Raw genomic sequence first — 56,681 nt, forward strand, 5'->3', positions numbered from 1 at the left:
CCAATCTGATCCGGACCCATTTCCTGAACTCATCGGTGCTTCGCCATCCACGCCAGTTCCTGCGCAACCTTTCTCGCGTGCGCCTGCTTGGTCGCAACCTGCGAAGTGAATTCTTCGGCGTCCGCGCAGCCGGATAAGGCACACGCGTCGCTTTCGCTCAACGAGGTCTCGATCAATGCCGGCTGATGCAACAAGACATAGATACGCCGCCCTGGACGCCATGCGCGGCCTGGCGGCATTCGCCGTTGTCGTCTACCATCTCGACAGGCCCTATGCGCCATCAGCCTATATCGCGGTCGATTTCTTCTTCGTTCTCAGCGGATTTGTGATCGCCAGAGCCTATGGCGAAAAGCTTGCCGGTGGCATGACCGTCCTGGCCTTCATGAAGGCTCGATATATACGCCTCTATCCGCTCTTTTTGATCGGCAGCGTCTTTGGCCTTGTTCAATTGTTGTTGCACTGGCAGGCCGCAGGCGTCGGGCGCGCCGATCTCTTCGCAAGCATCTTGTCGACCGTCTTCATGCTGCCTTCGCCGAGCTTCCTGACCCGTTCGGCCGGAGACCTCTGGCCGCTCTATCCGCTGAATGGGCCGGCCTGGTCGCTGTTCTGGGAGCTGCTGGCAAATCTGGTATTCGCGCTCGTGCTTTTCAGATTGAAAACGCGAACACTTATCGCCATTGCCGCTGTTTCCCTGGCGGCGCTGATCGCTTCGGTCTTCGTTCACAGATCGCTTGACCTCGGCTGGGAATGGCATTCGGTTGATGGCGGCCTCGCCCGCGTGTTTTTCTCATTCACCCTTGGCATGATCATCTACAGGCTCCGAAGCCTTTCCGGGCTCGGGCGAACAGCAAATACCTACTTCGCCGTCCTACCGATCGCGGCGATTTGCATTCTGTTGTCCCTGCCCACCTCTTCGCTGAAATATGCGCTGATATTCTGCATCCTGATCTCGCCGCTCATCGTCCTTGCCGGCACGATGCTTGAGCTTCCGGCCAGTTTGCAGCGGATCGGCGTTTTCCTCGGCTATCTCTCCTATCCGATCTACATGTGCCATCGCGGCTTCACCGAGATCTACGGCCATGTTTTCGGTGCGATTCAGTCGCAGCCCCTTGCCTATATTGTTCTCTATCTCGCGTTGATTTCCGTCATAGCATTTGCCTCGGCGCAGCTTGCCACTCTGCTCGTCAAATATGCATCATCCTGGAAAAGCGAGACCAAGGGAGTAAGCGCCAGCACGCCCGGCGAATAGCTCTTGGCAAAGTCAGGTGTGAACGGCAGCAAGCGCGATGGCATCGGCGACTTCATCGCGGCGCTCTGAAAGATTGGCGGTCGCAACGCGCAAGTGGCTGCTGGGCAGGATGGAGAACTTGGCGCCTGGATGCACGGCTATGCCCCGCGCCGCAAGCGTCACCATCGCGAAGGGTTCGGACGAGACTGGTATCCAGGCGCACAACCCTTCTCCGTGCAACGCTTTCACACCGCGCTCGCCAAGCGCATCGATCAGACCGGCGCGGCGCTCGCGGTAGGTTTTGCGGGCATGGTCCAGGCACGCCTCAGTCGCCGAATCCCGCAGCAGCCAGGCGGCAGCCGCCTGCAGGATACGGCTGGTCCAGCCGGAACTAAAGCTGCGATAGGACTGGATCTGGTCGATGATCGCGCGCGAGCTCGAGAGCACCGCGAGGCGCAGATCCGGCCCGTGTGTTTTCGAAAATGAGAGAATATGGATGACGCGGTCGGGGAAAAGATGTCCCATGGAATGACGCGGAGCCGTCGAGATATCGGCTACACCATCGTCTTCCACGATCAGCGTGTCCTTATCGCGAAGGACGCCGGCAAGACTTGCCATGCGCGCGGGGCTGACACTCTGGCCGGTGACGGAATGTATGCGCGGCTGAAAGACGAAGGCGACCGGCCGGTACTTCAGCGCCTCCTCCAGCGAGGACGGCAGCGGCCCTTCCTCATCGCATTTTACCGGAATGATGCGGGCGCCACGATCCTCCAGAATATCCAGCAGCCGCATGCCTGTGGGATCCTCGATGGCGACCGAGGCGCCGGGCATGACGAGAGCGTTGATCAAAGTATACACGGCGTTATAGCCGCCATTGGTCGCCAGGAAGGCTTCGGGCTCATAGGGCCAGGCCTTCCTCACCTCCTCCTCCAGCTCCGGCAGGATACGGCTGCGCTCGTAACTGTTGAGGTTCTCGGCCGAGGCGCCATAGGCCATCGCCGCCTCCAGCTTCGGCAGCAGCCGGACATCGGGAACGGCGGCCGTTAGATCCAGCACATCGTCACCATAGTCCCCCGCACTTGCAAGGCGGGCGGGCTTGGCGACGAAACGGTCGCCGCTGACCCAGGTGCCGTTCCTACCGCGCCCACTGATGATCTTCTGGCGCCTGAGCTCGCTCCAGGCCTCCGACAGCGTCGCTGGACTGATGCCGAGCGCAAAGGCCAGATCGCGGATCGGCGGCAATTTGGTACCGACAGGCAGCGCGCCCGCGCGGATCAGCGCACTGGTCTCGATCGCAATGCCGCGAATCGTCCGATCGTTCAATTTTTCGGCAAACCACTTCGCGTCCCGATTTTCGCCCATTTCCGCGCCATCTTTTAATGTTCAATAACGTAATAACATTTGATTGACCCATATTGAACATTTACTCATCTGGAAAACAAGTTTTCTCGTGAGTGAATATCCATGCCCCTTACTCTCCGCCTTGCCCTCCGTGACTGGGACTACATGACACCGTTGGTCCTGGGTGACGTCTCCTCCCCCAAGCTCGATCTCAAGGTCGACCGGGTCGGCACGCTCATCTCGCATGTCGGCAAGAGCGATGCCTATGACGCGGCTGAAACCTCCTTCAGCCGCTATACGCAATTGCGCATCGACGGCGACGAGAGCGTCGTCGGCATCCCGAATTTCATCATGCGCGGTTTCCGCCACCGCTGCGTCATCACCACCAAGGACAGTCCGATCACGACCTTCGGCCAATTGGCCGGCAAGCGCATCGGCGTCACCGGCTGGCGCGACTCCGGCAATACCTGGACGCGGGCAGCACTCCGCCGCGAGGGTGTCGGCGTCGAGGACGCCATGTGGTATGCCGGTCGCCTCACCGAAGCTCATCCGATCGTCGACCGTCTCGATGGCTTCGGCCGTCCCGGCCGTATCGAGGCAGCCCCCCGCGAGAGGCCGATGGTCGACCTTCTGAAAGAAGGCGGGCTCGACGCGATCTTCACGCCCTTCATGCCGGACGGCTATTTCGCCGGCGACTCCGCTTTCCGCCAGGTCCTTTCGGATTTCCGCAGCGCCGAGCGTCGCTATTTCGATGACGTGGGCTATGTACCGGGTATGCACCTGATCGGATTGAAGGCCGAAATCGTCGCCGAACATCCCTGGGTGATTGGCGAGCTGAGTGCGTTAATCGATGAATCGCAGCGCGTGTGGCTGAACAAACGGCGGAAATATGCCGACACGACGCCCTTCATGCTCGACGAACTGCTGAAATCGGCGGCCGAGCTGCCGGAGGGCTGGGATGCGAGCGGCTTTGCGGCCAATCGCAAGATGATCACAGATTTCGCCGGCGAGTTGCATGTGCAGGGGATCCTGCCGCGACTGATGACGCCGGAAGAACTCTTTCCGTTCGACATCGATGGCAGCCGGACGAGCGCGGCGTAACCATCGGCTGAAATTCAAAAATGCAAAGCAAAAAAGGGGAACACATATGTCGCTGAAGAAAATGACCTACCTTGCCGTGGCAAGCCTGATGATCTCGGGTTCCGCCTTTGCAGAGGACGCGAGCTTGCCGAAACTCTCGGTCAACGCGGACCTGCATGCCAAGCTGCCGGAAGCTCTACGGACCTCCGGCAAGATGATCTCCGTCAATAATGGTTCATTCCCTCCCTATGAAATCGTCACCGGCACCAAGCTCACCGGCGCCAGTGCCGATCTGACCGATGCTATCGGCGAGATCCTCGGGGTCAAAATCGAACATGAGAGCGTCAGCGGCCTGCCCGCCATTCTCGCAGGCATCAATTCCGGCCGCTATCAGTTTGCCTTCGGTCCGATCGGCGATTTCAAGAGCCGCGAGGAAGCCAATGATTTCGTCGACTGGGTGCAGGAATTCGTTGTCTTCGCCGTCCAGAAGGGCAATCCAAAGGCCATTACCTCGCTCGACAGCGCCTGTGGCCAACGCATCGCCGTCATGGCTGGCGGATCGGCCGAAAAGGTGATCCAGGCCCAGGCCGAGAAATGCAAGACCGATGGCAAGGGCGCGATCGAGATCCAGTCCTTCACCGATCAGCCAAGCTCGATCCTCGCCGTTCGCTCGAAGCGCTCCGACGCCTTCTTCTCGTCGCAGGCACCGCTCACCTATTTCGTATCGCAGGCAAACGGCCAGCTGGAACTGACCGGCGTCGGCCAGAAGAACGGCTTCGAAGACCTCTATCAGGGCGCCGTGGTGCCGAAGGGCTCGCCGCTAGGGCCCGTTCTCAAGGATGCCGTCAAGCTTCTGATTGATAATGGCACCTATGCCGCCATCATGAAGAAATGGGGCCTTGAGAACAACATGATCAAGGAACCGGGTATCAATCTTGGCGGGACGTTGCCGAAATGAGTACGAACACCGGAGATATCGCATCGCCGTCCGGCGATGCGGCCGAGCGGGATGTGGCGAATGCCCATAAACCGTTTCCGAAGGGTCGCGTCGCGGCCTGGGCCGTCACCCTTGCGATCGCCGCCTATTTCGCCTGGTCGGTCGCCAACAACGAGAATTTCGGCTGGCATGTCGTCGGCCAGTATTTCTTCGATCCCGTCGTCATCAGCGGCCTTTATGTCTCGCTTGGCCTGACTGTCGTCGCCATGGCGTTCGGCATCGTCCTCGGCCTGCTGCTGGCGGTCGCCCGCTTGTCTAAGGATGGGCTCGCAAGCTCGCTCGCCTCCCTGTTCATCTGGTTCTTCCGCGGCACGCCGCTGCTCGTGCAGCTGATCTTCTGGTATAATCTCTCGACGCTTTTTCCGACGCTGTCGATCGGCATTCCCTTCGGCCCGACCTTCGTCAGCTGGGACACGAATTCCGTCATCAGCCCGATGACGGCGGCCATCGCTGGTCTCGCGCTCAATGAAGCTGCCTATATGGCGGAGATCATCCGCGGCGGCCTTCTCTCGGTCGACAGGGGCCAGTTCGAAACGGCCGAAGCCTTCGGCATGACCCGGGCCCGCGCCCTCCGCCGCATCATTATCCCGCAGGCGATGCGCTCCATCGTGCCGCCAACGGGCAATCAGCTCATCAGCATGATCAAGGCGACCTCGCTCGTCAGCGTCATCGCCATGGCCGATCTGCTCTATTCCGTGCAGTCGATCTACAACCGCACCTTCGAAGTCGTCCCGATGCTGCTTGTAGCCGTCCTCTGGTACCTGCTGATCACGTCGGTGCTGAACATCGGCCAGAGCTATATCGAGCGCTACTATAGCCGCAGCGACCGCCGCACCGGCACTGCCACCGCAGCAAAGGACGATACTCCGATGCTGGCTCCGGCACAGGAGGCGGGCCAATGAACGCCAACATCAACCTGCCGCCGCTCGTGCGCGCTCGCAATGTCCACAAGTCCTTCGAGCATCTCGAAGTCTTGAAGGGCATCGACCTCGATGTCGCGCCAGGCGAAGTGGTCGTCATCCTCGGCCCCTCCGGCTCCGGAAAATCTACCTTCCTGCGCTGCATCAACCATCTGGAATCGATCAATCGCGGTTCGATCGAAGTGGATGGAGAACAGATCGGTTACCGCATGAACAAGGGCCGCCTCGTGCAGCTCTCCAATCATGCAATCGCGCTGCAGCGGCGCAAGATCGGCATGGTGTTCCAGCAGTTCAACCTCTATCCGCATATGACGGCCCTGCAGAACATCATCGAAGCACCGGTCGGCATCCACGGCGAAAGCCGGAAGCAGGCGACGGACAATGCGCGGGCACTGCTCAACCGTGTCGGCCTTTCAGCCAAGGCCGACAACTATCCGCGACAGCTATCCGGCGGCCAGCAGCAGCGCGTGGCAATCGCAAGAGCGCTGGCGATCAAGCCGAAGCTGATGCTGTTCGATGAGCCGACCTCGGCGCTCGATCCGGAACTCGTCGGCGAAGTGCTGGCCACCATGCGTGATCTCGCCAGCCAGGGCCTGACGATGATCGTCGTCACCCACGAGATCGGCTTTGCCCGCGAAGCCGCCGACCGGGTCGTCTTCATGGATGGCGGCAAGATCGTCGAACAGGGCAAGCCGGAGGATGTCATCGGCAATCCGCAGCATCCCCGCACCAGAAGCTTCCTGTCGCGCTTCATCTAGCGCGGCGGCATTCGATCCCCTTTGAAGCCGCCCCGCCGAGGCTGGACGGCGGCTCTAGCGAACCATTGGAACAGCCATGACCCTCGACAACGATTTCGCCCGCCTGTCGGATTTCGAGCCGATGAAGGCCGAATTGATCGGCATCCGGCAGCACTTTCACGCCAATCCCGAGCTTTCCTTCGAGGAGGCGGAAACCGCCCGCTTCGTCGCCGAAAAACTGGAAGCCTGGGGCTACGAGGTGACGCGCAATGTCGGCGGCCATGGTGTCGTCGCCCGGCTGACGGCCGGGGCCGGCAAGAAGAGCATCGCCATCCGCGCCGACATGGACGCCCTGCCCATCACCGAGCAGACAGGTCGCCCCTATGCCAGCACGACGCCGGGAAAGATGCACGCCTGCGGCCATGACGGCCATACGACCATGCTGCTGGGCGCTGCCGAATATCTCGCCCGCACCCGCCGCTTCAACGGGACGGTGAACCTGATCTTCCAACCAGCCGAGGAAGCAGGCGCTTTAAGCGGCGCTCCAGCGATGATCAAAGACGGGCTGTTCGAGCGCTTTCCTTTCGACGTCATCTTCGGCCTGCACAATCATCCCGGCGCGCCGGAAGGCACCTGGCTGATACGTTCGGGACCGCTGATGGCGGCGGCGGATACGGCCGAGATCACCATAACCGGCAAGGGCGGCCATGCCTCTCGCCCGCACCTGACCATCGATCCGGTCGTGGTCGCCTGCAACCTCGTCGTCAGCCTGCAGTCGGTCGTCTCCCGCAGCATCGACCCGACGCAGACAGCGGTCGTCACCGTCGGCTCGATCCATGCCGGCGAAGCGTCAAATGTCATTCCCGAGAGTGCCAGGATGCTGCTCAGCATCCGCTCCTTCGATCCGAAGATACGCGAACTCCTCGAAGCCCGAATCCGCAAGCTGGCGCAATCCGTTGCCGAAGGCTATGGCGCCAGTGTCGAGGTCGACTATGCCCACGGCCATCCCGTCGTCGTCAATTCGGAGAAGGAAACCGAATTCGCGCGCATGGTGGCAGAAGAGCTCGTGGGCGCCGACAAGGTCACCACATGCAGCCTCATTCCCGGCAGCGAGGATTTCTCCCACTATCTGGAACACAAGCCCGGCAGCTTCCTGCGCCTCGGCAACGGCGTCAATTCCGCAATCCTGCACAGCGCCAAATATGACTTCGCCGATGAAAGCCTCACCGTCGGCGCCGCCATGTGGGCGCGACTGACCGAGCGCTATCTCGACGCCTAGGCAACATTGCGAACCTGCCCAGACTCTCGCAGCGGATCGGCCCTGACCATTGGTCGGGGCTGATCGAAATCCAGATGCGAGATGATGGAAAAAGTGTCGGCAACAGGCGCCGTCAGAGGGACACCGTCAAGTCAAAGAGATCCCTCGAAACCCGTTACTTATCCAGGGATCCGAGACCATCGGACGTGGCCGGTGCGGTGTTCTCAGGAGTCTCCGTCTGCAGCCCGGTCTTCAGCTGCGAGTCATGAGACTGCATCAGCCGCCATTCGCTTTCCAGACGATCAATCACATCCGTAGGAATCTCATTTCTTACGTTTTCGAACTCTTGCATCACGACCTCCATTGCCATGCGATAATGGCATGACATGGAAGAGATTCTTTGTAAATCAAGGCATTAAAAAATTTAAACGATTAAAATTACTTTAATCGTTTGAAATCCTTTCGCTTGTGGACAACGGCTCTATCCTGATCGAACTTCAGTCAATTCCATTCATAAAGCCGCTCATTTCAGAGCAGAATCATTCGCCTTGTCCACCGCAAAGGCACCATTGCTGTTACGGAGCGCCGATGGCTGCCTTCGAGCGTCGAACTCGAAATCCTGTGCGCGCCAGATCGAATCGTGCTGCTCGCGCATGGCATCGGCCGATTGGCGAACGACCTCGGAAATCCGCGTGAGCTGCTTGGCCAAGGGGCTCGTCTTGCGCCAGATCATGCCGATCGTTCGTGACGGTTGCGGACTTTGGAAACGCACGGCCGACACCGATGCCGAGCGTGTCTCCACCGCCACCGCCATCTCCGGTATCAACGTGACGCCGATGCCGGCGCTGACCATCTGCACCAGCGTCGAGAGCGAACTGCCGTCCATAAGCTCTCGTGGGAGCGCCGACTGTATATTACAGAAAGATAGGGCCTGATCGCGAAAGCAATGGCCTTCCTCCAACAGCAGCAAGCGCATTTCGCGCAGCGCTTCCCGATTGGGCACCGGCTTGCCTTCGTCCTCGCTCGGTCGCACCAGCACAAAGTTTTCCGCAAACAGCGCGACCTCTGTCAAGGTCGGTTCGGAAACAGGCAGCGCGACGATGGCCGTGTCGAGCCGGCCTTCCGCCAGTTCCTCGACCAGCTTCGACGTCAGCGTCTCGCGCACATGAATGTCCAGGCCGTCATACAGGCTGGTGAGATTGCCGATGATGGTGGGCAGCAGATAGGGCGCGACCGTTGGGATCACGCCGATCCGCAGCCTCCCGACTGGCTGGTTATGGGAAGCGCGCGCCAGATCACCGAGCTCGTCCACCGAGCGCAGAATATTGCGAACGCGCACGGCGAATGCCTCTCCAAAATTGGTCAACCGAACCTGGCGCGCGCCCCTCTCGAAGAGGTCGGTGCCGAGCTGCTCCTCCAGTTCCTTGATCTGCATCGACAAGGCGGGCTGGGAGATTGCACAGACATCGGCCGCGCGCCCGAAGTGACCATGCTTTGCCAGGGCTTCGAAATAGCGAAGCTGCTTGAGGGTGAGATTTGTCATAACTTTACCTTATCGCACCGATCAGGAAATCCAACTTAAATTAATGGAACGGCTTGGCTATAGTGCGCAAGGCGAATACGAGATGTCGCCGCATGTCATACCAAGCTCACATTGGGAGCATTGACTGCAAGAGCTCATCGATGCCCGGGTCGGTCGAAAACCTGGGCGTCGGGATTGGTCTGCTTCCGGACGGTCCGCTTCGCGGGAGGTCAGAATAACGAGAGATTCCATGCGCATGACATGTCGTCATCGCGCCGAACATGAAACCGAATTGCTGCCCAAGAGGTGACGACACCTCCACCGGGCGGCGCAGTTCAAGCCATCATAAGGGAGAAAATTATGGATACAAAAGTTGAAAACGCTGGCAAATGTCCGTTTCCGCACGGCAACACAAGCGTCTCGGCCAGATCGAATCGCGACTGGTGGCCGAACCAGCTGAACCTTAGGATTCTCCATCAGGGCTCTTCCCTGTCGAACCCGCTGGACAAGGCATTCAACTATGCCGAGGAATTCAAGAAGCTCGACCTCGAGGCCCTGAAGAAGGACCTCTTCGCGCTGATGACGGATTCGCAGGAGTGGTGGCCGGCCGATTTCGGCCATTACGGCCCGCTCTTCATCCGCATGGCCTGGCACAGCGCCGGCACCTACCGCACCGGCGACGGCCGCGGCGGCGCCTCCTCCGGCACGCAGCGCTTCGCACCGCTCAACAGCTGGCCGGATAACGTCAACCTCGACAAGGCCCGCCGCCTGCTCTGGCCGATCAAGCAGAAATACGGCAACCGCATCTCCTGGGCCGACCTCATGATCCTAACCGGCAACTGCGCGCTGGAATCCATGGGCTTCAAGACCTTCGGTTTCGGCGGCGGCCGCGATGACGTCTGGGAACCGGAAGAAGACATTTATTGGGGTGCGGAAGACACCTGGCTTGGCGACAAGCGCTACAGCGGCGACCGCGACCTCGAAAATCCGCTCGCGGCCGTGCAGATGGGCCTCATCTACGTCAATCCGGAAGGCCCGAACGGCAACCCTGATCCGCTCGCGGCTGCCCGCGACATCCGCGAGACCTTTGCCCGCATGGCGATGAACGATGAGGAAACCGTCGCCCTCATCGCCGGCGGCCATACCTTCGGCAAGACGCATGGTGCCGGCGATGCCGCTCATGTCGGCCCCGAGCCGGAAGCTGCCGGCATAGAAGAACAGGGCCTCGGCTGGAAGAGCAGCTTCCGCAGCGGCAAGGGCGGCGACGCGATTGGCAGCGGTCTGGAAGTGACCTGGACCTCGACGCCGACCAAGTGGAGCAACAACTTCTTCTGGAACCTGTTCGGCTACGACTGGGAATTGACGAAGAGCCCGGCCGGTGCGCACCAGTGGACCCCGAAGCATGGCGCAGGCGCCAACTCGGTGCCGGACGCACACGACAGCTCCAAGCGTCACGCCCCGGCCATGCTGACCACGGACCTCGCCCTGCGCTTCGACCCTGCCTACGAGAAGATCTCCCGGCGCTTCTTCGAGAACCCGGATCAATTCGCGGACGCTTTCGCCCGCGCCTGGTTCAAGCTGACGCATCGCGACATGGGTCCGCGCGCCCGCTATCTCGGCCCGGAAGTTCCGACGGAAGAGCTCATCTGGCAGGATCCGGTCCCGGCCGCTAATTATGCCCTGATCGACGCCAACGATATCGACGCGCTCAAGGGCGAGATTGCTGCATCGGGCCTCACCATCCCGCAGCTGGTTTCGACCGCTTGGGCTTCGGCTTCGACCTTCCGCGGTTCCGATAAGCGCGGCGGTGCAAACGGTGCCCGTATTCGCCTTGCGCCGCAAAAGGATTGGGAGGCCAACCAGCCGGCCCAGCTTGCATCCGTGCTCCAGACGCTGGAAGGCATCCAGAAGAAGTTCAACGATGCGCACGCCGGCGGCAAGCAGGTCTCGCTCGCCGATCTGATCGTCCTCGGCGGTTCCGTCGCCATCGAACAGGCTGCGAAGAAGGCCGGGCACGATGTGGTCGTGCCCTTTACGCCGGGCCGGACCGACGCATCGCAGGAACAGACGGATGTCGAAGCCTTTGCCGTTCTCGAGCCGATCGCAGACGGGTTCCGCAACTATCAGAGGGGCATATACACCGTTTCCTCCGAAGAGCTGCTGATCGACAAGGCGCAGTTGCTGACGCTGACGGCACCTGAAATGACCGTCCTCGTCGGCGGCCTGCGCGCACTGAACGCCAATGTCGGACAGACTCAGCATGGCGTCTTCACCAAGCGCCCCGAGGCATTGACCAACGACTTCTTCGTAAACCTGCTCGACATGAGCACGGAGTGGAAGGCGGTTTCGGATGCCAAGGACGTATTCGAAGGACGCGACCGCGCAACCGGCGACGTGAAGTGGACCGGCACCCGCGTCGATCTCGTCTTCGGCTCCAACTCGCAGCTCCGCGCGATCGCCGAGGTCTACGGACAGGGCGATGCCGAGCAGAAATTCGTGCGAGACTTCGTGGCAGCCTGGACCAAGGTGATGAACGCCGATCGCTTCGATATCGCCTGATGTGAAGTAGAAGCATGCTCGGACGCGGCCCGGTTCAGGTCGCGTCCGAATATCGCATCGTGACTATCTTCGAAATTATCCCGGCAGATCGATTTCCTCGCGGCACATCCACGGCTTCAAACCATGAAGCGGACTGGAATGTTATGTTTTGGTACCCGCCAGATCAGCCCGGTACGGCAGCAGCGTCCTGGCGTCTGCCTCTTTCAATCCACGCATTCAACCGCGCGCGAGCTGGCTGTTCGATCAGATGGTAGCTGGCTGCCGCGCAGCAAATAGCCAGGACCAACGCGATAGGCTTCGGCAGCAGATCTTGTAGCATGGCGATATGGAACGGCTGTTGCCATAAATAGAGCGAGAAGGACATTCGCCCGATTTGCCGGATGACGGAGCCTTCGAACAGCGCTCGGGAAAGACGGGTAGAGTCCCCGATTGCGCAAACAGCGATCGCCAATAGCAAAGTTTTTGCACCGAAGAACAGCCAGGCGACATCGCCGAACAGGCGCGCAACCAGACCGCCGAAAAGTGCCAACGGCATTATCCACCTTATCGCCGGCCGTTTGAGGCGCTCACCAAATAGCAGGAAGACTGCCGCTGAAATCAGCATGGGTGCCGCAGCCACGTCGGTTGGCCAGAAGACGATAAACGGATCCCGCCCATAGATGTCATATTGCACAATGCCGTTAGCGAGCGCCGCAAGGCCCAATGCAAGAATGGTGAGCCCGATGAACCGAACAGCGGCTCCGCGAAGCAGCAAGGCCATGAGGGCAAGCAACACATAGCTATGCTCCTCGACGCATAATGACCAGATGTGATCAAAAACCGGTATGAAGGTGCGACTTTCGATGATGACGTAGTTCAATGTGAAGGTGAGCGCGGACAAGACGCCGGTGACGCCGGGTGCCAGCGGCGTTTGGGAAAGGAGGACAGCGCTTGCAAGCACGAAGGCCAACAAAGCGGGATAGACCCGGCTGAAACGACGGAGGAAGAAAAGCCGCAGGGGCATTTTCCTTACAAAGAGAATTTCAGCCATGAGGCGGCCTGAAAGGACGAAGAAAAGGTCAACGCCAGCCGATCCGAGATCGGGAAGATAGCTGTCACCGCCAAAGTGCCCGATGAGCACCAGCAAGACAGCAAGTCCGCGCCAGCCGTCAAGTGCCGGAATATGAAGTTGCTTTTGAATTTCGGACATCAAAGGCTGCCGGATTGTTCATCTCTAGCGCCACCTTAAGATGTCCATATTAATAGATTTGGCATGCTCCACTATCCAAGATAAGCAAAATACTTCCTGGGAGAGAGTTTTCTCATTGTACAAATCCCGGATAGGCTTGGCTTACAAGGGCATAGCAACCTATTTCGCTGACTTTGATTGCAGGCAATGATTGTCGAGATCATTGCCTGCAGTCTTAGCCGATCAGAGCAGGGCAGTTTGGCCTATACGACGGCGAAAGCAGCCATGCGCGAGGACGCATCGGCACGATTGCGTCGCCGGTGCAGATCATCAGGTCAGCCGGCTGGGCGCAATTGCAGGCGCGAAACGCCGGCCGCGACATTCAGCCCGGTTCCTGCCTCGGCGCTCAGCGGCTGCAGCGCGAAATTCTTCGAGTTGCCGCCGACGAGGGCGTTGGCACCGAGACCGAGACCGACGGAAGCGCCGGCGGAAGCGCCGACATAGGTGCCGGCCAAAGCGCCTTCACCGACGCGGGTTGGTGCGGTATTGACGACGATCCAGCTGAGATACGTCTTGCGGGTGACCCCGATGTCGATACCAAGCTTGCCGATCGTACCCGTGTAGCGTTCGACCTTGCCTGTTCGCTGCTTGAAGGTGCAACTGATGTCCTTGCTGGACCCGATAATCATGCCGACGCCGCCCGCAACCTCGCAGGACAGCGTTCCAAGACGCTGCTTTGGCTCGGAGGCAACCTGTACTGGCTGTTTTTTGGGATGATGCGTGCTGGCGGCCGAAGCCACCGAGCCAAGAGCAACGGAAATGACCGCTGCCGCGATGATGATCTTTTTCATGACTTATCCTTTGGCGGTTTGAGCGCCGCGGTCAGCCCGGCCCGCGGCCCGGAGGTCGATGCACCGATCTCGGACCGGCCGGGCGGTCCTCGATCTGTGTGGAGGACGATATGGTTGATGATCCGAAGCCCGGCATATTCGCCGGCAATCGAGAGCGCCCGCTCACGCGCCTCATCGGATGGCGCGTCGCCCGACAGAACAATCGCGCCCTCTACGGCGCTAACGTCGATATGCGCATCTTCCAGCCCATCGGCATAGGCAATCAAGCAGCGGATGGCCGCGCAGGTCGCGCAGCTATCCGACGAAATCGTCAGCGATGAGAGCCTGGCTAGAAAGAGCATCGGAAAGCCTCGGCGAGATCGAAAGAGTGGATGTTGGCGCGCTTGTCAGCGCAGCGCGTTCCTGACAGCGTCCTTGGCCTTGCCGAACTTGGTCTGGATCTTCCCTTCGACCTTTTCGACAGCGCCTTCGGCCCTCAGCCGATCGTTACCGATCAGCTTTCCGGCGACCTCCTTGATCGATCCGCTTGCTTCCTTGGCTGCACCTTTGACACGGTTCTTATCCATTGTCTTGCCTCCTTGGTTTTTTCAAAAGAAGAGGCATCGGTTTTCAACCGAGGCCGTAACAATGAAGTAGGGCGGCATGGTATGCGCTTGCAGAGCAGGAACTACTATTTGTACTAGTAGAAAATAGCCTTTTTGAGGCTTGCAATGCCGATTCTTCGGTCCAGCGCCCAGACCGAAGCGGAATGACCTCCCGTCAGGTCGATTTTCCAGTCTTCATGGGCATCGACATGCCTGTGAAGCCACGTTCCCTCGCCCATATGACGACAGCGGAACGACGGTTTACGCCGATCTTCGCGTAGAGCGACGCAACATGGTTGCGGATCGTGTTCCTGGAAAGGTGCAGCGTTTCGCTCATCTCGACGTCGCTCTGGCCGCGGCAAATCAAAGCGAGAACTTCCCTTTCCCGTTCGCTGAGATCGAGGAGTTGCGCCGAGGGACCCTTGCCGTTCGAGACCTGCCGCAAAGTCGCGAGGCGATCGACAATGGAACGACTGAACCACGATGTATCGGTCATCACGCTCTCGATAGCCTCAATCAGCTCGGCTTCGCTGCGGCTGCGCTCGGTGACATCCTGCAACGACCAGATGACACATTGCTGGTCGCTGATCTCGACACGCTCGGCAGAGACAAGGCAGTCGGCCATCGAGCCGTCCTTCTGCTTCATGCGCAAAACCTCGTCGCGAAGCGGCATGTTATCGACAAGCTTCTTTTCCATGGCGCGCCGGGCTGCAACATCATCCCACAGGCGCAACTCGCTTGCGGTCTTTCCAATAATCTCCTGGAGGCTGTAGCCCGAGAGCTGGGCAAAGGCATCGTTGACTTCGGTGAAGACGAAATCGCCCAATCGAGAAATGGCCGCCGGCGCCGGCGAGAGCCTGAATGACTTGGAGAACCGCTCCTCGCTTTGGCGAAGTGCGTTCTGGGCCTTTCGCCGTGCATCGAGATCGGCGAAAGTGAACAACATGCACGGCTCCTCGCCGACAGCGATGGGCTCGCCCGCTATGATGACCAGCCTATCGCCGCCACTCGGAAGCGGGATCAGGGCTTCACGCTGACGGATCAGCCGGCCTTCCACCAGCTTCGCCAACGCATCCTCGCCCGTATCGCAATTGGCAAACAGGCCCATCTCATCGACAGTTTTTCCAATGACGTCTTCCTTGGCGTAATTCGTCATCTCGACGAAACCCTGGTTGACGCGGATGAAACGAAGATCATCGAGACGGCAGATCAGACCGGGTGCCGGGTTGGCATTGAAGGCCCGCTCGAAACGCTCTTCCGCCTCGAAAAGCGGCGTCTCGTCACGAATGACGAGCGCAAGCACATCCGGGCGGACTCCGGCATCCGCAATGATCAGGCTGCGGACGGTGTGGACCCAGACGAGATCCAGATCGGCGGCGGGCGATATTTCGACTGTGACCTCATCGACCGTCTCGCCGCACACCAGCCGCTCGATCGGATATTGGCCCTCGTCAAGCAGATGATTGTTGCGGTAGCGCAGCGTGAAGGCCTGCCGGTAGCCGGCGGCATCGCCACCCAGCTCCTCGATCGTCGACACCCTGTGCATCCGCAATGCGGCGCTGTTTGCCCAGGAAATAGCGCCTTCAGGGTCTATCAGGATGATGCCGTCGCTCAATCCGGCGACAAGTTCGCGCAATACGTTTCGATTGACGTTCGGCGGCTGCGGCCCATCGCTCATGAGGATCCTCATCTTGCTACTGGCAATTTAGATAGGGAGGCCAGCCGAGAAGAGAAGCTACAATGCGCTCGTAAGAGCAAGCACGGAAAATTACGAAAGCCTGCGGCTCATCATCGAGTAATCGATGCAGGCCGAAGGCGCCGCATTTTGCAGAAATAGCGGCAGAGCGAGGGAATGGACCGGGATTGTCAGCGCATCGAGCGTCGCCGTCTGCTCGGGTGAGAGCTGAACATCAAGTGCGCCGACGTCATCATCGAGCTGTTCCAAGGTATGCACACCGATAATGGTTGACGATACACCGGGCCGCGCCAATGCCCAGGCAAGGGCCACCCGGGCAGTGGTTGTATCGAGCTCAGCCGCAATGCGGAGCAGAGCGTCGACGATTTCAAGACGTTGCGCATCGGGTTGTCGTGCCAATGGCGATGCGCGATCGGACATGAGGTTTCCGATGTTCTTGCGAGTGTATTTTCCGCTAATGAGCCCGCCATTCAGCGGCGAATGCGAGACGACGCCAAGCCCCATTCCACGTGCCATGGGAATGAGCTCGCTCTCAAACAGCCTGGCGGCCAGCGAATATTCGATCTGCAGACCGACGAATGGCGCCCAGCCATGAAATTGCGCGATCAGCTGCGCGTGCGCGACTTTCCAGGCCGGCGTATCGGAAATGCCGAAATAGCGCAGTTTCCCCGATTGAATGAGGTCATTCAATCCTGCCAACACCTCGTCGAGGGGCGCCTGCATGTCCCAATTGTCAAGCCAATAAAGATCGAGATAGTCCGTGCGCAACCGCCGCAAGGTTTGTTCGCATGCCTCTATGATGGCTTCGCGACCCAGCCCCACGCCCTGCTGATCGACGCCGAACTTGGCAGCCATGACGAGCCGGTCGCGTTTGATCGAGTTCCTTGCGAGGTAATTGCCGACAACCGTCTGGGCATCCGGTTTTGCGTCACCCCTGCCCGTATCGAGATAGTTGCCGCCGAGATCGAGATAGTGATCGAGGATCGCCGCGGGCTTCTTGACGCGCGACTGCCAAGCGAAGCCTTCGCCGAAAGTCATGGTTCCCAACGCAAGCGGACTGACACGCAAGCTCGAACGGCCGAACGCGGCATAGTCATCAAGATGCATTCTTTGTCCCCCGACCCACCTGGAAGCCAATACTCAGCCTCCCTTACATATCTAATGTTACGGGAAAACAGGAATTAGACGGCAATTCACGATTTTACTATTCGGGAATCCGGATAATGGGCCGGACTCCTCCAACAAGTCGGATGGAAACGGAAGACCACGCCTCTTTCCGGGCGTCAAACTATGCCAAGGTGATGCCGCAACGCGCAAGTGTCTGCCATTCATGAACAGCGGACATGACTGCAATCGGAATTGCCCATCTTAACGCGGCGACTAGCCTCGGCTAGTCTTTCGTCCGATAATGGCAATTGCGCGCAGCGCTTATCGGTAGATGATAAACAAGGCGGACGAAACATGAAGACCATTGGCTATGCTTGCACCTCAGCGGATGCTCCGCTCGAGCCTTACAGCTTCGAACGACGTGCGCCGCTCGCAAACGACGTGGTGATGGAAATCACCTATGCCGGGATCTGCCATTCGGATATCCATATGGCGCATAATGACTGGGGCTTCACGCTCTATCCGCTGGTTCCGGGTCATGAAATCGTTGGCCGTGTCATCGCGATCGGCAGCGACGTCACCAAGTTCAAGGTCGGCGATCACGGCGCGGTCGGCTGCATGGTCGACAGCTGCCAGCATTGCGACCAGTGCCGCCGCGGCGAGGAGCAGTTTTGCCGCGAAGGCAACACCGGCACCTACAGCGTCCCAGACCGTATCGACGGTTCGATCACCAAGGGTGGCTACTCCAAGCATATCGTGGTGCGCGAAGAATTCGTCTGCACCGTGCCCGAGGGCATGGACCTGTCCCGCACCGCGCCGATCCTGTGCGCCGGCATCACCACCTATTCGCCGCTGCGCACCTGGAACGTCGGCCCGCATAGCCGCGTCGGCGTCATCGGCATGGGCGGTCTCGGCCACATGGCCGTCAAACTCGCCGCGGCGATGGGCGCAAGGGTAACAATGATCTCGCGCTCGCCCGACAAGGAAAAGGTCGCCCGCGAAATCGGCGCCGACGACTTCCTGATCTCGACCAATGCCGGGGCGATGCAAGCCGCGGCCAACGCCTTCGACCTGATCATCGATACCGTCCCGGTCAAGCACGATCTCGATGCCTACATGCCTCTGCTCGACGTCGACGGGACGCTTGTTATCGTCGGCCAGGTCGGCCCCTGGGGCGAGGTAAACGGCCTGCCTTTCCTGATGGGCCGACGTCGCGTCGCGGGCTCGCCGATCGGCGGCATGCGCGAAACGCAGGAAGTGATCGATTTCTGCGCGCGCAAGGGCATTCTTCCGGAGTGCCGGATCATCCGTCCGGAGCAGGTCAACGAAGCCTTCGCGACCCTGCAGCGGGCCGATATTCCCTTCCGCTTCGTGATCGACATGGCGTCTCTGTCGGTTCCGGAAGCAGCCTGACAGGGCGCCTCGGCGCAGCGAACTTGGACTCTCATCCTTAAATCCCGGCCGCGTCATGGCGGCCGGGTTTGGTCATATTCGTTGATGACGGGATCAGCCTCGGTAACGCAACGCGTCGACCAACAGGGAGAACGCCGCCGAAGGCTGCCGGCGGCTCGGATAGTAGAGATGATAGCCGGAAAACGGCGTGCACCAATCGTCCAGGACGCGCACGAGCCGCCCAGCCGCCACATCCGCGGCGACATGATCTTCCATCACAAAGCCCAGCCCCAATCCCGCTCTCACGGCACGCACGATCATGCCGACATTGTTGAAGACAAGCTGACCGTCGACGCGGACGCGGACCTCGCGCCCGTCCTTTTCCAGCTCCCAGGCATAGAGGCCGCCGGCAGTGAGCAAACGCAGATTGATGCAGTTGTGATCAGCCAGATCGTTTGGCGTCTCCGGCGCAGGATGCCTGGCGAAATAGGCCGGGGAGCCGACGACGACCATGCGGATGTCGGGACTGATCTTGACCGCGATCATGTCCTTGGCGAGAGCTTCCCCAAGCCGGACCCCGGCGTCGAACCGATCGGCGACGATATCCCGCAGACCGGAATCGATGCTAAGCTCGACGCGGATATCGGGATATTGCGACAAAAGCCTTTCAAGCGCCGGCCATAGAACAGTCGTGGCGGCATGCTCCGCCGTGGTGATGCGGATCGTACCGGCGGGTTTTTCGCGCAGTTCGCGTAGAGAGGCGAGTTCGGCGCCGATGCTTTCCAGCGCGGGCCGAAGCGTGGCAAGCAGCCGCTCACCGGCTTCGGTCAGGGCCACGTTTCGGGTCGTGCGTGTCAACAGGCGCACGCCCAGCCGCGCCTCCAAACGCCACACCGTATGGCTGAGGGAGGATTGCGACGTGCCGAGCCTGGCGGCGGCACGCGTAAAGCTCTTCTCTTCGGCCACGACAGCAAAGGCGTTCAGGTCGACCAGCTCCTCTCGCTGCATTTATGAACTCCTGATATAATTTTATGCCATTGATATCGTATGGTTCCTGCAATGCGACAAGTCTAAAGTCCCTTGAATAACGGCGATCACGCCGTAGTTTTTTATCGAGGAGTTCGAAGCCATGGACATCAAACGCAGCGGTTCCCAACCATCGGCCAAGGGACCGGAAGAGTATTTCACCGGCACGGTTCGCCTCGACGCGCCCTTCAGCGGCCGCGGCAATCTCAGTGGCGCAACCGTGACTTTCGAGCCGGGCGCCCGCACGGCGTGGCACACGCATCCTTTCGGCCAGACCCTGCTCGTCGTCTCCGGTCTCGGACGTGTCCAGCGCGAAGGCGGTCCGGTCGAGGAAATCCGCCCCGGCGACATCGTCTGGTTCCCGCCAGGTGAAAAGCATTGGCACGGCGCGGCGCCCGATTGCGCCATGAGCCACATCGCGATCGCCGAGAAGGAAAACGGCTCGCCGGTAACCTGGATGGAGAAGGTGAGCGACAAGGACTATCTTGGGAAGCCGCAATCATGAAACCCCATGTCATCTGCCATATGATCTCGTCGCTTGACGGCGGGCTGCACCCCAGCCGCTGGACCGAGAGCCCAGACGGCAGCCGTGTGGATTGGACGGCACTGTACCAGTCGTGCCACGAGAAACTGGAAGGCGACGCCTGGATGGTCGGCCGCGTGACGATGGCGGAAATGAGCAAAGGCAATCCGCATCCGCCGCGCGAGCACGACAAGGTCGACCGATCCAGCCATTTCGCCAATCGGGAGGCTGCCAATTATGCGATTGCAGTCGACACGTCAGGCAAATTGCATTTCACCAAAAATGAAATCGACGGCGATCACGTCGTCGTCCTTCTTGGTGGCGACGTGCCGGACAGCCATCTTGCCGAACTGGCGGGAGACGGCATTTCCTACATCGTCTCCACACAGCCGCAGTTCGATCTTCCCGCCATGCTCGACACTCTCAATCGCGAGCTTGGCATCAAGCGCCTTCTGCTGGAGGGCGGCGCCGGCATCAACGGTTCCTTCCTCGCGGAAGGTCTGGTCGACGAAATCAGCCTGCTCGTTGCACCCGCTCTCGACGGACGCGCCGCGAGCCAGAGTTTCGTCGAATTCGGTGAAGAAGGCCTGGCGGGCAAGGTGGCACTTTCGCTCAAGAGCTGCGAAACGCTTGACCACGGCGTGATCTATCTGCGCTACACCGTCGCGCCGCGCTGAGGCTGGCCAAGGAGCACTTTGCCCAAGGCTATGCAGTCAGGTCTGGAAGGAGGCCGCCGGCGGCGGCCTCGGAAATCAACCTCAAGCTCAGCGGCCAGTCGTCTTCATCAGCTGTTCGGGATAGCGTTCGCCTTCAATGGCGATCTCTGCGGCAGCCCGCTGGATTTCGGCCAGGTCATCGGCACTCAGCTCGCGAGGCAGCATCTAACGATTAGACGGCATAATCGGCATAGAGTTATATTCATGATTCATGAGTGGGCGACGCCGAGCGCAAAATGCGTGCGCCCCCTGCTGCAAATGCTGGTCGCCATGAAGCCTAAGCTCGCCTCAGACGAGTTTTGCGACGATATCCTCCAGAGCCAGCGCCGCCCCCAGCAGCCGCTCGTCCTGTTCCTTCGGAGCGGACAGCAAGAATCCCACGGGCATGCCGGCGCTGCCGGTGCCGCAAGGCAGCGATACGCCGCACCAGTCGAGGAAGTTGCCGATCAAGGTATTGCGCAATGTCTTGAAGTTGACCTTGACGAACAGTTCGTCATCCGCCTCAAGCGGCGCAAGCGCGGGCGCGACATGGGCGACAGTCGGATAGGCGATGAACTCATTCGGCCCGATCATGCCGGCCACGTCCTTGATCAGCTGCTCGCGCACCTGCAATATTTCCAGATAGCCGACCAGCGTGATCTTCTCGCCTAGGCGCGTGCGCGCCACGACACGCCGATCCATGGCTTCAGCCTCAGGCCCGGCCAACCGGCGATGATGCAGGGCGAAAGCCTCGGCGGTCACCAACGGGCCATGCTCGGCCATCACCTGAAAGAGCCTGTCGAAAGCGGGGAAAGCGGCGCGCCGGACCTTGACGCCGGCAGCGCTCAGCCGGGCAAGCGTCGCCTCGAACGCCTCCGCCACGCCGTCCTCGACATCGTCCATGACGACAGTGGTCGGCACGACGACTGAAAGTCCGGCAGGATTCGCGAGGATGATGTCGGGTGCCGCACGGCCACGCATCGCCGCATCGACCCAGACGGCGTCCTGAACGCTGCGGCACAGGGGGCCGAGCGAGTCGAGGCTGGTTGCCAGGGGAAAGACCCCCGCCATGCTGTAGCGGCCGCGACTTGCCTTATAGCCGACAAGGCCATTGAAGGCCGAGGGAATGCGCACCGAACCACCGGTATCCGTGCCGATCGACACCGGCACCAGCCCGGAAGCGACGGCGACAGCGGAACCGGAGGAAGACCCGCCCGGTATCCGGCCGACATCCGTGGCCCGTGGATTAAGCGGCGTGCCATAATGTGGATTGAGGCCGAGGCCGGAAAAGGCAAACTCGCTCATATTGACCCGGCCTATCGCGACCATGCCGGCTGCTTTCAGCGCCTTTACGACATCCGCATCCTCTTGCGCCGGCGCGGCATCCGCGAGCACGATCGATCCTGCCGTCGTGGGCAGGCCCCGAATAGCAAAAAGATCCTTCCAGGCCACCGGAATACCATCCAGCAACCCGCGTGAGCGCCCTTCCCGCAATCTCCTTGACGATGCAATGGCTTCCTCGCGCGCACGCTCCTCGAGCAGGCGCGTAAAAATCGCCTGATCCTTGTGCATACGGATCGCGTCCAGGCTCTCTTCGACCAACGTGACAGGATCGAGACTGCCGGACTGGATCAGGACCGACAATTGCGCGATCGACTTGCCGAGATGTGTCTGTGTCATGACCCCTGCTCTCCTCTGCCGCCGACAAGCTGCATCCAGCGACGAACAAGATAGTTGTGCTCATCCATTGTCGTATTCCAAACCGCAATGCAATTGGCGCGCTGCCAATAGGACCCGCCGCTGCGCACCGAGCCCGCCTTTATCCTGATCTGCCCATCCGGTCCGGGCAGGTCTTCGGTCGCGGCGACCCCATCATACCAGTATCCCCATTCCGCCGGCGTCATGAACTGACGCGAACGTTGCGGCGTTGAGATGTAATATCCCTGCCGTGCGACGACGGCGCCCGGCCAGCCAGATATCCACCAGTTCAGATAGTCGTAGGCGACATCGAGAAGGCGACCGCTGAGATGTTTCGACAGGCATAAGCCACCATGCCAGGCGCGATAGCCCTCGGCGGGCACAGCCTGCTCGACCGGCACGCCCCTGGAATTCAGGATGCCGATGCCCGGCGACCACATGCTTTGAACGCTGGTCTCACCGGCGATCATCAGCCGGGCGGCGTCTTCGGCCGTCTTCCAGAAGTCACGGAAGAAACCGGCTTTCTTGCGCTCTTCCAGCAAGTCGATCAGCTGATCGATCTCCTGCACCGACATGTTGCCGATATCGTCGAAGGACATCAGGCCCGCGGCTTGTGCGGCGAGCGCCGCATCGAAAATGCCGATGGCGGGCTCGTCCACCAAGGCCACGCGCCCGGCCCATCTTTCGTCAAAGAGTGCGCTCCAGGAATGCATGCCGACGTCATCGTGCGCCTGATCGGTTCGATAGGCGAAGCTGTCAAAATTATGGGTGGTCGGAAGCATGGAGATGAGGCGCGAAGGCGTGTCGCCCAAGGCGAGATTCGGCTGAACGAAGAGCTTGCGGGCGGGCACATCGCCGAGCCCCAGCCGCGGGTTGGGTCCGATATGGCCGGTCTTCGTCAGATCGTTGATCTCGTCCCACAAGACGATGCGCTGTGTGTCGATCGGCTGGATGGCGCGCCAATGCCAGACGATATCGAGATTATGAAAGCACTGATCGTAGATGTCGTATGTTTCCGGCTCGCGCGCCGCCTTGTACTGCGTCGTCAGGAAGTCGTTATTGTCGAACGTCACGTCGATGCCGAGATCGGTCTGCGCGCGAAGCCGCAGTTCCTCCAGCAGCGAGATCGCGGTGCCGAGAACGCGCAGACGCGGCCGCCCTGCCAGATGCAGGGCTGGAGCAGACACGGTCTTTGCCATGGGTTGATGCTTGTTCATGAAGGGATCGATTATCCTATTGCGCCGCCATTGCCAAAGAAGATGCGGCAGATGGCGTCTGCGGCACGCGTGCCAATGTGAAAGCCTCGAAGGAGCGCTTGACCACGGCGCCATCGATCCCATCCAGGATGAAGACCAGACGTGACGTACGGTCGCCGGAGGGCCATGTGTCCATGTGAACCGGCGCGTGGACCAGATGCTGAACCCCATGCACCGCGACGGGACGCTCTTCGCCCTTGAGGTTGAGGATGCCCTTCACGCGCAGCACGCGCTCCCCATGCCGGTTGAGCAGCATGGTCAGCCAAAGGCCGAAAGCGGTCCAATCGACAGGCCGGTCGACCCTGAGCGAGACGGAGGAAATCGCCGCCTGATGGGGCACGCCCTCTGCCGAAACGAGCTGCAGCGGCTCCTCGCAATAAAAGCCGCTTTGCGACAGGCAGCTATCTGGCGAGACGCTCGCGCGCATGTCCGCAAGCGAGGACAGATCGAGATCGGGATCGGCTGCCATCAGGAGCGGGGCATCGGGATTGAGGATGCGAAGGCGCTCTTCAAGTGCCTGTCGGTCGCAATCCGCCGCGAGATCGGTCTTGGTCATCACAAGTCGGTCGGCGATCGCCGCCTGCCGGTTGGATTCGATATAGGTCTCCAGCTGGCGCAATCCGTTGACGGCATCGACAGTCGTGATCACGTTGCCGGCGCGGAAATGATGCCTGAGCACCGGATCGGCCTTGATGGTCGACAGCACCGGAAAGGGGTCGGCAAGGCCGGTGCTTTCGATGATGACGCGGCGGAACGGCGGCAACAGCCCGCGCTCGCGTTTGGAATAGAGGTCCTTGAGTGCCGTGGCGAGCTCGCCGCGGACGGTGCAGCAAACACAGCCGGAGCGCAGCAGCACCATGTCGCCATCGACGCGTTCGACAAGATCGTGGTCCAGCCCGATCTCGCCGAATTCGTTGATCAGCACGGCCGTATCGGCAAATGCCGCATCCGCCAGGATGCGCTTCAACAGCGTCGTCTTGCCGGAGCCGAGGAAGCCGGTGAGAAGATTGACCGGCAGGAAGCCATCGGGCTCAATCATCATGCCGCGCCTCCATCCGTGTCATGAATACGATATCAAGGGGATCACACGGTCGGCCGACGAGCCTTTCGGCCGCCGGCCAGAGATGCCCGAGGTCTTCGATGATCTCGCTCGAGCCCGTTCTCGTGGATAGGACGAAGGACGCGCCCTGCCAATCGGAGAGAACGAGGCCGAAGCCGGAGAGCATTTCGTTGGCCGCACGGACGCGCTCGGCGCGTTCACGCCGCCGCTCCGGGCTGGCGTGATTGCGCGTAAAGACGCCCGGCCGGGCCGCAGCATCGGTCCAATGCTCATTGCCACCGAGAACACCGCACAGTGAGCACATGATGATCGTTCCTTCCGAAAACGGCTTCGCCCTGTCGAGACTAGCCGGCTATTTGGCGCGCGGGAAGCGGGCAGCGAAGTCGTCGGCGATCTCATTCATCGTCACGAACTTCACGCCCGGATGCTTGATCATATGCGCATAAAGCCGCTCCAGCATCATCAGCACCTGCGGCCTGCCGGCCACGTCCGGATGGATGGTGATCGGGAAGACGGCATAGTCCATTTCGCGATAGACCCAATCGAACTGATCGCGCCACATCTGCTCGATATCGTGCGGATTGACGAAGCCGTGGCTGTTGGGAGCCTTCTTGATGAACATCATCGGCGGCAGATCGTCGAGATACCAGGAAGCCGGGATCTCGATCAGATCGGTCTCCTTGCCCCTCTTCAGCGGCACCATCCATTCAGAGGGCTTGCGGGAATAGTCGATCTTCGTCCAGCTGTCTCCGACCCGCACATAATAGGGCGTGAAGTCTTTGTGCATCAGCGAGTGATCGTACTTGATGCCGCGCTCCAGAAGCAGCTCGTTGGTGACGTTGGAGAATTCCCACCAGGGCGCGACATAACCTGTAGGACGCTTGCCCGAAAGCTTGGTCACGAGCTCGATGCACTTGTCGAGGATCTCGGTTTCCTGCTCGCGCGTCATGGCGATCGGGTTTTCATGGCTGTAGCCGTGAATGCCGATTTCATGGCCGGCATCGGCCACCGCCTGCATCTGCTCGGGAAAGGTCTCGATCGAATGGCCGGGGATGAACCACGTGGTCTTGATGCCGAACCGCTCGAAGAGTTTCACCAGCCGCGGGCTGCCGACTTCGCCGGCAAACAGGCCGCGCGAGATATCGTCAGGCGAATCCTCGCCGCCATAGGAGCCGAGCCAGCCGGCCACGGCATCGACGTCGACACCAAAACTGCACAAGATTTCCTTCGCCATGGGATGACCTCCTTTGATCAGGTTTTCTATAATCAGTGAGCTGGAATGACGGTCGCGTCGGCCGGATCCCAGGTAAGCATGACCTCGGCCCCCACGGGGAAGGCGCCGGGCCTGTATTTGTCGATATGTGCTTCCAGGGCGAGACCCCGGCCATCGGGCAGGCTGACGCCGATCTGCGAGATATGGCCGACGACATCGAAGCGGTCGACGCGCGCGCCGACGACATTGCCGCCGAAAGCGCCGGCGAGGCTTTCTCGCGCCGAGGTCTCGGCCGCATGCACTTCGATCGCTTCCGACGGAATAACGATATTGACCTTGCTGGAAAGGCCACCGTTGGCCTGACCTGAGAGCATGCCGAACGATGTGGAGACGAGCGTATTATCGGCTTGAGCGCCGGCGACTTCGCCTTCGAAGATGGTATTGCGGCCGATGAACTGCGCTACGAATGGCGTGTCGGGGCGCGTGTAGAGCTGATGCGGCGGGCTGATCTGCTCCACCCTGCCCTGGTTCATCACGACGATCCGGTCGGACAGCGCCAGCGCCTCCGACTGGGCATGCGTGACGAACACGAAGGTCAGGCCGAGCCTCTTCTGCAAGAGCTTAAGCTCGTTCTGGATCGCTTTGCGCAGATTGGCATCAAGGGCGCCGAGGGGTTCATCGAGAAGCAAGACGTCGGGCTCGACCACCAATCCACGTGCAAGCGCGATGCGCTGGCGCTGGCCGCCGGAGAGCTTGTCCGGCTTGCGCTCGGCAATATCCTCAAGCCCGAGCGTGGCGAGGATGCGGTCGACCCGCGCATCCCGCTCGCCCTTCACCACGCCTTTGACCTCGAGACCGTATCCGACGTTGCGCCGGACGGTCATATGCGGGAACAGCGCATAGTTCTGGAAGATCATCGATGTCGGCCGCTTCTGCGGCCGTACATCGTTCATTCGCTCGCCCTTGATCATCATGTCGCCGGAGGAAATGCTCTCGAAGCCGGCAATCATGCGAAGCGTCGTCGTCTTGCCGCAGCCCGACGGCCCCAGAAAGGCGATGAACTCCCCCTTTTTGATCGCAAGGTTGAAGTCGATGACGGCGGGAGTGCCATTGTCATAGACCTTGCCGGCATTGATGAGTTCCAAGTCATAAATCATGAGAGATCTCCGAGCGTGGGCAGAGAGGCCGGATTGGCCTCCCCGCGGGGCAAGAGGCAGATGGCCGAAGCCTGTGCCAGACCCAGATCAGGCATTGAGGAATTCATCCCATTTCTGGACGAGATGGTCGTATTCGTCCGGCCACTGGTGCCAATAGGCCACGTTCTTTGCGCGCTCCGAGAGCGAGCCGCCGTCGCGCAGGTCGCCTTCCTTGATGCCGCGCTCTGCAGCGCCCACCCATGGCTTGCCCTCGTACCAGAAGGCGTATTTTTCCGGCGCCATGACCTTCTGGATATTGGTCGAGGGCGAGTAGTAGCCCTGCTCCGATACGGTGATGCCCGGCTCGCCCGACAGCCAGTAGTCGGCATAGGCGATCACGGCTTCCTTGTTGGGCGTGCCCGATATCATCGAAGGGCCGATCGCCCAGCCGCGATAGCCTTCCTTCGGCACCGCATATTTGCACGCCTTGCCCTGGGCCTTGACGGCCATGACCGCCGGCTGCCAGGCGTCGCAGACGACCATCTCGCCCGATGCCATAAGGTTCACCAGCTCGCCGAAATCACCCCAAAGCGCCCGGAACTGCCCGTCCTTCTTCTTGGAGACGAGGAATTTCGCCGCTTCGTCGATTTCGGCCGCGGTCGGGTTGCCCGGGTTCTTGACGCTCGAAAGCCCGAGCGTGTTCATGGCCATGATGGCCTGGCCGAATGCGATCAGCGGATCGGTATTGAGGCCCGACTTGCCTTTCCACTTCGGATCGAAGATCGCCGACCAGCTATTGGCCTCTTCGGCCGACAGCACGTCGGGATTGTAGCCGATGGAATCGTAGTTATAGACGGCCGGCACCATGTTCAGCGTGGTCTTGGCATCGTCGGCCCAGATCTGGCCGACGATCTGCTGTTTCGGCCCCCACTTGTCGGATGGCGTCGTAAAGGTGTCACGAATATTGGCCCAATTTTTCAGCGAGGCGGCCGGGATCGCTTCGACATTGTTGGTCATCACGATCGACGGCAGGCGTTCGCCGATAATCTCCCAGCAATCGTAGTCCTTGGAGCCAGAGAGGATCTTCGTCTGCGCATCCGGGAAGGTCGCTGCCGTGCCGGAGGTCTGACCGACGCCGCTTTCCTTGCGGAAATCGGCGAGGATTCGTTCCTGAACGGTAACGGAAAGACCGATGGTGCGCAGCTGCTCCTTGGCAAGACCGCTTGCCTGTGCGTAAGCCATCCGCGACGATAGGAATGGCGTGCCGCCCCCGATCGCCAGCGCCATCATGCCGGCCGATTGTTTCAACAGAGAGCGCCTGTTCATTTCCATTTTGGACATCTCATGTTCTCCTGTGCTGATTGCTGTTCCCTGAGCCCTTGGCGGGCCTGCTTTATTGCCGTATCGCGTGGCGCCCGGCCGCTGCCGGAGCGCCGGCGATCAGTACCGCCCCACCAGGAGGCCACCATCCACGACCAGAACCTGGCCGGTCATGTATCTCGCGCCCTTCGACGCGAGGAATGCGATCACATCGGCGATATCTTCCGGCTCGCCGAGCCGGCCCATGGGGATGAATTCGGCTGCCTTCTCGGCACCCGCAGGGCCGAGCGAATTCTCTTCCGAGAGCAGTTGCGCGGTGCGGATATAGCCGGGCGCAATGCCGTTGACCCTGACGCCGTCTTTCGCCAGCTCGACGGCAAGCCCTCGCACGAGCCCAACAACGCCGGACTTGGCGGCCGAATAATGGACATGCTCGTCCCATCCGTAGGCGACGCCCATGATGGAGGAGAGTGCGATGATGCTTCCTGATTTACGGGCGCGCATGCCGGGCGCCGCAGCACGCACCAGCTTGAAGATACCCTTCAGGTCGACATCCATCGTCAGGTCCCACTTGTCGTCGCTGAGCTTGGCGAGCGGGGTGCGATGGGCGATGCCGGCATTGGCGACGATGACATCGATCTTGCCGAAACGCGCTTCGACATCGGCGACAAGCTGGCTGGCAGCGTCCGTCGAGCGGACATCGTAGAGGTGGAATTCAGCCGAACCGCCGGCAGTGAGAATGTCGCGAACGGTCGCCTCGCCCTCGTTTTCGAGGATATCGGTGACGACGACATGATCGCCGAGCGCGGCAAAAGCCTTGGCTGTCGCCTGGCCGATGCCGATGCCTGCGCCGGTGATGATGACAACCCGCTTTTGTAAACTGTCCATCTGCTTCTCTCCTTCAGAGCATCACGTCGCCGGAATTAGGCCCTAGCGTCTGACCGACGAAGAGGCTTGCGGCCGGCGATGCCAGGAACGCCACGGTCGCGGCCACCTCTTCAGGCTCGCCGAAGCGGCCGAGCGGCAGCTCGCGTTTCTTGCGCTCGCGCCATTCCTCGGAAAGCCCCAGTACCAGCGGCGTGTTGATCGGCCCCGGCGCCACGGCATTGACCCGCACGCCGCAGCTGGAAACCTCGCGGGCAAGCGCCTTTGTCATGCCGATGATTGCCGCCTTGGCGCCGGAGTAATGGACGAGCTCGATGCCGCCGATCTGCCCGAGCTGCGAGGCGACGTTGACGATCACCCCCTCGCCGCGTCGAAGCATTGCCGGCATGACCGCCTTGGTCATCAGGAAGGTGCCGCGAACGTGCACAGCAAACATCCGGTCGAAATCCTCAAGCTCGAGATCCTCGAAAGCAGCCTGATGCGCGATGCCTGCATTGTTGACGAGAAGGTCGACGTCGCCGTGCGAGGCCTTGGCGGCAGCATGGATCGCCGCCACATCCTCGGGCCGGGCGACGTCGCCGGCGATCGCGGTCGCCATACCGTCTGCCGATATGATTTCCGAAGCGACGACCTGAGCCCGGTCGCCGGAGAGATCGTTGACCAAAACCGCATAGCCGTCAGCCGCAAGCCGGAGCGCGATAGCCCGACCAATACCCGAGCCGGCGCCGGTGACGATTGCAGAAGCCCTATGCGTCATCATGCGTCCTCCTGGATGCGGATGCGCTTGGCGCGGCGAACCGACAGCCCCATCAGGATCGCGTAGGTGCCGAGAAGCGCGAAGGAAAACAGCGTCGTCAGCACACCGAAGGCAAAAACGTTCGGATGAACCTCGACGGAGAAGGTGCCGTAGATGGCGAGCGGCAGCGTCAATTCCCGGCCGGAGGCAAACAGGGTCCGCGAGAACTCGTCATAGGACAGCGTGAAAGCAAAGAGCATGGCCGAAAGCACGCCGGGAAAGATCAGCGGGAAGGTCACCTTGCGGAAGGTGCGCGCCGGGGTGACGCCAAGCGACCAGGACGCCTCCTCCATGCTAGGATCGAACCTGTTGAAGATCGCCAGCATGACCAGGAAAGCGAAGGGGAAAGTATAGACGACATGCAGGACGAAGGCCGTGCTCCACCAATGCCGGTCGATGCCGAAAGCATTGGCGACGAGCGCCATGCCGAGACCGACCAGCACGCCCGGCACCATCATGCCGAGAACGATCAGATAGAAGACGACGCCCGAGCCGCGGAACTTGCGGCGGAAGGCCTGGGCGGACATGACGCCGAGCACCGTCGAGACGATCATGGTCATCAGCGCGAGGGATAGCGAACGGATCAGCGCCTGATCGATCGGCAGGGGCGCGATGCGCGAGGGCGGCGTCAACCCGAAGAGATGACGATACCAATAGGTTGACCATTCGATGATCGGGAATTGCGGGCCGCCCTCCGGGCCGGTCTGGAACGACAGGATCGCCAGGACCGCGAGCGGCCCATAAAGGAAGATGAGAAAGAGCGCCGTATAAACACCCAGGCCGAGTTTGATGCCGCCAGCGTTCATGATCAAAGCTCCTTTCTGAGGTCGACGACCCTGAGCAATGCGGCAATGACCGCGCCCATGACGATGGTCAGGATGACGCCCGCGACCGCCGCAAAAGCCCATTTCAGCGAGCCGACCTGGGTGACGATGATATTGCCGAGCAGATTGACCTTTCGGCCGGACAGCGCGGCGGCCGTCGCGAATTCGCCGAGAACCATCACGGAGACGAAGATCGAGCCGACCACTACGCCCGGCATGGACAGCGGCAGAATGATCGTGCGGAAGATGCGCCAGAAACCGGCACCCAGATCCTGTGCAGCCTCGATGACCGAGGCGTCGATGCGGCCCATCATGAACGCGATCGGCCCGACCATGAAGACGCAATAGATTTGCGTCATACCGATGATCACGGATAGCTCCGAAAACAAGAGCACTTCGATGGGCTGCTGCACGATGCCGAGCTTCATCAGGATCATGTTGATCGCCCCCTCGGTACCGAGCATCGGCCGCCAGGCGAGAACGCGGATCAGGAACGATGTCCAGAACGGAATGACGCAGAGGACGAGAAGCACGGTCTGCAGCGTCTTATTCTTGACGAGCAGGCCGACGAAGAGCGCCGCCGGATAGCCGACGACGAGGGTCGATATCAGCACGAGCAGCCAGATGCGGATCGTCGTCCAGAGAGCCCCGAGATATGTGGGGCTGGTCAGGAACGTGACCCAGCTCTGCAAGGTCAGCGTCGGCTCGATCTTGAAGGTCGTCTGCGTCCAGAAGGAAACATAGACCATCATCAGTATCGGCAGGACCAGAAAGGCGAGCATCCAGATCATGCCCGGCGCCAGCAGCCAGAATGTCTTGTTCGATGCCCTGCGCACAGTTGCGCTTTCCTCTGCGGCGTCCTCGCTTGTCGCAACCATGGTCATCTCTCGCTCTCCTTGGCAGGTCCGGGGGAAGGTTTCGGGATGCTCAGATCAACCGAAGACAAGGGCATCCTCCTTCTTCCAGACGAGCGCATAGCGATCCTTTTCGACGAAGGCCGGTGGCCGGGCGTGGCTGAGATGGGACTCGACCTCGAAGACGTGCCCGCCATCGAGCGAGAAGAAGGAATTGACCGCCGCGCCCGAATATTCGCTGGCGATGAAATCGCCCTCGATACGGACCTCATCGTCCGACAGCCGGGCATCGCGAGAACGGATCGAAACGCGATCATAGCGGATGGCATAGGCCGGCTGCGGCGCCTTCCTACGCGACGCGTTCAGCGGAAAGCGGCCGGCGGGACCGACGAAGGCATCCTCGACGACAGCACCAGCAAACAGATTGTAGCAATTGAGATAGCGGGCGACGGCTGCCGAGGCCGGGCTGTTGTAGACGACATCGGAGGCAGCGGCCTGCGCGATGCGGCCGCGATCGAGAACAAGCACGAGATCCCCCATCGCAAGGGCCTCGGATTCGCTGCCCGTCACATGCAGGAAAGTCACGCCGCAGCGCTCCCTGATAATCTTGAGCTCACTTCGCATGCGGCCGCGCAAGTTGGCGTCGAGCGCGCCGAGCGGCTCGTCGAGCAGCACCATCTTCGGCTCCGTCACCAGTGTGCGCGCCAAGGCGACGCGCTGGCGCTGGCCGCCGGAAATCTGCGTGACGGCGCGATCGTCAAAGCCCTTGAGACCGACCAGCGCCAACATGTCCTGAACCCTCGAGGCCAAGGCGCGCGGATCGGTGACCGGATCGACCTTGCGATTGCGCAGGCCGAAGGCGACGTTTTCGGCAACGGACAGATGCGGAAACAGCGCAAAGTTCTGGAAAACGAAACCGATGCCGCGATCATGTGGCTGAACACCATCAAGGCGCTTGCCATGAAAGAGGATCGAGCCGGAATCCGGCTCCTCGAAACCGGCGATGACACGCAGCAATGTCGTCTTGCCCGACCCGCTCGGTCCGAGCAGCGAAATATAGGCATCGTCGGGCAGAGAAAAATCCACCGCATCCAGCGCGGGCGCCGCGCCATAGGACTTGGTGACTTGCTTGATCTGAAGAACGGTCGACACCGATTTCCTGCCAGTTTCAAGGCAAGGACCATCCTTTAGGCAAAGAGCCGCCATCGCCGGATCAGCATTGATCCGGACACCAGACGTCCGTCTGCTTTCGCGCATGATCACATGCGCGTCAAAGAGATGTTCCTTGGCGTTTCAACGAGTTCCACCTGCGGCGCTTCTGATGAGCGCCTTGATGATGAAAGCATCGCATAAATGATTTTTGTATTCAATAGACTTTTTTTCAAAAGTCTGATTGCCCGGCAACAAATATCAAAACCTCAACCGACATCCAGAGCATTAGACGCGAGAAACTCCCGTCGAAAGGCCCCAAAGTGTCGTCACCATATGATCGAAGCAAAGGCAGCCAGGTCAGTGCTTCCTACGGAAATAACTCACAAAAATGCGTATTGCATCCCGCACACCTACCCTCGCCGCGCATCGGCGCCGGCTTACGGAATGGCATTTGTTGAATTTCGTATTCAATAGTCATTTATTTTTGCGCTATATTGACGCTACAAAAAGCGTAAGAGTGAGGCATCGGAACGACATGAGTCCATTGCATCAGATGACCGAAAACGGTGCGCGGCCCAGCGCGCAGAAGCGCTACGAGATCGCGGAGGATGTACTGCGCGGCAATATCGAGGACAGCACGCTGCCGCCCGGCGTCGTGCTGCTCGAGGGCCCGATCGCGGACATCCTGCAGATTTCGCGCGCGCCCGTGCAAAGGGCGCTCCAGACGCTGGAAAGCGAGGGGCTGGTCCATCGCTTCAACGGGCGCGGCTATCTCGTCGGCCCCGCCGGCCAGGGCATCGAACCGAACCGCATTGATATCAAGACGCTCGGGCTTACGATTCCGCGCCATGCCGACGAGGCGCTGCAAAGTCGTGCCTCCTGGGAGCGGATCTACAACACGGTCGAAGCGGATGTGGCCGGCTGCGTCGTCTTCGGCCAATATCGCATCATCGAGATCGAACTGGCCGATCATTTCAATGTCAGCCGCACCGTAGTGCGCGATGTGCTGACCCGGCTGCGCGAACGTGGCCTCGTGCGCAAGAACCAGTCCTCCCATTGGATCGCCGGGCCGCTGACGGCGCAGATGATCAAGGATCACTTCGTCTTGCGCGGCATGCTCGAGCCCCAGGCACTGATTGCAGGCGCCGACCACGTCGATCGTGGGCGATTGAACGACCTGTTCCTGCGGCTTTCGGATCTGGAGCAGCACGAGCCCGCCGATCATCTCGCGGCTCTGGAAGCGATCTATGCCGATTTCATCGACGTCTGCATTCTTGCAACGCCGAATGAGCGGTTGAAGGAATCGATCCGCAACAATCTGCTGCCGGTGACGGCGACCGAGCGGTTGCTGCGACGGCTCGGCCTGCCCGGCGACCCGGCCATCATCACCGAACTGCGCCTGGTGGCGGAGCTCTTGCTGCGGGGTGCCGTGAAGGCGGCAGCCGCAATGATGGAGAATCATCTGGAGGCCGCCGTCAACCGAACGATCGCGCAGATGAAGATCGTCGCAATCATTCCCGGCCCAAGCGTGACGGCCGCCTATCTGACGCGCGTTCTCGAATAGGAACCGGCGGAGCCGGCTGCGTGCTACCTACGCATCCAAGACGCCTATCACTGAGAAGGCTTCACCACAGATGCCGGCCAGGGATTACGGCCTTCCCGAAGCCACGTCAGCGTATCGGCCCAGAAGCCGCTCGCGTGGCTATCGTGAAACAGGGCGAAATGGCCGATTGCTTCGCGGCCAAAATCGGCAGGTTTCAGCAGCACGACCCCGTGTTGCGCGCCGGTATAATAGGTCAGCGCGCGGCGCACCGCCGGCACGGTGCCAAGCTCGTCATCCGAAACCGCGATCGCCAGGATCGGAGCCTTGACGGCCGCCATCCGGCAAAGCGCATCTTTCCGTTCGTTTCGCGGATGGTTCAATTCGAACCGGCGCCGGCGAAAACTCCACTCGTTCGCCACATTGCGGGGCAGGTCCTCCAGCCAACCAAGTCGACGACCGGGAAAATAGCCGCAGAAGGCCGTAATCGCAGGCATGGCGACATGCCATTTGACGAGCAGACCCAGCCGCCGGCGCGGCGCATAATCACCCCACCAGGCATATTGGGCGCCCAAGGTCAGCATTCTCTCGATCATCGCGGCACTTTCGGCCAGCCCCGGCAGAAAACCGCCGATACTATGGCCGACCACCATGAGCGGGCCGCCGCGCCGATAGCCGGCCATCAGCCGCAGCGCAGCGTCAAAATCCTGCTCGCCCCACTCCCGCCAGCGATAGCCGACGCCCTTGAGGCTTTGCGGACGCGATTGGCCGATGCCGCGGTAGTCGAAGGTCAGCACATCGAAGCCATGCCTCGCCAGAAACTGCGCATAGCGATGATAGTAGCGTGCAAGAACGCCCGTTGCCGGATTGATGATCACGCTGCCCGCGGGGATATTCGTCTCCGCGCGCCAAAGATGGCCGCCAAGGACCACACCGTCCCGACAGGAGATGGAAATTGGCCGACCGCTGATGGTCGATGGATGGATTGCCTCTTCACTCATGCCCGACAGCATGGGATGATCGCCGCACTATGTATATTCACTACTCGGTATACTTTTGACGATGAAAGCCCAGCCCCCGCCGACACGTGATCGTATTCTCCAGGCCGCTGCGAAGCTGTTTCATCATGACGGCATCCGGGCCGTCAGCGTCGATGCGATCGCCGAGAAAGCAGGCGTGACCAAGCGCACCCTTTACTATCACTTTAGAAGCAAGGACGATCTCATCGCAGCCCATCTGGAAGCGCGTGATCAGCCGAATCTTGCTCTGTTCAAACGCTGGTTCGAGGAAACGGAAGGCAACGTGGCTACGAAAGTCGCCGGCCTCTTTCGCCAGCTTGCCCGCTCTGCGCGCAATGGAAAATGGAAAGGCTGCGGCTTTCTGCGCACGTCGGTCGAGCTGGTCAACCTTCCCGGCCATCCGGCCTTGGTTGCGGCGCGCACCCACAAGAAGCATGTCGAAGACTGGCTCTCATCAATTTTTCTGGACGCAGGAGCCGGAACTGATGCCTTGCCGCTTGCTCGACAAATCATGCTGCTTCTTGATGGCTCGTTTACGATCGTCCTGCTTCATCGCGATCCAAGCTATATGGAGACCGCGGCAGACGCTGCGGCGCGGCTTATCGATGAGCGTTTAACAAACGCAAGAATGCCTTAGCGCGGCGGTCCCGGGCCGAAAATGTCCCCAAGAATGGCCATTGTTGCTGCGGGCATGGCATGTATCAGTAGGTGCAGGTTTTTCTCAAATAGACAGAGACGGGAAAATGGGGTTCTGGGAGTTGTTTACCGGAAAGACGTATCCGGCGAAGGGTGTGCCGCGCCGATCGGTCGACGCGCTTCGCGACGCCTTGCTCTCGGTCAATCATGACTCCGCACCCTTCCTCGTTCGCGATGGTACGGCAGAGGGCGTGGACCTGGTTGCGGAGTGGAAAATCGTCGATGCGCAATGGTACGAATTCTTTGCCAAGGCCGGCCTCGAACGGGTCTTCAAGGTGCTGATGCGCTTTGACGAGGCCAAGGGAGAAGTCCGCTCCGTGAACCAGGAATGGTCCGTCGAGTGGCGCGCAGGCATCCCGACAATTGCGCTGGCGGCATCCGCCTTTCGTGGTCAAACCGCGGAGAAGAGCTTCGGGAAGTCCTATGGCTTCCGGGAGGACGGCTCCTTCGGCGCGATCTATGACTATGCATTCGACACATCAGTGATCAAGAAACCGCTGCGGAAGGCCGCATTGGACGCCGGCTGGATCTGGCGAAGTGTGGCCTTCGCCAAACTTTAGGAACGAGGCTCCGTCTAGCCTTGATGCATCGGTTCGCCCTGCAAGCCTTCTGGCGATTGTGATCGAGGGTCTGCATCCACCGAAAGCCGTTCAGCCGATGGGATCAGTACATTCGTGTTGCACCGTGATCGCCATCCACCCCCGATTGCGTCCCCTACGCGAAAGCAGGGGTTTATTAAGCTGTCGCGCTCAAACTGCTGACTTATGCGGCGCATTCTGCTCTTGGACATCGACCCATTCGCATCGACAGCGTCGTCGAAATGGCGCTCATATCCGCGTAGATGAGCTGCGTGGCCACAAACGGATGGAAAACCCCGGTCGCCCACGCCGGCCCGCCGCTGGGCATTTAGAATAGTTTCATTTCCGCGGCGCGATGCCGTAAGGGCCTTATAAAAAGGGAACTTCGAGTTTGACTCGCTCCAGGGAACCGTGGCTACCCGATCAGGATAGTGCCGTATCCTCGCAACTGTCGGCGGATGCCCGATCCTCGGCAACTATCCTCGCCATGGACGGCGAGATCCTGGCTGCCAGTGACGGCCTGAGCGATCTGCTAGGACTTCCCTCATCATCGCTTGCGGGACGCAATATCCGCGATTTCCTGGAGGTACAGGATACCGGCGCCTTCGAAACGCAGTTCCTGGCAGCGATCGCAGCTCCAGACCGGAGCCAAAGGGTCCAGCTCCGCTTGCGCGCCGACGGCGGCATGTCCAAGCCTGTCGCGGTCGCTTTGATGGCTGAACACGATGGCACGCTGGCCTCGGCGATCATCTCCGCTGCGTTCACGGAAGCTGGCGTCGCGAACGACCGAGACGGCGAACAGCCAGGCACGGACAATCGCGCCAGCCTCGCCCTGGTGGCTGCCAAGACCGCTATTTGGGATCATGATCTCGAAAGCCAAGAGACATTCTATTCGGACATGTGGCGGCAGATCAGAGGGCTCGCCATCGACGACCCAGTTCCTCGAACCATGGACGAACTATTGGAATTCGTTCATCCGGACGACAGGCAAACCGTGCTCGATCGCATTCACCAGCAACGACAGCCGAACCTGAACCCCACAATCTTCCAGTATCGCTACCGGCATCGGCTCGGGCACTGGATCTGGATCGAATGTCGCGGCAGTTGCATCAAGTGGGATCGGCACAATCGTCCGCTTAGGGTTCTGGGCACCGACAACGATATCACGGCCAGGAAAGCCTGGGAGGAATCACTGGATCGCATGTCGCGGCGTCTGAAGCTGGCGCTGGAGGCTTCGAAGATCGGCGTCTTCGAGGCGGACTTTGATCGGGGAACGGCGGAGTGGGACGACGGCATGTTCCGCCTCTATCACCTTGAATCGCAGGAGACCGTGAAAATCGGCGGACTGTGGGAATCGATGCTTCATCCCGATGACATGGAGCGTGTCTTCAGGAATGTCGATCATCATGTCGCCAACCTCATTCCGTTTTCGGACGAATACCGGGTGATTTTAAGCGACGGCAAGGAGCATTTCATCCGAACCAGAACATTGCCCTTCATCGACAGCGATGGCCATCGCAAGATGATCGGCGCCAACTGGGATGTGACCGCGGACCTCGCCCTTCAGCGCGATTTGGCGCAGGCTAAGACCCTCGCTGAAGCACGCAATCAGGAGCTCGAGGACGCCAGGAAGCAAATCGAATATGTGGCTCTCCATGACGCGTTGACAGGGCTTCCAAACCGTCGCTTCATGGATCGGATGATCCTGGAAATCGAGGCTGAGTGCAAGTCGAGCGGCTCCGGCCTTGCACTTCTCCATATCGATCTCGATCGCTTCAAGCAGATCAACGACATATATGGACACCATGCCGGCGATGCGTTGCTGCAGCATGTCGCCAAGCTTCTGAAGGAAAGCGTTCTCGAAAGCGATTTTGTCGCCCGCATCGGCGGTGACGAGTTTCTGGCGATCGTCGGCTACGACGGATCGACCGAAGAACTGCGGGTGACCGCCGAGCGCATGATACAGAACATGCGTCAGCCTGTTGTCGTCAACGGCATCGAATGCCGGTCAAGCGCAAGCATCGGCATAGCCCACGAAAGAGGGAAGAATGTCGATGTCGGCCAAATGCTTCTCGACGCCGATATCGCGCTCTATCAGGCCAAGGCGCAGGGGCGCAGCCGCTACCAGTTCTATTCCGCCAATTCGCGCAGCCGCTTTGCGAACGCACAACAGACGACGGAAGACATTCTCATCGCCCTGGAACGGGGCGAGTTCGTGCCCTTCTACCAACTGCAATTCGACGCAAAGACGCTCGCGATCGCCGGCGTCGAGGCGCTGGCCCGCTGGCAGCACCCTTCGCGCGGGCTGCTGACACCGGACAAATTTCTGCCGATCGCCGAAGACCTGAATATCGTCAGCGAGATCGATCATCTCATCTATCGAAAGGCGATCTCGGATCTCGATATCTGGAAGGCGGAAGGGCTGAACATCCCCAAATGCTCGGTAAATGTCTCCTCCCGGCGGTTGCGCGACCCTAACCTCAAGCAACTATTGGATATCGAGCCGGAGAAGGCACGATGGTTCTCGTTCGAACTGCTGGAGTCGATTTTTCTCGACGATCTGGACGAACAAATTGCTGAAAATCTGGCCCATCTCCGCCAGCTCGGCATCAGCATCGAGATCGACGACTTCGGCACCGGCCACGCCTCGATCATGGGCCTGCTTCGTCTGCGCCCGAGCGCATTGAAGATCGACCGTCAATTGACCAAGACCCTGGACACGTCAGCAGAACAGCGCGAACTGGTCGGCTCGATCATCAGCATGGGGCATTCGCTCGGCGTCAAGTCCATTGCCGAGGGCGTGGAGACCGAACGGCACGCCGAGGCCCTGCGCGATCTTGGCTGTGATACGCTGCAAGGCTTCGGATTGGCGATACCCATGTCGTGTTCGGACCTGATCGAATTCGTCAGGCGCTTCGTCGCCAGCAGATCGGACGTACGGCATGATCGCGCTAACTTCCCGGAAGCCAGACCGGCAAAAAAGACCAGCCTCCACCGCATGGGACGCGGCGGAAGCAAGCGCGATTAGTGATATTTCAAGCGTTCCCGGCCGAGGATAGCGGAAGCGTCGACCCCCCCAATGGGCTGGGAGAGATCGTCCGAAATGTCACCGGCGAGCTGCAGGTCGAGATAGCGTGCGCAGCAGACGCGCAGGAACGACGTGAAATTGCCGAGGTCGTGGCCGGCATCGATCGATTCGTGATGCAGCCTGGTAATCAGCTGCACGACATTCATGCCGTCACGCCGGGCGATTTCTTCCAGTTTCGACCAGAAGAAATTTTCCAACCGCACGCTGGTTACCATGCCGTCTATGCGCAGAGAACGCGTCGTACTTTCCCAGAGTTTGGCGTCGGCCTTGATGAACAATTCGCACATGGATGCCTCCCGGCTCAGCCTCAGGCTGCGTTGGCTTTCGACAAGGCGCCGGCATCGAGGACAGCCATGAACTGGCGCAGCCACGACGGATGCGCCGGCCAGGCGGGCGCGGTGACGAGATTGCCATCGGCAACGGCATCATTGATGGCGATATCGGCATAGATGCCGCCGGCGAGCTCGACTTCGGGACTGCAAGCGGGATAGGCCGAGCATGTGCGCCCTTTGAGAACGCCGGCCGCCGCCAGCAATTGCGCACCGTGGCAAATGGCTGCAACGGGCTTGCCCGCCTCGAAGAAGTGCTGAACGGCCTTGATGACTTCTGGGTTCAGGCGCAGATATTCCGGTGCGCGGCCGCCGGGTACGACAAGCGCGTTGTAATCTTCGGCGCGGACGCTGGCGAAGGTGGCGTTCAGCGCAAAATTATGGCCGCGCTTTTCGGAGTAGGTCTGATCACCTTCGAAATCATGGATCGCGGTTGCCACCGTCTCGCCGGCATTCTTGCCCGGGCAGACCGCGTGCACCGTATAGCCGCAGGCAAGCAGCGTCTGGAACGGCACCATGGTCTCATAGTCCTCGGTGAAATCACCTGTTATCATCAGGATTTTCGCTGCTGGCATCGTTTTCCTCCCTCGAAACCAATCGTCACAGCTTAGCAAAGGAATGCGCGTCGCGGGTATTAGGCAAATACTACAAACGGCGCCCACGCATTTTTATCGCGCGGGCGGGCGACCAATATCCGGAAGCGCGCAGGCCTCGCCGCCGCCGAAGAGGCGGGAGCGGGTGAGAAACCGTTTCTCCCGCCCATTGTCGAGGGAGAACATGCCGCCACGGCCGGGCACGACATCGATGATGAGCTGTGTATGCTTCCAGGCCTCGAACTGGCTGCCGCTGATATAGACAGGCACGCCGCCGATCTCGCCGAGCTTGACGTCGTTGTCGCCGATCATGAAGTCATCCGTCGGATAGCACATGGGCGAGGAGCCATCGCAACAGCCTCCGGACTGATGGAAAAGGATATTGGGATGATCCTTCTGGATTTCCCGGATGAGGTCGAGCGCCTTGTCCGTCGCCAGAACCCTTGGCTCTGTGCCTATGTCATCCATGTTGATCTCCCATCGTGGTGATTGAAATGCACGAAAGCCCCCAGCTTCCGCTGGGAGCCTCGTTGGCTTCGTTGGGAGGTCTCAGAAGAAACCGAGCGCCTTGGGGCTGTAGCTCACCAGCATATTCTTGGTCTGCTGGTAGTGATCGAGCATCATCTTGTGCGTCTCGCGCCCGATACCGGACTGCTTGTAGCCGCCGAAGGCCGCATGCGCCGGATAGGCATGATAGCAATTGGTCCAGACGCGACCCGCCTGGATCTCGCGGCCGAAGCGATAGGCGCGGTTGCCGTCGCGGGTCCACACGCCGGCGCCAAGGCCATAGAGCGTATCATTGGCGATTTCGAGCGCTTCCTTCTCGTTCTTGAAGGTCGTCACCGACACGACCGGGCCGAAGATCTCCTCCTGGAACACACGCATCTTGTTGTGGCCCTTGAAGATGGTCGGCTTGATATAGTAGCCGCTCGACAATTCCCCGCCGAGATCGGCGCGCACTCCGCCCGTCAGGACTTCAGCACCCTCCTGCCTGCCGATGTCGAGATAGGAGAGAATCTTCTCCATCTGCTCGCTGGAGGCCTGCGCACCGATCATCGTTGCGGGATCGAGCGGATTGCCCTGCTTGATCGCTTCGACGCGCTTGATGGCCTTCTCCATGAAGCGGTCATAGACCGATTCCTGGATGAGCGCGCGGCTCGGGCATGTGCAGACCTCGCCCTGGTTGAGGGCAAACATGGCGAAGCCTTCGAGCGCCTTGTCGAAGAAATCATCGTCCTCCGCCGCAACGTCGGCGAAGAAGATGTTCGGCGACTTGCCACCCAGCTCGAGCGTGACGGGGATGAGGTTCTGGCTGGCATATTGCATGATCAGCCGGCCGGTCGTGGTCTCGCCGGTGAATGCAATCTTGGCGACGCGCGGGCTGGTGGCAAGCGGCTTGCCGGCCTCCAGACCGAAACCGTTGACGATATTGAGAACGCCGGGCGGCAGGAGATCGCCCACCACCTCGGCCCAGACCAGCAGCGAGGCCGGCGTCTGTTCGGCGGGCTTGATGACGACGCAATTGCCCGCGGCAAGCGCCGGCGCAAGCTTCCAGGCGGCCATCAGGATCGGGAAGTTCCACGGAATGATCTGCCCGACGACGCCAAGAGGCTCATGGAAGTGATAGGCGACCGTGTCGTGGTCGATCTCGCCGATCGAACCTTCCTGCGCACGGATGCAGGAGGCGAAATAGCGGAAGTGATCGATGGCAAGCGGAATGTCGGCGGCCATGGTTTCCCGGATCGGCTTGCCGTTATCCCAGCTTTCGGCCTGCGCCAGCACCTCCAGCTTATCTTCCATGCGCTGGGCGATCTTCATCAGGATGTTGGAGCGCTCAGCGGCGGAAGTCCTGCCCCATTTGTCCTTTGCCGCATGGGCGGCATCGAGCGCGGCATTGATGTCCTTTTCGTCGGAGCGCGGAATTTCGCAGATCTTGCCGCCGGTGATCGGCGTGAGGTTATCGAAGTATCTGCCACCGATCGGCTCGCGCCAAGCGCCGCCGATATAGTTGCCATATTTCAGTTTGAACGGAGATTCGACGATCTTCTGATGTAGCATGCCATCCTCCCTTGGTCGGCAGGTCCGGTAGATGGACCCGATGGGAGGAACCTGCGCCCATATGCGCCAAGGCGAAACCACCGCCCAGCGATGCCGCAGCGCACAGTGTCGCAACTCTGCGACATCTACAGCGCGCAAATGCGCATCGCGGGCGCATCAGTGCAGATTGAGCCGATTCATCTTCCGATGCAGGGTTGAGCGGCTCATGCCAAGCGCCAAAGCAGCTTGCGACACATTGCCGTTGGCGCGGAAAAGGGCTCGCAGCAGGGCGGCGCGCTCGGCTTCCAGCAGGTCTTCGCCCGCTTCCCCTTGCTGCTCGCTCAATACATCGCAGGCGGGAATTCCGGCGGCGATACGACGATCGTCCAGCTTCAGTGCGAGGCGGGCGGCTTTCGTCGCGCCGAGCACGAGATCATTGCGGTCGACCGCCAGAAGCGCCGAGGTGGAAGCCGTATCCGTCGGAACCATGACGAAGCGGGCGCCGGCAAAGGCGCTCCTGAACAGATTGAGTTCGATACGCAACGCCGCGTCGCGAACAGTTTGCGACAGGATTGCCAATGTCGCATCGTTGACGTCGTCGCGGCGGGTGGAAATGTCGAGCGCGCCAGCCAACTGACCGCGATGATCCCGGATCGGCGCGGTCGTGCAACTCAAGTCGATGTTGGAGCAAAAGAAGTGCTGATCGCGGAAAATCGCCACGGCCCGCTCGTCGGCAAGCGCAGTGCCGATGCCGTTCGTGCCGATACTTGCTTCCGTCCAGACCGAGCCGGTCCAGAGACCAAGATCGCGAAACTCCTTGTCGTCGCCGGCTGCGCCGCGGCGATCCAGCGCTATACCTTCCCGGTCGGTCAACAGCAGGCAGCATCCAGCTTTGCCGACAGCTAGAAAGAGGCGATCCAGTTCATTGGAAGCTTCCGCGATCAGTCGCTCCGAGCGCTCCACGGCAGTCGCGAATTCCTGCCCTGTCAGACTTACCGGCAAACGTTTCTCTTCCGGCGCGAGACGGTGCATCATCATGCATCGGCGCCAGGAAGCAACGACCGAAGAACTGGCCGCAGCCGACTGCGCTGACGCGTATACCTGGTCCGCATGCGCGGAATATTCGTGCATCTGGCTCCTCCCACCGAACCAACATCGATTGTCGCTAAAAAAACAAGGTAGCGCAATCCTCCACTGGTTCTTTTACCGTCCGCCAGCTGTGCGCTCTGCCATCCTCTTGACGACGAAGCCCCTTTCGGCCTCGCGGTGGCCGACCTTTCATGCAGGATCACCCGGATACTGAGCGCCATTGCCCGATAATCTCCCTCGAGCGTCGGATTTCGGGTGCTCCGATCCGCCGTGTCATGCGCAGGCAATCTCGAGGCCCCTAACATCAGTCATGCACTATAGCCGCCCCTTTCAGGCGGTTGTCAGCGTGCTGTTGTAGCGATGACGAAGTGATAAAGCGGAGTTTGAGGCGCAACTTCATGAGTGCCAGTTTCATCAGTAAGCGTGTTGCCTGTGATGGCAAGCTGGACTTCCGCGCGCGGGCCTGCAGGGTTCTGACCCCATGAAGAAAACCCTCGCAACGGCTACCGACACCTGTCGCGCACGCTGCATCAATGGCCTTCGACGATTCTTCGCAGCACCGACGCTCACCCCCCCTTCAAATCGAGCGTTTCTCGAACGTCCGATCGTGATCATCTCCATCTTCCTTGCCCTGTCTCTGCCGGTCATGATGACCGCCGACTACCCCTTGGGCGTCTGGATGAAATCATTTCCGGAGCAGCTTCGTGGAACGGCGAAATGGATCAGCAGCTTCGGCACCGGCCTCCTGGTTCTTTCGTTCAGCGGTGCTCTGCTGATATTCGCTATCCTCGCGCCCGCCCACAAATTGAGGAAATCGGCACGAACAGGCGCCGATCTTGTTGCCACCGCCGCGGCATTCGTCTTCTTATCGGTAGCAGGCGGCGGCCTTGTCGACTCGCTTGCCAAGAACATCATCGGCCGGGCTCGGCCGGAGCTGCTGCAGACGAACGGCGCATTTTATTTTCGACCCGTCGCCTTCCACGCGGACTTCGCGTCCTTTCCGTCCGGACACTCCGCGACAGCGGGCGCCATGGCGATGTCGTTGGCACTCGTCTTTCCGCGCCTGCGTCCCATATTCATGCCGGCCGGCGTACTGATCTGCCTGTCGCGTCAATGGGTCGGCGCCCATTGGGCGAGCGACACCTTGATGGGCTGGGGCGTCGGAATAGCCTTCGCCTTGTGGCTGGCCCACGCTTTTGCCCGCCGCCGGCTGCTCTTCACCTATGGCTCCGATGGCCGCCTGTGCCCGGGAGAGCGGTATAAAACAGTCCTCATGACCCTGCGCGCGCTCCTGCGGCGCAGGCCGGTAACCGCGAAAGAAGAAGCAACCTCCGTACCGGCGACGGCATGCCCATCACAGTCAAGCCTCGCCTCCCACACCTTGGAAATCCGATCCTGAGCCGGCGGTGAGCGCCGACACATCGGCCCCCTACGGAGAAATGCAAATATCGGGCATGGGCAGCGACGGATTTACCGATCTCCGCCGTTTAAGCGCTGAAGGGACAACAACTAAGTTCTTTGGGAATAGAGGCTACATCATGAGAAAGATTACTTTATTGGCCCTGGCGGCCGCAGCTTGCTTTGCCGCCGTTGCACCGGCCGAAGCCCGTGACGGATGCGGTATCGGCTTCCATCGCGGCCCTTACGGCGCATGTCGCCCCAATCGCGGGCCGGTTGTCGTCGTGCCCGCCGGCCCACGCTATGGCGCCTTCTATCCGGGACGCGGCTATTGGGATGGGCGCCGCTACTGGATGCACCGCGAGCGGTGGCATGGCGGATGGCGCTACCGCTAAATAGATCCTGCAAGATTAGCGTGGCCCAACCCGGAAAGTAGGGCCACGCGGCCTTAAATGACAAGGCATGGGGGCGTCCAAGCCATCCCTGGTCTTATGGCACGAGCAGTAGTTTTCCTGTCGTTTTGCGGCTTTCCATGTCCTCATGCGCACGGCGCGCATCCGCCAATGAATAGACGCCGCCTATGTTGACCCGCAGCTTGCCGTGCTCGATCCATTCGAAGAGGCGGGAAGAGCGGGCAATAAGAAGCTCTGACGTATGAACGTGATCGAAGAAGGTGGCGTAGCCGATCTTGATGCTGCGCGGCAAGCTCATGATATCCAAGGGGCCTGGGCCGCCAAGAACTGGCCCGAACCAGCAGAATGTCCCCGCCCGCCTCAGGGAATCGAGCGATCCTTGAAATGTCTTCGGGCCGGAGCCGTCATAGACAACATGGACTCCCTCCCCTCCGGTGATGCGCATCACCGTATCGGCGAATTTGCCTTCCGTATCTACGATCACATGGTCGGCACCCACGGATTTTGCGATACTGCTTTTGTCTTCGCTGGAGACGCGGCCGATCACCTGCCCTCCGCGCAGCTTGATGATCTGCGTCAGCAGCAAACCGACGCCGCCGGCAGCGGCGTGAACGAGCGCGATATCGCCTTGTTGCACGGGATAGAAGTCGGTCGCGAAATGGCTGGCGGTCAGCCCCTGCATCATGACGGCCGCCGCCGTCCGGTCGTCGATGGCTGCCGGTATCGGTACTAGCGCGCGCTCAGGAATGGCGATGCGTTCGGCATAGCTTCCCGGCGCATAGACCCAGGCAACGCGATCGCCGACCTGAAAGCTTTTGACACCCGCGCCAATGGCCAAAACATGACCTGCCCCCTCGACGCCAAGCGGCTTGGGATTGGGCATATCGGTCCAGGCCATGCCCTGTCGCACGCCAATATCCATGAAATTTACGCCGGCCACATGCACCTGCACCAAGACTTCTCCCTCGCCGGGAACGGGATCCGGTCCGTCGACATGTTGCAGGACGTGCGAGCCGCCAACAGCGGTCATGACGATCGATTTCATCTTCATCTCCTTATTTGAACAATCATTCCAAAACTGGGCAAAAAAAATTCCTTATCGCAGGCCCCGAAGCGCAAGGCGGGCAAGGGCGAGCAAACTATCGCCTCCGACCCCAGCTCGGGCAGCCAGACGGATCGCGGCGATGTTGGACGTCAAGAACTGCGCGGCCTGCTCGGGGTCGATGTCCCCGGCAATGCTGCCTTCGCTCTGCGCCTCACGTACACGCTCGATGACCGCTGCATGCAACCTGCGGCCGGCGGCTTCGTGAATCGTCGTCAACTCAGGCTGACTTGTCCCAAATTCGCAGATCGAACCGACACCGAGACAGGCCTCGGAGGCTGTCGCCACGACACGCGCCAGCAGGGCATCGATGCCATCTATAGATTGTGGTCCCGTTTTCAGCGCAGTAAGGTGCGCCTCGGTCTCCTGTGCCGCATAGCGGCGCACCGCTTCGAGATAGAGGCGCCACTTGTCGCCGAAAGTGTCGTAAAGGCTTTGCCGCCCGATATGAAGGGCTTCCACAAGCATGGTGGCTGAGGTCGCTGCATAGCCTTTGTCGCGGAAGACCGAAATCGCCGCATCCAGAGCCGCCAGTTCATCGAATTCCTTTGGTCTTGCCATGAGCGGTACATAGTAATTATTGAATGATCAGTCAAGAATAATATTGTTTCCGTAAAGCCTGTCTTCTGAACGCATGACGATACGCCTCTCGCGTTTGGAAACACCCGACCGTTGCAAGCGACATCACAACCTTTTGTAGGCTCTGGCGGCGAGCGTGGAAGGCGTGCAATTGACGTATCGTCGACAAAAGGACAAAGCTGCCGCTAAAGCGGGCTTTGTAAGACACCGATGCACGCATGAGCGAGAGCAATACCATCGAACATCAAGGCCCCATCATCGTCTTCGATGCCATGTGTGTCCTTTGCTCGGCCAACGCCCAGTTCGTGCTGCGCCACGACCGCATCGGCCGCTTTCGCCTCGCCTCCATGCAGAACGAGACGGGAGCCAGGCTCTATCGGCTGTGCGGCATCGATCCCGCCAATCCGGATAGTTTGATCATCGTGGACGGCGAGAAGGTGTTGCGGGATAGCGACGCGGTGCTTTCGATCTATGCGGGCCTCGGCTGGCCCTGGAAAGCGCTCGCCCTGCTGAACGTCGTGCCCCGGATGCTGCGCGATCCAGCCTATCGCTGGCTCGCCCGCAATCGCTACCGCTTTTTCGGCAAGCGGGAGACTTGCTGGCTGCCGACGCCGGAGCAGGCAGACCGTATCCTTTAAACAAGGTTCTCGTTTTTGGTCGGTATGGCGGGTTCGGCTCGCGCCTGTCGCGACACTTGCCCGATGGTGGTTTCGAGGAGCGCCCTATCCTATCCTCTCTTCAATTCCTCTTCCGCCCCCATCGCAAACGCCGCCACCGTTCTGTTGCGCCCGCTCAGCTTTGCCTGGAGCAAGGCACCATCAGCACGATTGATCAACGTCGTCGTCGGCCCTGAAACAGGAGACGAGGCTATGCCGACCGAGATGGAAAGAGGCCCGACGATGCGTCCGCGATAGGAGAAGGGTGTGGTGAACACACTGGTGCGCAGTTTCTCGGCGAGCCCGAAGCCTTCCTCGTCCGCAATATCGGTGGCGATCACCGTCAGTTCCTCCCCGCCGAACCGGTAAGCCGTGCCGGCGGCGGCGACCGTATCGGAGACGATCTGCGCGACATGGCGCAATACCTCATCCCCGGCATCATGACCGAATTCGTCGTTGAAGCGCTTGAAGTGATCGATGTCGATCATGATGCAGACGACCGTGCGGGCGGACTTATCCCTGTGAAGATTGTTCAGCGCCTCGTCGAGAGACCGCCGATTGAACAGGCCGGTCAGGGCGTCGCGCACGGCAAGGCTCATCAGCTTGTCGCGCAGCCGCAGGTTGGCGATGGCAAGGCCGATGTTCTCGGCGATCAGTTCAAGATAGAGCCGCGGTGCGTCGGCGGCGGTTGCATCCTTCGAGCGGTCTTCAAAATAGAGGAGCCCGATCGCCTCGCCGAGCGCCGTCAAGGGAACGCAGAGCCCCGGCACACCGGAATCATCCAGATGCTGACAGGGAATATCGTTGTCCGCGACATGGCTCACATGCGGCCGTCCGCGGCGCAGCCCCCAGCAAGCAGCCGCCGGGAAGGAGGGTTGGGTATGGGCGGGATCCAGCCATCGGCTGACCTCGGCGAGCGCGGTCCTGCTTTCGTTCATCGTATAGAGGCATCCGGCGATCCCCGGAAAGATTTGCGGTACGAAAAGGGCGACCACTTCCGCCAGTTCGTTCTGGGCATAGCAGGCCTGAAGACGGTGCATCATCTGCAGGATGAGATCCTTGGTCCGCTGGTCCTGCTTGCGCTCGTCATCGAGCCGATTGCGCTCCAGGCCGTTCTCGCGGAAGATCTGGATGGCGTCGTTCATCTCCCCGATCTCGTCGCGCCGGCGATCGGGCGGCACTTCGAAGGTAAAATCCTGCTTGGCAAGCCGGTTGACGATTCCCGTCATCCTCATCAGCGGAATGGCGACGCGGCGCCGCAGCACGAAATAGAGCACGGCGAGGAACACCGCGGCGGTCAACGCCAGAATCACCTTGGCGATATCGGCCCAGAGGTCACTGCGCGCTTGAGCATTGCGCATCGCCGCCTCCGTGCGGGCGGTTGCCAGCGCGCGGAACTGAGTGACAGCGTCGAGGAGCGCCGTCTGCACACGCTCGTGTTCCGGTCCGAACAGAGTGTCGCGTGCACCGGTCTGGTTGCCCCCACGGTAGAAGGCCACCGCAGCTTCCTCTATCTTATCAAGTGCTTCAGCGTTGACCGCAACCTGCTCCACGACCTGAAGCTCACGATCGGGAACACCGAGCCCACGCAATGTGCCGACGGTGGCATCGCGACGGCGCTCCTCACCCTCGTCGACAGTGAAGGCATCAAGATGCCTGGCCTCGCCGCGCATGACATAGAGACGCGCCTCGTCCGTCGTCTCCTCCGCGCCCAAGGCAAGTTCTTCTCCGAGGCTGTTCAGCAACAGATGTTGCTCGATGGCTTGCCTTTCCTGGGTGGCGCTTCGAGCCGACAGAATGAAAGCCGCGGCGGACAGCACGGTCAGGACCACGGTAATGCCGTAGGCCCAATTCGTAATTGTCGTGATTCTCATATGCCGGCTTCCTTTGCAGTTAGCTCTCGCGGCCTTAAACTATTCTTTTTCGGAGCTTTAGCTATGGCATTTGCTTATTAAGATAAAGCTTGAATGAACTGCTGAAAGAGCCCGATGGAGCGCATTGATCAGGGAGCGATGCGGTCGCCAGTCCCCAAGCGTTCAACCACCATCATGAAAAACAGCGTACATAGGTGATTGCGTAGGGCTGACGGGAATCCCGGCTCCGGCCATTAGGTCGATTCCAAGACTCCCGGCTGTCGTCAGGGGTGAACACGACAGCGCGGTCACCAAATCGAGTTTCGGATTTGCAATCCATCTACTGAGCAAAAGCTGGAAAACACAAGTTTAAGCTCCACAAGCGACTGCTTCATTTCGAGGCACTGTCGCATGATCAGGAAACCGATCAGCCGCAACAAGATTGTCTGCTGATAGACTTAGGCTGCCAGGACCAACCCAACCGTGCAATTCCTGAATAGCTCCTTGGGCTCTGCACAGATTCTGCAAATACGCGCGCCATCCTCGCGCCATGAACAACGCACCCGAAGAAACCGTCGCTCCACCCGTCCGCCTGCCCCATAGCCTTCTCAAGGAAGGCTGGTGGCTGGTGGAAGATCCTCAGCCTCAAACCGATCTCCCGGCTCGGACACCAAGGGTCATACCCTTTATCGCTGCGGGGCGAACCGTGGGGGGCCGATACGCATGAGTGCCTCGGATATACCGGCTCAGCCGGCTAACCCCACACGCAACGTCAGCCGCAAGCTCTTGATACTGATCGCTCTCGTAGCACTCGCCGACCTCCTCCTCTTCGGCAGAGAGCCGGGCCTCAACCTTTTCCTCTTCGTCAATGCCATCGCCGCGGGCGTGCTGCTTTGTTCGAGAAAGCCACAGTCTCTTCCAAAGGCTACAGGGCTTCTGGCTCTCGCTTTTGTCCTGTCGGCGCCGCTTCTCGAGACCACATCCTGGATGGGCATCGCTCTCAGCTTGCTCGGCATCACATGCGTCTCGCTTGCCGCCACGGGACTTTTTCCACGAAGACTGGTCCGTTTGCCGGTCGTGCTGTTCCGCTTTCTTCTGGACCTGCCGCTGCGGCCGTTCCGCCGAGCGGCCTACGGTCGTCTCCGGCACTCCCGAAGGCCGACGCCGGAGATGATCTGGCATCATCTTCGCGGCTGGATCATGCCGCTCAGCTTTACAGCCGGGTTCGTCGCCCTCTTCGCAATGGCCAATCCGCTGATCGACAAGGTACTACGCAGCTTCGATCTTGCGTATTTTCTGCAATTTCTGGATGCGTGGCGCATCGGCTTCTGGCTCATCGTCGCCGCCTTCGTATCTGTCTTGCTTCGCCCGCGCCTCAAACGCCTCGCTCGGCGTCGCCCAGATCAGGCTTCCGAGGCCGTCAAACCCGAGAGCGCGTTTTTCGGACATGCGGCCCTGCTGCGCTCGCTCTTTGTGTTCAACGCACTGTTTGCAATGCAGTCTCTCCTGGATCTCACCTATCTCTGGGGCGGAGTAAATCTGCCTGACGGTATGAGCCACGCCGAATATGCGCATCGCGGCGCCTATCCATTGATGGTGACGGCACTTCTGGCCGCGGCCTTCGTGCTCGCCGCCATGCGCCGCGACGGGCCAGGTAACAGGAGCGCCCTTGTTCGCGGCCTCGTGCATCTGTGGATCGCGCAAAACATCTTGCTCTGCTTCTCCTCCATCCTCAGACTCGATCTCTACGTCGAATCCTACTCGCTGACGGAGCTGCGGGTCGCGGCCGGCATCTGGATGGGTCTCGTCGCCATGGGTCTCTTTCTCATCCTCCTGCGTATCCTGCTGCAGCGCTCCAACGAATGGTTGGTCGCGCTCAGCCTGGCGACGCTGGTTGTGACGCTCTACGCCATTGCCCTTGTCGACATTCCCGCCTTCATCGCCCGCTTCAATGTCGCCCACAGCAGCGAGGTGGCAGGCGAAGGTATGCCGCTCGATATCGATTATCTGTCGACGCTTGGGCCATCCGCAATACCTGCGCTCGATACTTATCTGGCATCGTTACCCGCCGAAGCGGAACGAGCCGCTCCTGCGAGCAAGGTCCGGAGCGCACTTGTAGTGGACGAATGGCAGCGATCGCGCGACTGGAGAAGCTGGACTTTCCGCGCCGCCCGCCTCGATCGCTATCTTCGCGACCACACAACCCTTGCAAGATGAGGCCGAAACGAAGAAAAACGAGCAAGAGAACCAAAGCAGGCATCGCATGGTCAAGCGCATCCTCGTCGTCGACGATGAACCCAATATTCGCGACGTGACTTGCTTCGCGCTCGATCGCGCCGGCATGGCGACGACAACAGCCCGCAACGGCACAGAGGCCATGATGGCTTTTCATCGTGGCGATCTCGATCTGATCGTGCTCGATGTCGGCATGCCCGAGATGGATGGTCTGGAAGTCTGCCGCCGGATCCGCAGGACATCCAATCTCCCGATCCTGTTCCTCTCGGCGCGCGACGAAGAAATAGACCGCATCCTAGGGCTCGAGATCGGCGGCGACGATTACGTCACCAAACCCTTCAGCCCGCGTGAACTGGTCGCCCGGGTCAAGACTATTCTGAAACGCTCCGGGCATGGCACGGGACCGGACGCCAAGGAAAATTCCGTATCCGCCGGCTTGTTGCGCCTCAATCGCGGCGGCCGGACTGCGACCTTCGCCGATACGCCGCTGGCTCTGACGGGTCTTGAATTCGCTATCCTCGACACGCTGTTGTCACGTCCGGAGATCGTCTTCAACCGCGATCAGCTCATGGAGGCAGCATACGGGGCCGATATCCAGGTTGCCGACCGCACCATAGACAGCCATATCCGCAATATCCGCGCCAAGCTTTCAGCCGCCGGTGGCAAGGGCATCATCGCCACGGTACACGGCATTGGCTTCAAATTGACATCAGGCGTGGAGGGAGGCGCATGATGCGCAGCCCGCTGGTGAAGCCGAAGTGGCGGCCGCCGCTCTACCTCATCGTCTATGCCGTGCTTCTAACCGTAATGACGCTTCCTGTGCTGACCGTCATCTGGTTTCGCGCGGTGCGGGCCGCGTCCGGCGCCATGGCACCGGCCGAAATCGCTACTCTGGCCGTCGTTCTGGTCCTGACACTCGTGGTCGCCTATGTGTTGACGCGAACCCTGACGGTGCCCATTAACGCCCTGATCGCACGAACGGAGGAAATCGCCCGCGGCGGCAGAGCCGCTATCCGGCCGCTCGACAATTACGGTACGCGGGAGGTGGCGACACTTTCGCAAAGTTTTCTCGACCTTGCCGGCAAGCTGGTCGATCATTCAGACCACGTCCGCTCCTTCGCAGCGCACGTCTCGCACGAGCTGAAATCCCCCCTCACCTCGATCAAGGGCGCTGCGGAGTTGTTGCGCGACGATGACGACGACAATCCGATGAGCCAGACGCAGCGGAACCATTTCCTCGCCAATATCATCGCGGATACCGACCGCCTTGACACGCTGTTGTCACGCCTGCGCGATCTGGCGAAGGCCGAACTGCCATCCGAGCCGGGCCTGACCAACATCGAGGACATCGTCGCCCAGCTGGCCAGAAACTTCCGCCAATTGGCTGTCATCGATGATGGAAGTACCAAAAGCGCGATTGCTCTGCCCAGCGAGGTCGCCGGCATCATTTTTGCCAATCTGGCCGAAAATGCCTCTCAAAACGGCGCGACTATACTCGGGATCAAGTCGGCGCCCGACGAGCGTAAGCTGACGATCGAAATTCGCGACAATGGCTCCGGTATTGCCGAAGGCAATCGCGAGCGCATCTTCGAACCGTTCTTTTCGACGCGCCGGGAAGAGGGCGGCACCGGCATGGGCCTTGGCATCGTCCGGGCAATGCTCGCCTCGCATGGCGGCAGCATCGAGTTGCTGGAGAGCGGCGATGACGGCACGACCTTTCAGATTATCCTGCCGCATGTCTCGTAATGCTTGAACGACGCAGATTAAAAAGGGGGCGACGGTTGGATCCGCCGCCCCCATTCGTGGGGTCATGAAGCGTTAGGCCGCTTGCGATTCCGAAATGCTTTCCAGCGCCATCGCCCGCGCCGTCACGAAATCGATCTTGCCGGAACCGAGGACGGGGACCTTGCCGACGGTCACCTCGGCCGGGACCATCATCTCGGTGGCGCCCTTCGCCTTGGCAAAGGCCAGGAACTCGCTTCGCGTGGCATTCGGCTGATCGGTCAGGAGAACGACGCGTTCACCCTTCTTGGCGTCAGGCACGGCCGAGACCACGCTGAGCGCGCCGGGCCAGAGCTGGGCGGCGAGCGTCTCGACCGCGGCAAGCGAGATCATCTCGCCGCCGATCTTGGCGAAGCGCTTGGCCCGGCCGCGGATCTTCACGAAACCGTCTTCGTCGATGATGACGATATCGCCGGTATCATGCCAACCCTCCGGCAGCGGTTCGATGACGCCGGGATTGTCGGCGCGCATATAGCCGGCCATCACATTGGCGCCGCGGATGAGCAGACGCCCGCCCTCATCGATACCGGCAACCGGCTCGAGCTTCCATTCCATGCCCGGCATGATCTTGCCGACCGTCCCAGAGCGGTTGTACATCGGCGTGTTCAGCGAGATGACCGGGGCCGCCTCGGTGACGCCATAGCCTTCCAGGATGCGCAGGCCGAACTTTTCCATATAGACCTCGCGGGTCGAGGCCTTCACCGGTTCGGCGCCGGAGAAGATGTAGCGGATCGATCTAAGATCGTAGGGATGAGCGCTGCGCGCATAGCCGTTCAGGAACGTATCCGTGCCGAAAACGATGGTGGCGTTCGAGACGTAAATCAGCTCCGGCACGATGCGATAGTGCAGGGGCGACGGATAGAGGAAAATCGGCACGCCCGAGACCAGCGGCAGGATGGTGCCGGCCGTCAGACCGAAGGAGTGGAACATCGGCAGGATGTTGAACACCTTGTCGCCCGGATGGAAATCGATGCGCGAGGCCGCCTGGGCTGCGTTCGACAGGATGTTGCGGTGGGTAAGCACCACACCCTTCGGCGCACCTTCCGAACCCGAGGTGAAGAGGATCACGGCCGGATCATCGGCACTGCGCTTGACCAGCGGCCGATATTTGCGGATGAGGCCGAAGATCTTGTCGAGGAAGGTAATTTGCGTGCGCAGCTCGTCGAGCCAAACGAACTCGACCTGCTTTTCAAGCTCCTCGACAACGGGGCCAAGCTTGGCTTGCGTGACGAAGGCGCGCGAGCAAAGGATATGCCTGACTTCGGCGGTCTTGCAGGCGGACAGGATATTGGCGGCGCCTGCGGTGAAGTTCAACATGGCCGGCACTTTGCCTGCCGACATGACGCCGAGCACGGTCGCAGCCGTACCATTGGCGTTCGGCAGCATGACGCCGAGGGTCTTGTCGGCCGGGAACATCTTCTTGAATTTCGCACCCAGCACCGCGGCACCGGTGAGCAGCTTGGCATAGGACAGCTTGCCGGAGAGCGGATCCTCTACGGCCAGTTTTTTGCCACCGTATTCATGGGCGCTTTCGATGACGCGACCAAGCACGGTATTATCGGTATCCGCCGTGCGGAACATCAGCGCCGACATGATCTGGTAGAGTGCAGCACCGGCCGCGATGCGCCGCTTGCGGCCTTTCAGTTCCAGGGGAACGTCGAGCTTCACCGGCTCAAGGATCGTTACCTTGACCTTGGGGAAGAGGCGGCGGCGGACATGGCTTGAGGTGAGGTAAGAGGCATAGCTCTTTTCCAGACCGTCGATACGAACGGGCACGATCATCGCGCCCGTCTTGTCGGCAACCATGGCAGCGCCGTCATAGACCTTCATCAGCGTGCCGGTAACCGTCAGGCGTCCCTCCGGGAAGATCCCGACCGGGCTGCCGTCCTGGATGACCTTGATCAGGGAACGCGTCGCCATCGGCTTGGTCGGATCGAGCGGCAGGAACTTGCACTTCGTCAGCAGAGGACGCACCCACCACTTCTTCGCAAAGGCATAGTCGATGGCGAAGACCGGCTCTTCCTCGGTGATGGCGAGCGCCAGCGCGCCGTCGAGCAGGCTCACATGGTTGAGGGCGATGATCGGCGCCGGGCCGGCCTTGCGGATGTTTTCCAGGCCCTCGACTTCCAGCCGCATGAACGCGCGGAAGATGATGGAGATGAGATCGCGGAAGGCATTGGTCGGCAGCGTCTTCAGCATCGCCCAGGCGATCACGACGTTGAGCGCCGAGATGCTGAGGACGATCACCGGGATCGACAAGCCGACGGCCTGCAGCACAGCCACCAGCGCCAGGCCGACCGCTATGAAGAGTGCGGACAGCACGTTTGCCGCGCCGATGACGCGGGCGCGGCGGTCCTCATTCGCCCAGCTCTGCATGGCGGCAAAGGTGGGAACGGCGAGGAAGGCGCCACCGATTGCCATGCCGGCCAGATCGACCGCGACACGGATTGTCTTCGGCCCTTCGAAGAAGGCGAGAATGGACTCGGTATGCGAGCTGGACTGAAGACCCCAAAGGTTCCAGGCGAGATCGAGACCGAAGAGCGCGACGATCAACATGCCCACGGGCGCCGGCAGGAGCACGATGCGGCCGGCGGCCATCCAGCCGGCGATGGCCGAGCCGATGGCGACGGATATGGCAAAGATCGCCAGATAGGCGGGAACGACGATTTCCGAACCGCCGAGAATGTCAGTCACCATGATCGGCAGCATCGACATGATGAAGGCCCCGACGAACCAGAACCAGCAATTCATCAGCGACGCACGCCAGATACGGCTGTCTGCACGAAGCTCATTAACGAGCCGGTAGCTGGAGCGGA

Annotated in this window: 52 protein-coding genes and 1 pseudogene (1 of these 53 running past the window's edge); 20 read left to right on the forward strand and 33 right to left on the reverse strand. The window is 60.5% G+C overall.

What is annotated here, in order from left to right:
• Positions 1-175: 175 nt before the first annotated feature.
• Positions 176-1,249 carry an acyltransferase gene (locus FHT28_RS09905; RefSeq protein ID WP_168596134.1) on the forward strand — a complete coding sequence of 358 codons (1,074 nt, stop codon included), beginning with the start codon at positions 176-178 and terminating at the stop codon, positions 1,247-1,249.
• A gap of 12 nt (positions 1,250-1,261) precedes the next feature.
• Here the strand turns inward: FHT28_RS09905 and FHT28_RS09910 are convergent, their stop codons facing one another.
• Positions 1,262-2,590, reverse strand: a complete 1,329-nt coding sequence (locus tag FHT28_RS09910; RefSeq protein WP_168596135.1) for a PLP-dependent aminotransferase family protein — start codon at positions 2,588-2,590, stop codon at positions 1,262-1,264.
• 102 nt (positions 2,591-2,692) lie between these two features.
• On the opposite strand from FHT28_RS09910, the gene FHT28_RS09915 reads away from it, so the two are divergent.
• The 5 genes from FHT28_RS09915 to FHT28_RS09935 all read left to right on the forward strand — a co-directional run bounded on the left by FHT28_RS09915 (position 2,693) and on the right by FHT28_RS09935 (position 7,582).
• Positions 2,693-3,670 carry a nitrate ABC transporter substrate-binding protein gene (locus FHT28_RS09915; RefSeq protein WP_168596136.1) on the forward strand — a complete coding sequence of 326 codons (978 nt, stop codon included), beginning with the start codon at positions 2,693-2,695 and terminating at the stop codon, positions 3,668-3,670.
• 46 nt (positions 3,671-3,716) lie between these two features.
• On the forward strand, positions 3,717-4,607 hold the full coding sequence (locus FHT28_RS09920; RefSeq protein ID WP_037192540.1) for an ABC transporter substrate-binding protein: 891 nt from the start codon (positions 3,717-3,719) through the stop codon (positions 4,605-4,607).
• Positions 4,604-5,548 (forward strand): amino acid ABC transporter permease, encoded by a 945-nt coding sequence (locus tag FHT28_RS09925; protein ID WP_168596137.1) that lies wholly within the window; start codon positions 4,604-4,606, stop codon positions 5,546-5,548. Before FHT28_RS09920 ends, FHT28_RS09925 begins: the two co-directional genes overlap by 4 nt.
• Positions 5,545-6,324 carry an amino acid ABC transporter ATP-binding protein gene (locus FHT28_RS09930; RefSeq protein ID WP_168596138.1) on the forward strand — a complete coding sequence of 260 codons (780 nt, stop codon included), beginning with the start codon at positions 5,545-5,547 and terminating at the stop codon, positions 6,322-6,324. The genes FHT28_RS09925 and FHT28_RS09930 overlap by 4 nt, the downstream gene beginning before the upstream one ends.
• A gap of 76 nt (positions 6,325-6,400) precedes the next feature.
• Complete coding sequence (locus FHT28_RS09935; protein WP_168596139.1) at positions 6,401-7,582, forward strand: M20 aminoacylase family protein; 1,182 nt, start codon at positions 6,401-6,403, stop codon at positions 7,580-7,582.
• Between the two features lie 154 nt (positions 7,583-7,736).
• Here the strand turns inward: FHT28_RS09935 and FHT28_RS09940 are convergent, their stop codons facing one another.
• Together FHT28_RS09940 and FHT28_RS09945 are read right to left on the reverse strand one after the other, a co-directional pair.
• Positions 7,737-7,913, reverse strand: coding sequence for a hypothetical protein (locus FHT28_RS09940; RefSeq protein WP_168596140.1), 177 nt, complete (start codon positions 7,911-7,913; stop codon positions 7,737-7,739).
• Between the two features lie 171 nt (positions 7,914-8,084).
• Positions 8,085-9,104, reverse strand: coding sequence for a hydrogen peroxide-inducible genes activator (locus FHT28_RS09945; protein ID WP_168596141.1), 1,020 nt, complete (start codon positions 9,102-9,104; stop codon positions 8,085-8,087).
• A 339-nt stretch (positions 9,105-9,443) separates the two neighbouring features.
• On the opposite strand from FHT28_RS09945, the gene katG reads away from it, so the two are divergent.
• The gene (katG, locus tag FHT28_RS09950; protein ID WP_168596142.1) at positions 9,444-11,642 is read left to right on the forward strand and encodes a catalase/peroxidase HPI; all 2,199 of its coding nucleotides are present in this window, start codon (positions 9,444-9,446) and stop codon (positions 11,640-11,642) included.
• Between the two features lie 163 nt (positions 11,643-11,805).
• On the opposite strand, the gene FHT28_RS09955 is transcribed toward katG, so the two are convergent.
• The 6 genes from FHT28_RS09955 to FHT28_RS09980 form a co-directional block, all read right to left on the reverse strand.
• Positions 11,806-12,831, reverse strand: a complete 1,026-nt coding sequence (locus FHT28_RS09955) for an acyltransferase (protein WP_168596358.1) — start codon at positions 12,829-12,831, stop codon at positions 11,806-11,808.
• A gap of 314 nt (positions 12,832-13,145) precedes the next feature.
• On the reverse strand, positions 13,146-13,661 hold the full coding sequence (locus FHT28_RS09960; RefSeq protein ID WP_037192556.1) for a DUF992 domain-containing protein: 516 nt from the start codon (positions 13,659-13,661) through the stop codon (positions 13,146-13,148).
• Positions 13,658-14,002, reverse strand: a complete 345-nt coding sequence (locus tag FHT28_RS09965; protein ID WP_080760456.1) for a BON domain-containing protein — start codon at positions 14,000-14,002, stop codon at positions 13,658-13,660. Before FHT28_RS09965 ends, FHT28_RS09960 begins: the two co-directional genes overlap by 4 nt.
• A 45-nt stretch (positions 14,003-14,047) precedes the next feature.
• On the reverse strand, positions 14,048-14,227 hold the full coding sequence (locus FHT28_RS09970; RefSeq protein WP_037193245.1) for a CsbD family protein: 180 nt from the start codon (positions 14,225-14,227) through the stop codon (positions 14,048-14,050).
• Positions 14,228-14,420: 193 nt separating this feature from the next.
• Positions 14,421-15,923: a helix-turn-helix transcriptional regulator gene (locus tag FHT28_RS09975; protein ID WP_168596143.1), complete on the reverse strand. Its 1,503-nt coding sequence runs from the start codon at positions 15,921-15,923 to the stop codon at positions 14,421-14,423.
• A gap of 90 nt (positions 15,924-16,013) precedes the next feature.
• Entirely contained in the window at positions 16,014-17,048 is a 1,035-nt protein-coding gene (locus FHT28_RS09980) for an aldo/keto reductase (protein WP_037192563.1), read from the reverse strand.
• Between the two features lie 354 nt (positions 17,049-17,402).
• Between FHT28_RS09980 and FHT28_RS09985 the strand changes: the two genes are divergently transcribed.
• Complete coding sequence (locus FHT28_RS09985) at positions 17,403-18,461, forward strand: NAD(P)-dependent alcohol dehydrogenase (RefSeq protein WP_113108877.1); 1,059 nt, start codon at positions 17,403-17,405, stop codon at positions 18,459-18,461.
• 93 nt (positions 18,462-18,554) lie between these two features.
• Here the strand turns inward: FHT28_RS09985 and FHT28_RS09990 are convergent, their stop codons facing one another.
• Complete coding sequence (locus FHT28_RS09990; RefSeq protein ID WP_168596144.1) at positions 18,555-19,448, reverse strand: LysR family transcriptional regulator; 894 nt, start codon at positions 19,446-19,448, stop codon at positions 18,555-18,557.
• Positions 19,449-19,569: 121 nt separating this feature from the next.
• On the opposite strand from FHT28_RS09990, the gene FHT28_RS09995 reads away from it, so the two are divergent.
• Entirely contained in the window at positions 19,570-19,971 is a 402-nt protein-coding gene (locus FHT28_RS09995) for a cupin domain-containing protein (protein WP_037192572.1), read from the forward strand.
• On the forward strand, positions 19,968-20,666 hold the full coding sequence (locus FHT28_RS10000; protein WP_168596145.1) for a RibD family protein: 699 nt from the start codon (positions 19,968-19,970) through the stop codon (positions 20,664-20,666). The genes FHT28_RS09995 and FHT28_RS10000 overlap by 4 nt, the downstream gene beginning before the upstream one ends.
• Before the next feature lie 87 nt (positions 20,667-20,753).
• Here the strand turns inward: FHT28_RS10000 and FHT28_RS10005 are convergent.
• From FHT28_RS10005 to FHT28_RS10065, 13 genes and pseudogenes are all read right to left on the reverse strand, one after another.
• A pseudogene (locus FHT28_RS10005) lies at positions 20,754-20,858 on the reverse strand (aldo/keto reductase); the annotation flags it as partial.
• A gap of 135 nt (positions 20,859-20,993) precedes the next feature.
• Positions 20,994-22,364 carry an amidase gene (locus FHT28_RS10010; RefSeq protein ID WP_168596146.1) on the reverse strand — a complete coding sequence of 457 codons (1,371 nt, stop codon included), beginning with the start codon at positions 22,362-22,364 and terminating at the stop codon, positions 20,994-20,996.
• Positions 22,361-23,599, reverse strand: a complete 1,239-nt coding sequence (locus FHT28_RS10015) for an extracellular solute-binding protein (RefSeq protein WP_168596147.1) — start codon at positions 23,597-23,599, stop codon at positions 22,361-22,363. The genes FHT28_RS10010 and FHT28_RS10015 overlap by 4 nt, the downstream gene beginning before the upstream one ends.
• 16 nt (positions 23,600-23,615) lie before the next feature.
• Entirely contained in the window at positions 23,616-24,680 is a 1,065-nt protein-coding gene (locus FHT28_RS10020) for a GTP-binding protein (protein ID WP_168596148.1), read from the reverse strand.
• Entirely contained in the window at positions 24,670-25,002 is a 333-nt protein-coding gene (locus FHT28_RS10025) for a hypothetical protein (RefSeq protein WP_037192583.1), read from the reverse strand. The genes FHT28_RS10020 and FHT28_RS10025 overlap by 11 nt, the downstream gene beginning before the upstream one ends.
• Positions 25,003-25,050: 48 nt before the next feature.
• Entirely contained in the window at positions 25,051-25,932 is an 882-nt protein-coding gene (locus FHT28_RS10030; RefSeq protein ID WP_037192585.1) for a polysaccharide deacetylase, read from the reverse strand.
• Positions 25,933-25,964: 32 nt separating this feature from the next.
• Entirely contained in the window at positions 25,965-27,068 is a 1,104-nt protein-coding gene (locus FHT28_RS10035; protein ID WP_168596149.1) for an ABC transporter ATP-binding protein, read from the reverse strand.
• Between the two features lie 87 nt (positions 27,069-27,155).
• On the reverse strand, positions 27,156-28,388 hold the full coding sequence (locus FHT28_RS10040; protein WP_047554568.1) for an extracellular solute-binding protein: 1,233 nt from the start codon (positions 28,386-28,388) through the stop codon (positions 27,156-27,158).
• Between the two features lie 99 nt (positions 28,389-28,487).
• A complete protein-coding gene (locus tag FHT28_RS10045; protein WP_168596150.1) occupies positions 28,488-29,255 on the reverse strand; it encodes an SDR family NAD(P)-dependent oxidoreductase in 768 nt (255 codons plus the stop codon).
• Positions 29,256-29,268: 13 nt separating this feature from the next.
• Entirely contained in the window at positions 29,269-30,009 is a 741-nt protein-coding gene (locus FHT28_RS10050; protein ID WP_168596359.1) for a glucose 1-dehydrogenase, read from the reverse strand.
• On the reverse strand, positions 30,009-30,854 hold the full coding sequence (locus FHT28_RS10055) for an ABC transporter permease (protein ID WP_037192589.1): 846 nt from the start codon (positions 30,852-30,854) through the stop codon (positions 30,009-30,011). Before FHT28_RS10055 ends, FHT28_RS10050 begins: the two co-directional genes overlap by 1 nt.
• A 2-nt stretch (positions 30,855-30,856) precedes the next feature.
• Complete coding sequence (locus FHT28_RS10060) at positions 30,857-31,756, reverse strand: ABC transporter permease (RefSeq protein ID WP_037192590.1); 900 nt, start codon at positions 31,754-31,756, stop codon at positions 30,857-30,859.
• 48 nt (positions 31,757-31,804) lie between these two features.
• Complete coding sequence (locus FHT28_RS10065) at positions 31,805-32,878, reverse strand: ABC transporter ATP-binding protein (RefSeq protein ID WP_168596151.1); 1,074 nt, start codon at positions 32,876-32,878, stop codon at positions 31,805-31,807.
• Positions 32,879-33,431: 553 nt separating this feature from the next.
• On the opposite strand from FHT28_RS10065, the gene FHT28_RS10070 reads away from it, so the two are divergent.
• The gene (locus FHT28_RS10070) at positions 33,432-34,442 is read left to right on the forward strand and encodes a GntR family transcriptional regulator (RefSeq protein WP_047554560.1); all 1,011 of its coding nucleotides are present in this window, start codon (positions 33,432-33,434) and stop codon (positions 34,440-34,442) included.
• Between the two features lie 47 nt (positions 34,443-34,489).
• Here the strand turns inward: FHT28_RS10070 and FHT28_RS10075 are convergent, their stop codons facing one another.
• Positions 34,490-35,419, reverse strand: a complete 930-nt coding sequence (locus tag FHT28_RS10075) for an alpha/beta fold hydrolase (protein ID WP_168596152.1) — start codon at positions 35,417-35,419, stop codon at positions 34,490-34,492.
• Positions 35,420-35,480: 61 nt separating this feature from the next.
• Between FHT28_RS10075 and FHT28_RS10080 the strand changes: the two genes are divergently transcribed.
• The 3 genes from FHT28_RS10080 to FHT28_RS10090 all read left to right on the forward strand — a co-directional run bounded on the left by FHT28_RS10080 (position 35,481) and on the right by FHT28_RS10090 (position 39,739).
• A complete protein-coding gene (locus FHT28_RS10080) occupies positions 35,481-36,074 on the forward strand; it encodes a TetR/AcrR family transcriptional regulator (protein WP_168596153.1) in 594 nt (197 codons plus the stop codon).
• A 106-nt stretch (positions 36,075-36,180) separates the two neighbouring features.
• Complete coding sequence (locus FHT28_RS10085) at positions 36,181-36,693, forward strand: hypothetical protein (RefSeq protein WP_168596154.1); 513 nt, start codon at positions 36,181-36,183, stop codon at positions 36,691-36,693.
• Positions 36,694-37,102: 409 nt separating this feature from the next.
• A complete protein-coding gene (locus FHT28_RS10090) occupies positions 37,103-39,739 on the forward strand; it encodes a bifunctional diguanylate cyclase/phosphodiesterase (RefSeq protein WP_168596155.1) in 2,637 nt (878 codons plus the stop codon).
• Here the strand turns inward: FHT28_RS10090 and FHT28_RS10095 are convergent.
• From FHT28_RS10095 to FHT28_RS10115, 5 genes are all read right to left on the reverse strand, one after another.
• Positions 39,736-40,086 carry a ribbon-helix-helix domain-containing protein gene (locus FHT28_RS10095; RefSeq protein ID WP_168596156.1) on the reverse strand — a complete coding sequence of 117 codons (351 nt, stop codon included), beginning with the start codon at positions 40,084-40,086 and terminating at the stop codon, positions 39,736-39,738. The genes FHT28_RS10090 and FHT28_RS10095 overlap by 4 nt on opposite strands.
• A 20-nt stretch (positions 40,087-40,106) precedes the next feature.
• A complete protein-coding gene (locus tag FHT28_RS10100) occupies positions 40,107-40,703 on the reverse strand; it encodes a DJ-1/PfpI family protein (protein WP_168596157.1) in 597 nt (198 codons plus the stop codon).
• Between the two features lie 93 nt (positions 40,704-40,796).
• Positions 40,797-41,189 (reverse strand): DUF779 domain-containing protein, encoded by a 393-nt coding sequence (locus FHT28_RS10105; protein WP_047554553.1) that lies wholly within the window; start codon positions 41,187-41,189, stop codon positions 40,797-40,799.
• Positions 41,190-41,270: 81 nt separating this feature from the next.
• Positions 41,271-42,779, reverse strand: a complete 1,509-nt coding sequence (gene adh / locus FHT28_RS10110; protein ID WP_168596158.1) for an aldehyde dehydrogenase — start codon at positions 42,777-42,779, stop codon at positions 41,271-41,273.
• A 156-nt stretch (positions 42,780-42,935) separates the two neighbouring features.
• Positions 42,936-43,889: a helix-turn-helix domain-containing protein gene (locus FHT28_RS10115; RefSeq protein ID WP_168596159.1), complete on the reverse strand. Its 954-nt coding sequence runs from the start codon at positions 43,887-43,889 to the stop codon at positions 42,936-42,938.
• A gap of 439 nt (positions 43,890-44,328) precedes the next feature.
• On the opposite strand from FHT28_RS10115, the gene FHT28_RS10120 reads away from it, so the two are divergent.
• Positions 44,329-45,246 (forward strand): phosphatase PAP2 family protein, encoded by a 918-nt coding sequence (locus FHT28_RS10120; RefSeq protein WP_168596160.1) that lies wholly within the window; start codon positions 44,329-44,331, stop codon positions 45,244-45,246.
• Between the two features lie 139 nt (positions 45,247-45,385).
• The gene (locus FHT28_RS10125) at positions 45,386-45,640 is read left to right on the forward strand and encodes a hypothetical protein (RefSeq protein ID WP_047554547.1); all 255 of its coding nucleotides are present in this window, start codon (positions 45,386-45,388) and stop codon (positions 45,638-45,640) included.
• A 94-nt stretch (positions 45,641-45,734) separates the two neighbouring features.
• On the opposite strand, the gene FHT28_RS10130 is transcribed toward FHT28_RS10125, so the two are convergent.
• Positions 45,735-46,703: a quinone oxidoreductase gene (locus tag FHT28_RS10130; protein ID WP_168596161.1), complete on the reverse strand. Its 969-nt coding sequence runs from the start codon at positions 46,701-46,703 to the stop codon at positions 45,735-45,737.
• A gap of 51 nt (positions 46,704-46,754) precedes the next feature.
• The gene (locus FHT28_RS10135; RefSeq protein ID WP_047638400.1) at positions 46,755-47,321 is read right to left on the reverse strand and encodes a TetR/AcrR family transcriptional regulator; all 567 of its coding nucleotides are present in this window, start codon (positions 47,319-47,321) and stop codon (positions 46,755-46,757) included.
• 236 nt (positions 47,322-47,557) lie between these two features.
• Between FHT28_RS10135 and FHT28_RS10140 the strand changes: the two genes are divergently transcribed.
• Complete coding sequence (locus FHT28_RS10140; RefSeq protein ID WP_168596162.1) at positions 47,558-47,977, forward strand: thiol-disulfide oxidoreductase DCC family protein; 420 nt, start codon at positions 47,558-47,560, stop codon at positions 47,975-47,977.
• A gap of 89 nt (positions 47,978-48,066) precedes the next feature.
• Here FHT28_RS10140 and FHT28_RS10145 read toward each other — a convergent pair whose 3' ends face one another.
• Positions 48,067-49,869: a diguanylate cyclase gene (locus FHT28_RS10145; protein ID WP_168596163.1), complete on the reverse strand. Its 1,803-nt coding sequence runs from the start codon at positions 49,867-49,869 to the stop codon at positions 48,067-48,069.
• Between the two features lie 702 nt (positions 49,870-50,571).
• Between FHT28_RS10145 and FHT28_RS10150 the strand changes: the two genes are divergently transcribed.
• From FHT28_RS10150 to FHT28_RS10160, 3 genes are read left to right on the forward strand one after another with little or no spacing between them, the layout of a single operon-like run.
• Complete coding sequence (locus FHT28_RS10150) at positions 50,572-52,065, forward strand: DUF4173 domain-containing protein (protein ID WP_168596164.1); 1,494 nt, start codon at positions 50,572-50,574, stop codon at positions 52,063-52,065.
• 46 nt (positions 52,066-52,111) lie between these two features.
• A complete protein-coding gene (locus FHT28_RS10155) occupies positions 52,112-52,816 on the forward strand; it encodes a response regulator (RefSeq protein WP_113108920.1) in 705 nt (234 codons plus the stop codon).
• A complete protein-coding gene (locus FHT28_RS10160) occupies positions 52,816-53,829 on the forward strand; it encodes a HAMP domain-containing sensor histidine kinase (RefSeq protein ID WP_168596360.1) in 1,014 nt (337 codons plus the stop codon). Before FHT28_RS10155 ends, FHT28_RS10160 begins: the two co-directional genes overlap by 1 nt.
• Positions 53,830-53,901: 72 nt before the next feature.
• Here FHT28_RS10160 and FHT28_RS10165 read toward each other — a convergent pair whose 3' ends face one another.
• Positions 53,902-56,681, reverse strand: the 3' portion of a protein-coding gene (locus tag FHT28_RS10165) for an acyl-[ACP]--phospholipid O-acyltransferase (RefSeq protein ID WP_168596165.1). 616 nt of this gene lie beyond the right edge of the window; only the last 2,780 of its 3,396 coding nucleotides appear in the window; its start codon lies beyond the right edge, outside the window — the gene reads right to left on this strand; the stop codon is at positions 53,902-53,904.

The sequence above is a fragment of the Rhizobium sp. SG570 genome (assembly GCF_012275345.1).
Lineage (GTDB): Bacteria > Pseudomonadota > Alphaproteobacteria > Rhizobiales > Rhizobiaceae > Rhizobium > Rhizobium lusitanum.

Bases quoted from the DNA above. Each gene is read 5' to 3' on its own strand.
- FHT28_RS09905 (WP_168596134.1), top strand. From the start codon at position 176: ATGCCGGCTGATGCAACAAGACATAGATACGCCGCCCTGGACGCCATG.
- FHT28_RS09910 (WP_168596135.1), bottom strand. From the start codon at position 2,590: ATGGGCGAAAATCGGGACGCGAAGTGGTTTGCCGAAAAATTGAACGAT.
- FHT28_RS09915 (WP_168596136.1), top strand. From the start codon at position 2,693: ATGCCCCTTACTCTCCGCCTTGCCCTCCGTGACTGGGACTACATGACA.
- FHT28_RS09920 (WP_037192540.1), top strand. From the start codon at position 3,717: ATGTCGCTGAAGAAAATGACCTACCTTGCCGTGGCAAGCCTGATGATC.
- FHT28_RS09925 (WP_168596137.1), top strand. From the start codon at position 4,604: ATGAGTACGAACACCGGAGATATCGCATCGCCGTCCGGCGATGCGGCC.
- FHT28_RS09930 (WP_168596138.1), top strand. From the start codon at position 5,545: ATGAACGCCAACATCAACCTGCCGCCGCTCGTGCGCGCTCGCAATGTC.
- FHT28_RS09935 (WP_168596139.1), top strand. From the start codon at position 6,401: ATGACCCTCGACAACGATTTCGCCCGCCTGTCGGATTTCGAGCCGATG.
- FHT28_RS09940 (WP_168596140.1), bottom strand. From the start codon at position 7,913: ATGCAAGAGTTCGAAAACGTAAGAAATGAGATTCCTACGGATGTGATT.
- FHT28_RS09945 (WP_168596141.1), bottom strand. From the start codon at position 9,104: ATGACAAATCTCACCCTCAAGCAGCTTCGCTATTTCGAAGCCCTGGCA.
- katG (WP_168596142.1), top strand. From the start codon at position 9,444: ATGGATACAAAAGTTGAAAACGCTGGCAAATGTCCGTTTCCGCACGGC.
- FHT28_RS09955 (WP_168596358.1), bottom strand. From the start codon at position 12,831: ATGTCCGAAATTCAAAAGCAACTTCATATTCCGGCACTTGACGGCTGG.
- FHT28_RS09960 (WP_037192556.1), bottom strand. From the start codon at position 13,661: ATGAAAAAGATCATCATCGCGGCAGCGGTCATTTCCGTTGCTCTTGGC.
- FHT28_RS09965 (WP_080760456.1), bottom strand. From the start codon at position 14,002: ATGCTCTTTCTAGCCAGGCTCTCATCGCTGACGATTTCGTCGGATAGC.
- FHT28_RS09970 (WP_037193245.1), bottom strand. From the start codon at position 14,227: ATGGATAAGAACCGTGTCAAAGGTGCAGCCAAGGAAGCAAGCGGATCG.
- FHT28_RS09975 (WP_168596143.1), bottom strand. From the start codon at position 15,923: ATGAGCGATGGGCCGCAGCCGCCGAACGTCAATCGAAACGTATTGCGC.
- FHT28_RS09980 (WP_037192563.1), bottom strand. From the start codon at position 17,048: ATGCATCTTGATGACTATGCCGCGTTCGGCCGTTCGAGCTTGCGTGTC.
- FHT28_RS09985 (WP_113108877.1), top strand. From the start codon at position 17,403: ATGAAGACCATTGGCTATGCTTGCACCTCAGCGGATGCTCCGCTCGAG.
- FHT28_RS09990 (WP_168596144.1), bottom strand. From the start codon at position 19,448: ATGCAGCGAGAGGAGCTGGTCGACCTGAACGCCTTTGCTGTCGTGGCC.
- FHT28_RS09995 (WP_037192572.1), top strand. From the start codon at position 19,570: ATGGACATCAAACGCAGCGGTTCCCAACCATCGGCCAAGGGACCGGAA.
- FHT28_RS10000 (WP_168596145.1), top strand. From the start codon at position 19,968: ATGAAACCCCATGTCATCTGCCATATGATCTCGTCGCTTGACGGCGGG.
- FHT28_RS10010 (WP_168596146.1), bottom strand. From the start codon at position 22,364: ATGACACAGACACATCTCGGCAAGTCGATCGCGCAATTGTCGGTCCTG.
- FHT28_RS10015 (WP_168596147.1), bottom strand. From the start codon at position 23,599: ATGAACAAGCATCAACCCATGGCAAAGACCGTGTCTGCTCCAGCCCTG.
- FHT28_RS10020 (WP_168596148.1), bottom strand. From the start codon at position 24,680: ATGATGATTGAGCCCGATGGCTTCCTGCCGGTCAATCTTCTCACCGGC.
- FHT28_RS10025 (WP_037192583.1), bottom strand. From the start codon at position 25,002: ATGTGCTCACTGTGCGGTGTTCTCGGTGGCAATGAGCATTGGACCGAT.
- FHT28_RS10030 (WP_037192585.1), bottom strand. From the start codon at position 25,932: ATGGCGAAGGAAATCTTGTGCAGTTTTGGTGTCGACGTCGATGCCGTG.
- FHT28_RS10035 (WP_168596149.1), bottom strand. From the start codon at position 27,068: ATGATTTATGACTTGGAACTCATCAATGCCGGCAAGGTCTATGACAAT.
- FHT28_RS10040 (WP_047554568.1), bottom strand. From the start codon at position 28,388: ATGTCCAAAATGGAAATGAACAGGCGCTCTCTGTTGAAACAATCGGCC.
- FHT28_RS10045 (WP_168596150.1), bottom strand. From the start codon at position 29,255: ATGGACAGTTTACAAAAGCGGGTTGTCATCATCACCGGCGCAGGCATC.
- FHT28_RS10050 (WP_168596359.1), bottom strand. From the start codon at position 30,009: ATGACGCATAGGGCTTCTGCAATCGTCACCGGCGCCGGCTCGGGTATT.
- FHT28_RS10055 (WP_037192589.1), bottom strand. From the start codon at position 30,854: ATGAACGCTGGCGGCATCAAACTCGGCCTGGGTGTTTATACGGCGCTC.
- FHT28_RS10060 (WP_037192590.1), bottom strand. From the start codon at position 31,756: ATGACCATGGTTGCGACAAGCGAGGACGCCGCAGAGGAAAGCGCAACT.
- FHT28_RS10070 (WP_047554560.1), top strand. From the start codon at position 33,432: ATGACCGAAAACGGTGCGCGGCCCAGCGCGCAGAAGCGCTACGAGATC.
- FHT28_RS10075 (WP_168596152.1), bottom strand. From the start codon at position 35,419: ATGAGTGAAGAGGCAATCCATCCATCGACCATCAGCGGTCGGCCAATT.
- FHT28_RS10080 (WP_168596153.1), top strand. From the start codon at position 35,481: ATGAAAGCCCAGCCCCCGCCGACACGTGATCGTATTCTCCAGGCCGCT.
- FHT28_RS10085 (WP_168596154.1), top strand. From the start codon at position 36,181: ATGGGGTTCTGGGAGTTGTTTACCGGAAAGACGTATCCGGCGAAGGGT.
- FHT28_RS10095 (WP_168596156.1), bottom strand. From the start codon at position 40,086: ATGTGCGAATTGTTCATCAAGGCCGACGCCAAACTCTGGGAAAGTACG.
- FHT28_RS10100 (WP_168596157.1), bottom strand. From the start codon at position 40,703: ATGCCAGCAGCGAAAATCCTGATGATAACAGGTGATTTCACCGAGGAC.
- FHT28_RS10105 (WP_047554553.1), bottom strand. From the start codon at position 41,189: ATGGATGACATAGGCACAGAGCCAAGGGTTCTGGCGACGGACAAGGCG.
- adh (WP_168596158.1), bottom strand. From the start codon at position 42,779: ATGCTACATCAGAAGATCGTCGAATCTCCGTTCAAACTGAAATATGGC.
- FHT28_RS10115 (WP_168596159.1), bottom strand. From the start codon at position 43,889: ATGCACGAATATTCCGCGCATGCGGACCAGGTATACGCGTCAGCGCAG.
- FHT28_RS10120 (WP_168596160.1), top strand. From the start codon at position 44,329: ATGAAGAAAACCCTCGCAACGGCTACCGACACCTGTCGCGCACGCTGC.
- FHT28_RS10125 (WP_047554547.1), top strand. From the start codon at position 45,386: ATGAGAAAGATTACTTTATTGGCCCTGGCGGCCGCAGCTTGCTTTGCC.
- FHT28_RS10130 (WP_168596161.1), bottom strand. From the start codon at position 46,703: ATGAAATCGATCGTCATGACCGCTGTTGGCGGCTCGCACGTCCTGCAA.
- FHT28_RS10135 (WP_047638400.1), bottom strand. From the start codon at position 47,321: ATGGCAAGACCAAAGGAATTCGATGAACTGGCGGCTCTGGATGCGGCG.
- FHT28_RS10140 (WP_168596162.1), top strand. From the start codon at position 47,558: ATGAGCGAGAGCAATACCATCGAACATCAAGGCCCCATCATCGTCTTC.
- FHT28_RS10145 (WP_168596163.1), bottom strand. From the start codon at position 49,869: ATGAGAATCACGACAATTACGAATTGGGCCTACGGCATTACCGTGGTC.
- FHT28_RS10150 (WP_168596164.1), top strand. From the start codon at position 50,572: ATGAGTGCCTCGGATATACCGGCTCAGCCGGCTAACCCCACACGCAAC.
- FHT28_RS10155 (WP_113108920.1), top strand. From the start codon at position 52,112: ATGGTCAAGCGCATCCTCGTCGTCGACGATGAACCCAATATTCGCGAC.
- FHT28_RS10160 (WP_168596360.1), top strand. From the start codon at position 52,816: ATGCGCAGCCCGCTGGTGAAGCCGAAGTGGCGGCCGCCGCTCTACCTC.